The organism is Rhizobium jaguaris, from assembly GCF_003627755.1.
Taxonomy (GTDB): Bacteria; Pseudomonadota; Alphaproteobacteria; order Rhizobiales; family Rhizobiaceae; genus Rhizobium; species Rhizobium jaguaris.
Map to the genome: position 1 here is coordinate 1 of NZ_CP032697.1, position 57,671 is coordinate 57,671.

At 58.8% G+C, this 57,671-nt stretch carries 39 protein-coding genes and 7 pseudogenes (1 of these 46 running past the window's edge); 21 read left to right on the plus strand and 25 right to left on the minus strand.

All coding sequences use genetic code 11. From position 1 onward, the window contains the following. Positions 1-186: 186 nt before the first annotated feature. From CCGE525_RS36865 to CCGE525_RS36875, 3 genes and pseudogenes are all read left to right on the plus strand, one after another. Positions 187-936 (plus strand): phospholipase D-like domain-containing protein, encoded by a 750-nt coding sequence (locus CCGE525_RS36865; RefSeq protein WP_120709221.1) that lies wholly within the window; start codon positions 187-189, stop codon positions 934-936. A 151-nt stretch (positions 937-1,087) separates the two neighbouring features. Continuing rightward, positions 1,088-1,977, plus strand: a pseudogene (locus CCGE525_RS36870) (NAD-dependent epimerase/dehydratase family protein). A 216-nt stretch (positions 1,978-2,193) separates the two neighbouring features. Further along, positions 2,194-3,211, plus strand: a pseudogene (locus CCGE525_RS36875) (IS110 family RNA-guided transposase). A gap of 354 nt (positions 3,212-3,565) precedes the next feature. Here the strand turns inward: CCGE525_RS36875 and CCGE525_RS36880 are convergent. From CCGE525_RS36880 to CCGE525_RS36890, 3 genes and pseudogenes are all read right to left on the minus strand, one after another. Next, positions 3,566-3,853 carry a type II toxin-antitoxin system RelE/ParE family toxin gene (locus CCGE525_RS36880; protein WP_245472520.1) on the minus strand — a complete coding sequence of 96 codons (288 nt, stop codon included), beginning with the start codon at positions 3,851-3,853 and terminating at the stop codon, positions 3,566-3,568. Positions 3,854-3,872: 19 nt separating this feature from the next. After that, positions 3,873-4,124, minus strand: coding sequence for a type II toxin-antitoxin system ParD family antitoxin (locus tag CCGE525_RS36885; RefSeq protein ID WP_120709430.1), 252 nt, complete (start codon positions 4,122-4,124; stop codon positions 3,873-3,875). 412 nt (positions 4,125-4,536) lie between these two features. Continuing rightward, a pseudogene (locus CCGE525_RS36890) lies at positions 4,537-4,854 on the minus strand (recombinase family protein); the annotation flags it as partial. Here CCGE525_RS36890 and CCGE525_RS36895 point away from each other — a divergent pair. Beyond that, on the plus strand, positions 4,853-5,143 hold the full coding sequence (locus CCGE525_RS36895; protein ID WP_205587545.1) for a hypothetical protein: 291 nt from the start codon (positions 4,853-4,855) through the stop codon (positions 5,141-5,143). The pseudogene CCGE525_RS36890 and the gene CCGE525_RS36895 overlap by 2 nt on opposite strands. 63 nt (positions 5,144-5,206) lie before the next feature. Here CCGE525_RS36895 and CCGE525_RS36900 read toward each other — a convergent pair whose 3' ends face one another. Beyond that, complete coding sequence (locus CCGE525_RS36900; RefSeq protein WP_120709223.1) at positions 5,207-7,006, minus strand: ATP-dependent nuclease; 1,800 nt, start codon at positions 7,004-7,006, stop codon at positions 5,207-5,209. Between the two features lie 823 nt (positions 7,007-7,829). Between CCGE525_RS36900 and CCGE525_RS36905 the strand changes: the two genes are divergently transcribed. The 5 genes from CCGE525_RS36905 (at position 7,830) to CCGE525_RS36925 (ending at position 17,021) form a co-directional block, all read left to right on the plus strand. Then, positions 7,830-11,648, plus strand: coding sequence for an SIR2 family protein (locus tag CCGE525_RS36905; protein WP_120709224.1), 3,819 nt, complete (start codon positions 7,830-7,832; stop codon positions 11,646-11,648). Positions 11,649-11,745: 97 nt separating this feature from the next. Then, positions 11,746-13,830: a hypothetical protein gene (locus CCGE525_RS36910; protein WP_120709225.1), complete on the plus strand. Its 2,085-nt coding sequence runs from the start codon at positions 11,746-11,748 to the stop codon at positions 13,828-13,830. Positions 13,831-13,890: 60 nt separating this feature from the next. Next, complete coding sequence (locus tag CCGE525_RS36915) at positions 13,891-15,216, plus strand: hypothetical protein (RefSeq protein WP_120709226.1); 1,326 nt, start codon at positions 13,891-13,893, stop codon at positions 15,214-15,216. 427 nt (positions 15,217-15,643) lie between these two features. After that, positions 15,644-16,393, plus strand: coding sequence for an FRG domain-containing protein (locus CCGE525_RS36920; RefSeq protein WP_120709227.1), 750 nt, complete (start codon positions 15,644-15,646; stop codon positions 16,391-16,393). 385 nt (positions 16,394-16,778) lie between these two features. After that, positions 16,779-17,021: a hypothetical protein gene (locus CCGE525_RS36925; protein ID WP_120709228.1), complete on the plus strand. Its 243-nt coding sequence runs from the start codon at positions 16,779-16,781 to the stop codon at positions 17,019-17,021. Between the two features lie 25 nt (positions 17,022-17,046). Here CCGE525_RS36925 and istB read toward each other — a convergent pair whose 3' ends face one another. Further along, positions 17,047-17,802 carry an IS21-like element helper ATPase IstB gene (istB, locus tag CCGE525_RS36930; RefSeq protein ID WP_120709229.1) on the minus strand — a complete coding sequence of 252 codons (756 nt, stop codon included), beginning with the start codon at positions 17,800-17,802 and terminating at the stop codon, positions 17,047-17,049. 12 nt (positions 17,803-17,814) lie between these two features. Further along, positions 17,815-19,350 (minus strand): IS21 family transposase, encoded by a 1,536-nt coding sequence (gene istA, locus CCGE525_RS36935; RefSeq protein ID WP_162950448.1) that lies wholly within the window; start codon positions 19,348-19,350, stop codon positions 17,815-17,817. On the opposite strand from istA, the gene CCGE525_RS38705 reads away from it, so the two are divergent. Further along, the gene (locus tag CCGE525_RS38705; RefSeq protein ID WP_162950446.1) at positions 19,325-19,486 is read left to right on the plus strand and encodes a hypothetical protein; all 162 of its coding nucleotides are present in this window, start codon (positions 19,325-19,327) and stop codon (positions 19,484-19,486) included. The two genes, istA and CCGE525_RS38705, sit on opposite strands and share 26 nt — an antisense overlap. A 76-nt stretch (positions 19,487-19,562) precedes the next feature. Here CCGE525_RS38705 and CCGE525_RS36940 read toward each other — a convergent pair whose 3' ends face one another. From CCGE525_RS36940 to CCGE525_RS36960, 5 genes are all read right to left on the minus strand, one after another. Then, on the minus strand, positions 19,563-22,688 hold the full coding sequence (locus CCGE525_RS36940) for an AAA family ATPase (protein WP_120709230.1): 3,126 nt from the start codon (positions 22,686-22,688) through the stop codon (positions 19,563-19,565). Next, the gene (locus CCGE525_RS36945; protein ID WP_120709231.1) at positions 22,685-23,380 is read right to left on the minus strand and encodes an ABC-three component system middle component 1; all 696 of its coding nucleotides are present in this window, start codon (positions 23,378-23,380) and stop codon (positions 22,685-22,687) included. Before CCGE525_RS36945 ends, CCGE525_RS36940 begins: the two co-directional genes overlap by 4 nt. Next, positions 23,377-25,290, minus strand: coding sequence for an ABC-three component system protein (locus CCGE525_RS36950; protein ID WP_120709232.1), 1,914 nt, complete (start codon positions 25,288-25,290; stop codon positions 23,377-23,379). The genes CCGE525_RS36945 and CCGE525_RS36950 overlap by 4 nt, the downstream gene beginning before the upstream one ends. Before the next feature lie 221 nt (positions 25,291-25,511). Beyond that, on the minus strand, positions 25,512-25,874 hold the full coding sequence (locus CCGE525_RS36955) for an NAD(P)-binding protein (RefSeq protein WP_120709233.1): 363 nt from the start codon (positions 25,872-25,874) through the stop codon (positions 25,512-25,514). A 515-nt stretch (positions 25,875-26,389) separates the two neighbouring features. Then, positions 26,390-26,881, minus strand: coding sequence for a DUF6998 domain-containing protein (locus tag CCGE525_RS36960; protein ID WP_120709234.1), 492 nt, complete (start codon positions 26,879-26,881; stop codon positions 26,390-26,392). A 132-nt stretch (positions 26,882-27,013) separates the two neighbouring features. On the opposite strand from CCGE525_RS36960, the gene CCGE525_RS36965 reads away from it, so the two are divergent. The 4 genes from CCGE525_RS36965 (at position 27,014) to CCGE525_RS36980 (ending at position 30,505) form a co-directional block, all read left to right on the plus strand. Then, a complete protein-coding gene (locus CCGE525_RS36965; protein ID WP_120709235.1) occupies positions 27,014-27,988 on the plus strand; it encodes a 3'-5' exonuclease in 975 nt (324 codons plus the stop codon). Positions 27,989-28,158: 170 nt separating this feature from the next. Then, the gene (locus CCGE525_RS36970) at positions 28,159-28,305 is read left to right on the plus strand and encodes a DUF1127 domain-containing protein (protein ID WP_120709236.1); all 147 of its coding nucleotides are present in this window, start codon (positions 28,159-28,161) and stop codon (positions 28,303-28,305) included. Between the two features lie 590 nt (positions 28,306-28,895). Continuing rightward, on the plus strand, positions 28,896-29,102 hold the full coding sequence (locus CCGE525_RS36975) for a cold-shock protein (protein WP_120709237.1): 207 nt from the start codon (positions 28,896-28,898) through the stop codon (positions 29,100-29,102). 389 nt (positions 29,103-29,491) lie between these two features. Beyond that, positions 29,492-30,505, plus strand: a complete 1,014-nt coding sequence (locus tag CCGE525_RS36980; RefSeq protein WP_120709238.1) for a tetratricopeptide repeat protein — start codon at positions 29,492-29,494, stop codon at positions 30,503-30,505. 218 nt (positions 30,506-30,723) lie between these two features. Here the strand turns inward: CCGE525_RS36980 and CCGE525_RS36985 are convergent, their stop codons facing one another. The 3 genes from CCGE525_RS36985 to CCGE525_RS36995 form a co-directional block, all read right to left on the minus strand. Beyond that, the gene (locus tag CCGE525_RS36985; protein WP_162950449.1) at positions 30,724-31,170 is read right to left on the minus strand and encodes a hypothetical protein; all 447 of its coding nucleotides are present in this window, start codon (positions 31,168-31,170) and stop codon (positions 30,724-30,726) included. A 391-nt stretch (positions 31,171-31,561) separates the two neighbouring features. Beyond that, entirely contained in the window at positions 31,562-31,735 is a 174-nt protein-coding gene (locus tag CCGE525_RS36990) for an HU family DNA-binding protein (protein WP_120709240.1), read from the minus strand. Between the two features lie 35 nt (positions 31,736-31,770). Continuing rightward, positions 31,771-32,082: a WGR domain-containing protein gene (locus tag CCGE525_RS36995; RefSeq protein WP_120709241.1), complete on the minus strand. Its 312-nt coding sequence runs from the start codon at positions 32,080-32,082 to the stop codon at positions 31,771-31,773. A gap of 159 nt (positions 32,083-32,241) precedes the next feature. On the opposite strand from CCGE525_RS36995, the gene CCGE525_RS37000 reads away from it, so the two are divergent. Next, positions 32,242-32,463 (plus strand): hypothetical protein, encoded by a 222-nt coding sequence (locus tag CCGE525_RS37000; RefSeq protein ID WP_120709242.1) that lies wholly within the window; start codon positions 32,242-32,244, stop codon positions 32,461-32,463. 398 nt (positions 32,464-32,861) lie between these two features. Here CCGE525_RS37000 and CCGE525_RS37005 read toward each other — a convergent pair whose 3' ends face one another. Both CCGE525_RS37005 and CCGE525_RS37010 read right to left on the minus strand, forming a co-directional pair. Beyond that, on the minus strand, positions 32,862-33,242 hold the full coding sequence (locus tag CCGE525_RS37005) for a hypothetical protein (protein WP_120709243.1): 381 nt from the start codon (positions 33,240-33,242) through the stop codon (positions 32,862-32,864). Then, positions 33,239-33,913, minus strand: a complete 675-nt coding sequence (locus CCGE525_RS37010; protein ID WP_120709244.1) for a ParA family protein — start codon at positions 33,911-33,913, stop codon at positions 33,239-33,241. Before CCGE525_RS37010 ends, CCGE525_RS37005 begins: the two co-directional genes overlap by 4 nt. Before the next feature lie 480 nt (positions 33,914-34,393). Here CCGE525_RS37010 and CCGE525_RS37015 point away from each other — a divergent pair, with 480 nt between their 5' ends. Continuing rightward, on the plus strand, positions 34,394-34,777 hold the full coding sequence (locus tag CCGE525_RS37015) for a plasmid mobilization protein (RefSeq protein ID WP_120709245.1): 384 nt from the start codon (positions 34,394-34,396) through the stop codon (positions 34,775-34,777). Beyond that, positions 34,770-37,988 carry an LPD7 domain-containing protein gene (locus CCGE525_RS37020; protein ID WP_245472522.1) on the plus strand — a complete coding sequence of 1,073 codons (3,219 nt, stop codon included), beginning with the start codon at positions 34,770-34,772 and terminating at the stop codon, positions 37,986-37,988. Before CCGE525_RS37015 ends, CCGE525_RS37020 begins: the two co-directional genes overlap by 8 nt. A 135-nt stretch (positions 37,989-38,123) precedes the next feature. Here the strand turns inward: CCGE525_RS37020 and CCGE525_RS37025 are convergent, their stop codons facing one another. The 5 genes and pseudogenes from CCGE525_RS37025 to CCGE525_RS37050 form a co-directional block, all read right to left on the minus strand. Beyond that, positions 38,124-38,519 (minus strand): hypothetical protein, encoded by a 396-nt coding sequence (locus CCGE525_RS37025; protein ID WP_120709246.1) that lies wholly within the window; start codon positions 38,517-38,519, stop codon positions 38,124-38,126. A gap of 217 nt (positions 38,520-38,736) precedes the next feature. Beyond that, positions 38,737-38,955 carry an MbtH family protein gene (locus tag CCGE525_RS37030; protein ID WP_104825817.1) on the minus strand — a complete coding sequence of 73 codons (219 nt, stop codon included), beginning with the start codon at positions 38,953-38,955 and terminating at the stop codon, positions 38,737-38,739. Between the two features lie 10 nt (positions 38,956-38,965). Continuing rightward, positions 38,966-45,703: an amino acid adenylation domain-containing protein gene (locus CCGE525_RS39655; RefSeq protein WP_162950450.1), complete on the minus strand. Its 6,738-nt coding sequence runs from the start codon at positions 45,701-45,703 to the stop codon at positions 38,966-38,968. A gap of 29 nt (positions 45,704-45,732) precedes the next feature. Continuing rightward, positions 45,733-49,374, minus strand: a pseudogene (locus CCGE525_RS39660) (amino acid adenylation domain-containing protein); the annotation flags it as partial. A 642-nt stretch (positions 49,375-50,016) separates the two neighbouring features. Continuing rightward, positions 50,017-50,314: pseudogene (locus tag CCGE525_RS37050) on the minus strand (helix-turn-helix domain-containing protein); the annotation flags it as partial. A 1,043-nt stretch (positions 50,315-51,357) separates the two neighbouring features. On the opposite strand from CCGE525_RS37050, the pseudogene CCGE525_RS37060 reads away from it, so the two are divergent. After that, positions 51,358-51,856: pseudogene (locus tag CCGE525_RS37060) on the plus strand (Ros/MucR family transcriptional regulator). Positions 51,857-52,058: 202 nt separating this feature from the next. Here CCGE525_RS37060 and CCGE525_RS37065 read toward each other — a convergent pair. Together CCGE525_RS37065 and CCGE525_RS40015 are read right to left on the minus strand one after the other, a co-directional pair. After that, positions 52,059-52,526, minus strand: coding sequence for a transposase (locus CCGE525_RS37065; protein WP_205587542.1), 468 nt, complete (start codon positions 52,524-52,526; stop codon positions 52,059-52,061). 635 nt (positions 52,527-53,161) lie between these two features. Further along, positions 53,162-53,317 (minus strand): annotated as a pseudogene (locus tag CCGE525_RS40015) (IS630 family transposase); the annotation flags it as partial. A gap of 43 nt (positions 53,318-53,360) precedes the next feature. Here CCGE525_RS40015 and CCGE525_RS37075 point away from each other — a divergent pair. The 3 genes from CCGE525_RS37075 to CCGE525_RS37085 are packed head-to-tail and all read left to right on the plus strand — an operon-like array spanning position 53,361 to position 56,193. Further along, a complete protein-coding gene (locus tag CCGE525_RS37075; protein ID WP_245472538.1) occupies positions 53,361-54,626 on the plus strand; it encodes an MFS transporter in 1,266 nt (421 codons plus the stop codon). Then, positions 54,623-55,468, plus strand: a complete 846-nt coding sequence (locus CCGE525_RS37080; protein WP_120709253.1) for a class I SAM-dependent methyltransferase — start codon at positions 54,623-54,625, stop codon at positions 55,466-55,468. The genes CCGE525_RS37075 and CCGE525_RS37080 overlap by 4 nt, the downstream gene beginning before the upstream one ends. Beyond that, entirely contained in the window at positions 55,465-56,193 is a 729-nt protein-coding gene (locus CCGE525_RS37085) for a GntR family transcriptional regulator (RefSeq protein ID WP_120709254.1), read from the plus strand. Before CCGE525_RS37080 ends, CCGE525_RS37085 begins: the two co-directional genes overlap by 4 nt. On the opposite strand, the gene CCGE525_RS37090 is transcribed toward CCGE525_RS37085, so the two are convergent. Both CCGE525_RS37090 and CCGE525_RS37095 read right to left on the minus strand, forming a co-directional pair. Continuing rightward, positions 56,190-57,212 carry a sugar phosphate isomerase/epimerase family protein gene (locus CCGE525_RS37090; RefSeq protein ID WP_120709255.1) on the minus strand — a complete coding sequence of 341 codons (1,023 nt, stop codon included), beginning with the start codon at positions 57,210-57,212 and terminating at the stop codon, positions 56,190-56,192. The genes CCGE525_RS37085 and CCGE525_RS37090 overlap by 4 nt on opposite strands. Then, on the minus strand, positions 57,209-57,671 hold the 3' portion of the coding sequence (locus tag CCGE525_RS37095; protein ID WP_120709256.1) for an ABC transporter permease. Its footprint extends 320 nt past the window's final position; only the last 463 of its 783 coding nucleotides appear in the window; its start codon lies beyond the right edge, outside the window; it ends in the stop codon at positions 57,209-57,211. Before CCGE525_RS37095 ends, CCGE525_RS37090 begins: the two co-directional genes overlap by 4 nt.

Consider the following 57,671-nt stretch of genomic DNA (forward strand, 5'->3'; position numbering starts at 1 on the left):
GGATGCGCGGCCCACGTGTTCGGTGGAAATGTCAGCGGGGAAATTCGAGCTGTTTGAGCGCACGCGGACGAGGAAATGGATTGTTATCCAACGAATAATTTCGCGTGATTTCCAAAGAAAATTAAACGGTGACTTCATCTCGGAGCGGGCAATCTTCCGCATCTTGTTTTCAGGTGCGGGGCCAAAATGCTGAATTTGAATGAGCTCGATTGGATTGAAGGAATTAGACAGGAGGACTACTCGACGCGATCTGGCAATGCCGAGGTGTTCTTCAAAAATCTAGAGAGGCACCTGTTAGAGCAGATCGGCGCTGCGAGCTATGTCGTGGGCTGCGTCGCATGGTTCACCCTCCCAAGAGTATGGGCAGAGCTTGCAACAAAGAAGGCGGTCTCCGTGCTCCTCCAGAAAGAAGATTGGCTTCGAAAGGATACGGACGAAAAAGGGGGTCTGGTTGGAACAAAATCGGATCTGATATCAAAGATAGCGGGCCTCCCGCGATTTAACGCTAGATGGTTTGACTTTGACAATCGACTTTACTTCGGAGATGGATGGGAAAAGGATGGGGATGAATGGTCGGCTTCAAAACTTATCATTGAACCGGTCCGATGCGTCGGTCCTTTTTCAAAGGACAGAATGACCAATCATCCACGAATGCATCATAAATTCCTCGTTTTTTGTCGTCCTGAGCAGAAGGCTGAAGACCAATACGACACTCCTCGTTGGGTTGCGCATCCGTACGCGGTTTGGACAGGCTCTTTCAACGTAACCTCAAACGCTACGCGGTCGTTCGAGAACGCGCTTCTTCTTCATGACGAGACAATTGCAGCAGCGTACATGAAAGAATGGGCTCAATTGATGGCCTTTTCCGAGCCGCTCGATTGGACTTCCGAGCAGCCATCAGGAGATCTCGACTTCAATGGTTTTTGGGCTCACTGATTATGTCCTTTGCCGTTAATTTGAGGAGTTTTCCCTTACGCGAGCATACTAGCTGTAGCGGCGCGCAATCATCCGCGCTCGGGCGCGATTTCATCGCTGATTTCAGCCCGGATTGGGTGAGTCACCAAAACGAGATTTTTGAAAGCTGCCCATGCGTATAGTTCTTACAGGTAGTTCCGGACGAATTGGTCGAGCCATTTTTGGCGCCGTGTGTGGACAACACGAGATCATTGGAATTGATCGCTCTCCTTTTTCGACTACACATGTTGTCGGCGACTTCGCCAACGAGATGCTGCTACGCCCGGTTCTTCGAAAAGCAGATGCGGTAATTCACACGTCCGCACTCCATGCCCCCATGTTGGCACAATGCCGAATGAAGAATTTCAGCGCATCGACGTGGAGGGAACCCGGCTCATCGCAAGGGAGGCGATCGCCGCAGGCGTGAAACGGTTCGTTTTCACCAGCACGACGGCCTTGTATGGGTATGTCGTTTCGGTCGGCTCTTGCACCTGGATAGACGAAGACATGGCCCCTCTGCCGAAGAGCATCTATCATCGGACGAAGCTTGAAGCTGAAAATGTACTGTAAGAAATGGCTGGTCCAGAATTTGCCGTGCGGGTTCTACGCATGTCGCGGAGTTTTCCGGAGCCAGGCGACGTAATGGCCGCTTATAGGCTGCATCGTGGCATCGATGCGCGTGACGTCGCCGACGCCCACGCTGCAGCTTTGTCGAATGGCGGGGCGCATTTCCAGCGTTACATTGTCTCGGCGGCTAGCCCCTTCATAAAGCAAGACTGTGAAATTCTTTCGATAGATGCGGCTTCCGCCATCAGACGTAGGGCGCCCGATCTTGCTGCTGAGTTTGACCGGAGAGGATGGAGCCTGCCACGCACCATTGATCGTGTGTATGATTCAAGCCGGGCTAAGAACGGGCTCGGCTGGCAATCCCTTTTCAGCTTTGATGAAGTGCTGGCGCAGATGGATCGTCGCAGCCTCGAAGTGTTACCACCCGGTCGGCGCATCAGCACGAAATCGGAATAGTGTGTCGTTGCAGAGGGGGTGGGGAGGCCACGCTCAATTTCGATCAGGCTTTGGCCAACCTAAACCGCTAGTCACCGCAGCCCATCCGATGTGATCACCCTATGTTCTCAAATGTCGGGCAGATCCACCACTTTCGTGATGGGGTGGACACCCCTCGACGGCATCGATGTGCCAAGGTGGCAGGTGTTTAACCTCCACAACAGAGGAGTGCCCGAAATGGAAATTAGCACAATTGGGTTGGATCTGGCGAAAAATGTCTTTCAGGCGCATGGCGCCGATGCTTCGGCGGCCGTTGCTTTCCGAAAGCAATTGCGGCGCGACAAGGTGTTGAGCTTCTTCGCTGCCCAGCCGCGTTGCGTAGTTGCAATGGAAGCTTGCGGTGGAGCGCATTATTGGGCGCGCGCTATCGGTGATCTCGGCCATACGGTTCGTTTAATTCCGCCAGCCTACGTCAAACCGTTCGTCAAACGCCAGAAAAATGACATGGCCGATGCTGAGGCGATCTGCGAGGCGGCTCAACGGCCGACGATGCGGTTTGTCGCGGTGAAGAGCGAGCAGCAACAGGCCAGTTCGGCGGTATTTCGAGTTCGAGATATCCTGGTGCGGCAACGTACTCAGTTGATCAATTCCCTGCGTGGTCATCTGGCGGAATACGGACTGATCGTTGCCCAAGGGCCGGCGCACGTTGCCAAGTTGGTTGAAAAGGTAGGAGATCCCGAAAGCGATCTACCGGAAGCAGCACGTACAGTGCTTCTCATGCTCGTCGAAGCGCTCAGATCTTTGGAGGAGAAGATCAAGCAACTCGATCGCGAAATCGTACGACGCACCCGGGAGGACAAAGACGCTCGCCGGCTGACGACAATCCCTGGCGTTGGGCCGATAACCGCAACGGCTCTTATTGCGCTGGCACCAAACGCCGCAACCTTCAAGAAGGGTCGCGACTTTGCCGCCTGGTTGGGCCTAACGCCATTGCAGCGTTCAACAGGAGGAAAACAGAAACTGCGCGACGTCAAAAATGGGTGAGCGGACGCTTAGGCGGCTGCTAATTATCGGCGCCAGCGCTGTGGTCCAACAAGCTTGTAAACGCGGCGGTCGACAAGGGACGTGGCTTGCTCGCATGCTCGCCCGTAAACCGCGCATGCTTGTGATCGTGGCTCTGGCCAACAAGCTCGCCCGGATCGTATGGGCACTGATGGCATCGGGAGGGACGTATAGAGCTCCGGCAGCGGCATAGCTGCACAGCCTGAGGCGTCGAGAATGTAGGAAGGTCAAAGGAAGGTATCGCGATACGGTCGATGAGAGGGGCCAGAAGAATCAGTTCACGACGAAGTGCATCAAAGCACGCTTTCGTGGTTTGGATCTGGTTCGCAAACTCCCATACGGGCCCGCGACATCTGAAGGTCGCAACAAAGGCCGGACAGATGTCAGCACCCGACTACTTGCAAATGATACCTGACTGAAAATTCTTCTTGCATTCACCGGGGTGTCCACAGATGTCGTGACGCCTATTTATGCAAACCGAGATTTCAGCGTACGTTGGAGCAAGGCGCGCGCCGCTGGGCGCCCCATAGTCAAAAGCTATAGCTAACTAAAGTTCGAAATCCTGCGGCTTGATATCCTCGGCGCCGTGTTTGACGCGCAAGATCACGATTCGGTCGTGATAGGAGCGATAATAGATGCAGCGGTTCCGGTAGGGCAGGGCGCGCAGGCCCTCTGAAATATGATCGCGGGGAGATCCGGTGAAGTCCACCTCGGCGATCCATGCGATCTTGGCGGTCAGGTCGGCTAAGAATTCCTGCGCATAGTGAGGACTGCTCTCTGCGATATAGCGCCGGATATTCCGCAAATCCTCGATCGCGGACGGCGCGATAATCAAGCGTTTCGGTTTGATGGCCTTAGCTTTCGTTCATGACGTCTTTGAGGAGATCCGCGCCGGTAGCGTATTCCTTCCCGAGGCCGGCTTCAATCTCGGCGTCGGCCGTCTGAATGTCGTGACGCAAGACCTGCATTTTAAGCTCGTGATCCGCCAGCATACGAATTCCGGCCCGTACGGCTTCAGTCTCCGTGCCGAACCGGCCATTGCGGACGAGATCCGAAAGAATCCCGTCGTAGGTATCGCCAAGCGAAAAGGTTTTTGCGCGTGCCATGTTCATTTACTCCTTGCTCCCACTATATGGCAAAATACAATACTTTTACAATACTGCTCCTGGCATGACCTACGCGATGCTGGTAGCACCTAGCCGTCCCTTTCTCCCGAGTACGGGTGAGCACAGTGAGCACGCAGAGGATGCTCGTTGCTCTACAGCGTCTCCGTCCATCTCCTGAACGTTCAAGGGATCGCGCCTTCCTATCCGGAGAAAGGCGAGAGGCGGATCAAATGGGTTCTGTTGCCGGTCGCAGCCCGCGAAGTTGCGAACCCCACACTCCGCCGGATCATTGCTTCGGTGATAATCCATGCGCACCATGATCGTCATTTTTGCTCAGACGACGTGGCGTCTTAAAAGCAGGGTCTTAAGCAACCCTGAGATCGTACAAATGGGCATTTGACGGTGCGCTCCATCAAGGGCGAACGAGGCCGAAGCGATGGGCTTCGTCCAACAATGCCTTGACGGTCGATGGTTGCCATTTCCGGCCACCCCGTGCTGGCCGCTCGCCCATCTGATCGAGTTGCGTAGCAATATCGCGTAAGGACAGACTGGGATCGGCGATGGTGATCGCGGCGACGAGCTTCATCAAATGATCTTCGGGGGCGCGGCGCGGAGAGCGAGCTAGCAGGTCCGGCTCGGCGAGCTTCTCGCGAACCATGCGATGGACCGCGCGTCGGAGTCGCTCAACGCTCCAGTCATGACCGCGGCGGTTAAGGATCCTCACGACATTGTACCGGCTCCTCGATGAAGGAAAAAGCCGGCAGGCGGTGTCGGAAATCCTTGGGCTTCTGGAATCGGTCGCGACTGTGTTCCGGGGCACCGGCACAAGTGACGGCACGCTTCAGGTTAAGTATTTCAACAAGATCATCGGTGATGATGAGATCGGGCAACCGGGGAACGGCGCAACAGCAGATTCTCGACTGGATGACGAAACTGCACGGCTACCTGTCCTCGCCGACCGGCGGGTGCGTGCGTCACGGCATGGATCTCAGGGCCGGGGTTGCCATTCAGCAGAATGAGGCGCGCCTGAACGGTCGGCACAGCGATGTGCCTGGCTCAGCAGGGACGCGCAGCCCATCGTTCTATGAGACCGCGCCGACTAGATTGCAGACATACGCGGCGAGCGACTCTATTGCCTCGGGATGAACGCTGCATATGTGTTGGAGCAAGAACAACGAGTCGCGGTTCTTGTTGAAACTGACGCGCGTCTGCGAGAGTTCGGTGCATGCCTTGTCTATCAGCTTCGCGGCGTCAACGCGAGCTAGCCAGTCCTCCGCATGGATATCGCCCTTCCATTCGGGTATCTTGAAGTCGTTGTCTGCCAGCCTCTGGAGTGTCGCCTCGACCTGAGCGCGGTCGATTTGGTTCGCGTTCTCGGGATCTTTTTCCTGTAGAAACGATTTGATCGCGCCTGGATCAACCAGATAACATTCGAAATGGCGGCGAGGGAGAAAGTGCATTTTCCCCCGAGATTGTTCCGTCATCTTGTCAATGTCGGCTTGCGAGAGGTCGTCGGTATCGAAGCTGAAGATAGATTTCACCACCAGTGGCGTCACCGCGCTTCCGAGACGACTGTAGATTTCATAGACAAGTTGGCGATCCCGACGCTTAAAGAAAAAATCCCCTGTGCTTGCGACCGAGGTGACGAGCGTGCCCCGGGGAAGCGGCCGGCCGGCCGCGTGTTGAAAGAGGAGAGGAAAACAGAGTTCTTCGGTCGGACCCTCGACCCAGATAATGCGGTCGGCGGCGAAAACGTCCGCCATTGCGACCCCCAAATGTTCGGCGACCTCCCTGAATTGCCCCACCTTTTTCAAGTCCAGCTTTTGAACCGATGACTCGTAGCCGAGACGCTTCACAACGTTGAGAGTACTCGGATTGCTGAAACCGATGACCTCCGGGGCATGCGTGGATATTATATATTGATGATGGCTATATGCAGTCTGGAGAATTCGAAGCAGAACTTTGACCGCCGCAGGGTGCAGAAAGCTATTCACTTCGTCTATAACCACCACAGCATTTTCGACGGTCATCACAGCCGTAAGCAACGCAATGACCTGAGCGACCCCGGTTCCGCTTTGGTTTAAAGGAAAGCTGAGCTCCACCCTTTCCATGGCCTCCGTCGGCCATACCCTTACTTCGCTGTTTCCATTCTCTGGCTTAGGGCGAACACTTAGATTGCCGACGGTGGGGAAGATTTCGCGGAGGTAGTCCACAAGCCGGTCAAACAGGTCCCCGCGATCACCTCTTAATGTCTGTAAAACGGCCGGCAGGTTGTTCGCATTCGGTGCTAAACGTGGCGCGTGCGCAAATCCGCTTTCGCCAATCGTCAGCCTTTCGGGGTCGAAATAAAACATTGACTTCTGCCAAAGCGAATGCACCAGCAAGGCGGTCGTGTCTTGACCATTATAAATTTGCTGAAACGTCAAATTTCCATCGGAGACATTGACGACGGCGCTGGATTGGCGGGTGCCCGCAGCAAATTGATCGTGGCCAGGATAAGGCGCGGAGAACATCAATCCCGGTCGATGGCTGACGGAAATCTGCATTTTAGGAGACTTCAGTAACTGATCCATATACGCGACAGCGTCGTGCTCGTCGGGGATCGGAATGAAGTTTTGGCCGTTCTCAATCAGAGCAGTTTCGAGTTCTGGGCCACTGATTTCGATGTCAAGGCGGACAAGGGGAACTGGAAGAGCTGCTGCGGCCCATTTTTCAGGACTCCTATGCCGGTCGTCGCGCAATGCCGGTTGCAGAGCGCGTAATAAGGCGCTCTTTCCGGCATTGTTTTGCCCCACAATAAGATTTGTGCCATCGGAAAATTCAATTTCCCCCGAGTCTCTAAATGACTGGAAACCAACGATGCGAGCTTTTCGCAGCTTCACAATTTCCTCCGAATACTAGTGCCCTAACGCGTTAAGTTTGTCGCTTGATAGGAAGCCCGTCAGTCGACAGGTCAGCTAGCTGACTGAGAGTCCTCTAACTGCCATTGATCCGACAATTAAGCTCCGCTACCCTTCACGCTCAAGCCGCAAACGCCGATTGTCGCTAAAATCTTTCCGTGTATGCCGCCATGTACGACCAGCCTGCCGCTGCAAGCGCCGATATGACGGGTTCCGCGATGGGAAACCTGACGCACACCTAGCGGCGGAGAGCCATTTGAAATCCGGATTTTGCTTGAACGCTGTGACATTTCGATCTTTTAATCCTTCTCCGGAAACGCGAAAGAGTCCCGATTGAGGTCGAAGATGCCTAACTCTAGAAAGTCGGTGGGGTCGGATAGTGTCACGGTGCGAACGTCAGGTCTCGACAGAAAGGCACCCGCGCGCCTTACACATTATACAGACCTCGCAGGTCTGCATGGGATCATCGAAAATAATGAACTGTGGCTGAGCCACGCTGCATTTCTGAACGATCCGCAGGAATTGCGGGGCCTACGCGCCACCGTCACGCTTCCAGTGCTTATGGCGCGAGATCGAGCCAGTTCACAGGGGAGCCATTGGCTCGTGACGAAACCGCCGGAATATCCGAACCCATCGGTAACGACTGCTTGATGCGTATCCTCTGCTGGGCGAAAACTACTGCTGCCCTGTCGGGCGATAGACTTCAAACATCCCAGAGTAACGCGGTTGTGGACAAAGGGAAACATCGGCCCTGCTAATTACAATTTGCATGGATTGCGAGCAGTCGCCGATCTAACATGCTACCATGCGTTTTACAGAACTCGGACCATCTATACCGACTGGGCTGCTCACGAGCCGCGATAGGGGCGAAGTGGTCTTCTTTTGCGGCGCTGGAGTATCGAAACCTGCCGGTTTACTAAGCTTTTTCGAGCTGACCGTTCAGGTCATGAAAAAGCTAGGTGTGCCAGCGGCTTCTAAGGTCGCGACGCAAATGGCCGCCGCGATCGCCGGCAACGACCCCGAACTCGCACCACCTTTCGATCAGGTCTTCGGCCAGCTTCAACGACTTTACTCCGTTGAGAAAATCGAGGCCGAGGTGACGCGTCTTTTAAGGACGCCGAAGAACGTCCGGGCGGTCAACCATGAGACCGTGCTCCGCCTTTCGAAAGACGAAAGGGGTAGGCCGTTCGTGGTCACGACAAACTTCGATCTATTGTTCGAACGGGCAATGCCGGGGTTACGCTATTGGTCACCGCCGATTTTGCCTTTGATGACGGGCGACAGCAGTCACGACGGAGTCGTTTACCTTCATGGGAGGCTCGGGTCAGGTCGACATAGGGAAGGTACGGCAAGTTCGCTCATCTTGGGATCTGGAGACTTCGGGCGGGCATATCTCGCGGATGGCTGGGCCACAAATTTCTTCCGGCAACTGCTTGAACGAAAGACCGTGGTGCTGCTTGGCTATTCCGCGGGAGATCCCCCGATCCGATATCTGTTGGAAGGCCTGGCTGGCAGCACCTCTGCAAGGCTACAGCCGATCTATGCTTTTGATCGGGGAGAGGAAAGCGATGTAGTTTCGAAGTGGCGCGAGCTTGGGGTCATTGGCGTCCCATTTGGAGCGTTTGAGGATCTGTGGGCTTCACTCGATGAGTGGGCAGTGCGTGCAGACGATCCGTCGGCGTGGAACGTGCGCGTGGCTAGGATGGCGGAACAATCACCCAGATCATTGCGGCCCTTTGAGCGCGGACAGGTGGCGACTCTTGCCGCGGCCCCTGACGGAGCGTTGGCGTTTTCGAACAGCGATCCCCCACCAAATGCAGAATGGCTTTGCGTGCTTGATCGCAATACGCGCCACCGGCCATCTTTTAGCGCCTCAGTAGGCAATGGACGTGTCGACGTGAATCCGTTGCAGGACTATGGTCTCGACGACGATACGCCTCAGGTAGGAAGCCGGTTGCGCTACGGCGTCGATCTACTTGCGCGTCTGCCCTCCGATACGGACGTCGGCGGTGACATTCGGCTAAGCGGGACCTATGCCAACCGCTCGCACGCTCTCCCTCGGCGTCTCCTATTCCTTTCCAGTTGGTTCGAGAAGGTTTGCCATGAGCCGGTTGCGATTTGGTGGGCGAGCCGGCAACTGGGTCTTCATACCGAGCTGACGAGCCGGATTAACCGACGGATGTCCGGCTATGGGGCGGCGTTCTCGGAAGGCGTCCAGCGTGCCTGGTCTCTGTTACTGGAAATGGAGGATGATCTCGGAGAGGACTTCCACGATCTCCGATGGTATGATTTCGCAAACAAGCTTCGGCGTACGGGATGGACGAGGGGTGCTTTTCGGGCTTTCGAGAGCACCATTCGCCCCCGATTGAAACTGTCGCCGGTCGCGGAGGTCTTTCCGCCCGGGTCCCCCGACGTTCACATCGAAGCGCTGCTTCGTTTTCAGGTTCACTGCACATCGCGCCATGGCCAGGACATCGATATTCCTGATGCCGCTCTCGCCCAAGTACTTATGATCGTTTGCCGATCGCTGGAACGTGCGGGGGATTTGCTGGCAGAGACAGGGATTTCGGCAGAGTTCTTCCGGCTTCCCACACTGGAACCGGAAGAGAAACCCGGACGCCGTTTCGTGCCGCAGGACGGGCCGGAATATCTTTTTCTCTGGGCCGTTGGATTGTTCGACCGCCTGTCCCGGTCTGATAAGCCCGCAGCGCTACGGCAAGTCGCTCTACTGCCACCATCCGCCCCCTTTTTCTTCGACAAGTTCAGATTGCATGCATGGGCGTCGCCCGGTCTGTTCGAGCCGGCCGTGATCGCGACCGGATTGATCGAGCTCTCGGACGCGTCGTTCTGGAACGTCTACCTCGAGCGCGACGTGCTGCATTTGCTCCGCCTCAGATGGCAGGAACTCTCCGACACACAGAGGCGCTCGGTCGAGGAGCGAATTTGCAACCCTGTCGGACGGGCCCGCTCGGCGGATCACGAGGGGAGCGAGGAATTCAGGCGATACCAGATAGGCTCGCGATTGGGATGGCTGGAGCGCAATCACTGCGAACTGTCGGATGCCGCGGCGGCGGCGCTCGCTTCTATCAGAGCGTCCGAGGGTTGGTCTGAAAGAAGCGAAGTCGTCGCCGACCTGGATCACGAAGGCCGCTCGGGGTGGGTGGAGCGACGTACGGATCCGTCAAGCCTCGACGGCTTGCCTTTGACGGAAATCATACCCGCGGCCGCGAGCCTAAGTGGGCGACAGGGGAGCATGTTCGTCGAGCACGCTCCCTTTGAGGGCCTGGTTGCGGAACGGCCGGCGCGAGCCTTAGCTGCGCTTGCATCGGAATCGCGGGCAGGCAGGTATCCCCAGGAGTTTTGGCAACAGCTCTTCTCGAAATGGCCGAAAAACACGACCCCCTGCGCTACCGCCCTGTGTGGGCGAAGAATATTGCGTTTGCCGGCCGAGTTGAAGGTGAACGTGCGTGGCTATCTCACTTCATGGATTTCCGAACACATGGTAGGGATCGCGAAAATTTATCCGGAAACCTTTGAAGGGGTTTGGGATGACGCTTTCGACACGCTCCAAGCTGCCGGTGAGGAGGCAACGAAAAGCGGTTTGGGTGGGAGCTTCGTCGCGGGCAAGGAAATTCATAGTTCGAGGAGATCGCTGGACCACGCAATCAACGGCCCCGTGGGAAAACTGGTCGATACCTTGTTGGACGCGATTGGTGAGAGCCAGCCTGGTCGCAACGATAAAATTGCCGGACCGCTCGCCGCTCGCCTTACACGATCCCTAGGCTCCATAGGTGAGGGTGCTGATCATGCGGCAGGACTAATGGGGCGACATCTCGAATGGCTTAACTTTGTCGACCCCGACTGGGTGCGACGTGAGCTGTTACCTCTGTTTGACCTCGAGAACGTGTTAGCGGAAGCTGCGTGGAGAGGATTTCTACATAGTGGCAGTCCTCCCCAATCAAAGGATCTGTTCCGGCAGTTGAAGCAATCGTTCCTGGGCATCTTTTCGCAGCGTCTCGATTGGCTATCCGAAGACCGGGACGAGCGGAACGCCGTCACCGTACTCGTCATCGCAGCATGGTGGCATAGAAAGGGGCGCGAATACATTTCGGACGAAGAGTGCCGAGCCGCACTTCAATCAGTGGATGACGAAGGGCGTCAGACCGCGATCTGGACGGCCAGCCGGATCATCGGAGAACACGATGCGTGGACATCTTTCGGCAGACGCTTCTTCACTGCTGTCTGGCCGCAGGAGGTCAGATTCCAAACATCCGGCACGAGTGACGCACTTCTTCGCCTAGCCGACGATTCGTTCGAGAAATTTCCGGAGATGATCAAAACGCTGAAAGATTTTCTCAGGCCGACGGAGCATCCAGATATGTATCTCTTCAGACAGAGGCGCGGCGCCGATGCAGGCGAGCGAGCCAGCCTCGCCAAGCGCTGGCCGAAAGCAGTTCTGGAAGTGGCGGATCGGGTAATCGATCTCGATCCGCCGTATGTCCCGAGTGAGTTGGGTGCGTTATTGGCAGATATCGGCGAGGCTGAGCCCGCATTGCGCACTACGTCGGCGTGGAGACGTTTGACAGCTATCGTCAACGGGCAGCGTCAGCTCGCTCGGCAATGAAAGCCCTTCGGTATCGCGGCTGTCCCAGGGGAGGAAACCCGGTCAGGGGCTCTGGATCAGAGGAGTCGTCGCTAGGGATCTTTCTGAAGGGAAACCGATGAGCGTTGTGATTTCGACAACCGCATTCGATGACTTCATGTCTTCTACTATTGGTGAGTTCCATGACGATGCGGTGATGAAGCCGCTCGACCATGAAGAGATCTATGTCCGCATTCGCCGCGTGCTCTCGTGTCCGGAGGGGATGGACTGGGAAGCGCTTCACTATTTTTGGAACGTTCTACAGATCGCGGTGCATCTGGGCCGCGCGCCACCAGAGCGTTGGCAACTACTTGCTATCGTTCGGGATGCGTGTAGCGGTGAAAGAAACATCGCCCCATTTTCGAACCGCAAAGCATGGACCGAGGCGTTGGGGCACGCGTCGCGATTGATGGCTAGGGCAATGTATAGGCTTTCGACCAACAGTCGGCAGGGCATCGTCGCTGGGTCCTTGTTGTTCTTTGAACAACTAGGTTTCGAGGTAGAGTTAGATGGACGTGGGGCGCGTCTGAGCTCGAAGTCTTTCAGACACATTTGCCGCAAGATCGAAAAACACGTTGCTGCCGCCGGCGGCCTCAACACTGCAAACCTGCTTCTCCAAGGTATGCAGGGGACCGGGCGAAGTATCGACGGATCGCTAAGTTCAGCCCGAACTCCTGCACAGGTCTATGAAGTTTCGCAAGCAGGGACACCGTTCCACTACATTTACAATGTCGCCCTCAAGCATCTGGGTTCGCAAACAAGGACAGGCAATCCGACTGCCGAGATCTTGAAAGCCGAGCTTCATGCGAGACATCTCGCCGCGGCTCTCGATCTCGAACCCCATAGCATATTCGAGAACACATCACTGCCCACCCGCTTTTTGGAAAAAGTTCTCCGGGAAACCGTCCTATATGACGAACTTTTCAGTTTCGCGCAGTGGCAACCGAAGGCTGGATTGAAAATCGTCGGGATGTTCTTCAATGCGCTTGAAAGGGTGGGCTGCGATTTTCCGCGAGCATCGCCATCCGAGTGGAGAATGTTCACGACGCGACTACTCGAGCTAGCGGAAGAAAGCCAGCTTCGGCAGTTTTCGGCGGTGTTCTTTGCGTCGGGTTCTGCAGATCTTGCCAGGTTGACCCCGCTGCTGGAACTCCTGTCTATCCCCGCATCCCGGATAAACCGGGAGTATGATGGGCCGGCGGACACCAACAAAAGAATGGACGCGGCGTTTCCGCTGATTGCAATGGGATCAAACGAATTTCTACTTCAACCCAAATCCATCGCCGTTCGTGCATTGGTAGACCGCTTGCTCGAACTGATGCGGAAGGACGAAAAGCGGAAGGCTGGCAAATTTGGCGCCGCGACCGATCTATCGAAGCTGGAGAACAAGTTCGGAAGCGCCCTTGAGCTTTTGACGGCCGACGTCTTGAGAGACATCGGTATGACCGTCACCCATGAGGGGGCGAAATACCACGGAAAGAGCAGGGGACATCGTCTCGAAATCGATATCGTTGCCGAGGACGAAAGCCACATCTACCTTTTTGAGTGCAAAAAGAAAGTACTGACAAACTCCGCGCGCCAGGGGGATAGTCTGGCGGTGCTGTCCGACCTCACAGAGAGCTTCCTCAAAATGCAAGGCCAATTGGCCAGACACGAGGCGAAGCTCCGATCGGACGGGAAGATCGTTTTCGAGGATGGACGGTCGCTTGAGCTGAACGGGCGGCAGGTTGAAAAATTCGCTATTAGCCTCTTTGACCACGGTGCGTTGCAAGCACGGGGTACAATCATCCCACTTTTTGCGCGGTTGTTCGGAAGCCGTGTCTCAACACAGAAACCTGTAGCCGACGCAGTCACCGCTAAAATCAACAAGCAGTTGGCAGTCCTTGCCCAAAGTGTCGATGCCATTTGTGTCGCGCAGCAAGATCAAGACAGGCAAGATGCACTCCACGATTTCGCCATGTCGACCTGGTGGATGAGCATCGATCAACTTCACTATCTGTGCCGCTCCGGAGTAGGAGTGTCTGAAAGCCTTAAGGACCTGAGGCATCTGGAGTCGCGGACCGGCGACATCGTGTGGGACGCCAAGCGTGTCACACTAATGGGCCCTGTGGCCAGAGCGATGCTCGATGGCGCTCGCACGATGAACAAGCGTGCGATGCTGTAACATGTGGTTCTAAGCATAATGGCGGCAATTTCAAATACGCAAGTCTAATTGGATGGGGCAATGAGCAAGTCGTCATGGAACGCGAAGCGCAAGGAAGTCAAGCTAAGCAAACTGACCGGGCACGCGAGCAAGAGTTCGCGTTTGATCGAAGGCCGTGTTCCAAGTAACACAAAGGTCTTTTTCACGCCTGCTGAGCTCTTTGGAGCGATGGCCCAGTGCTCCAGTCGCTTGGCTTTGGATCAGCAGGCGACCCAGGCACATGTTGAAGCATGTCGGCTATTGATCGCGAGACACGTTGAAGAAGACAGTGACGACTTTGCGTTTCTTGAGTCAGTCCGCGGACTGAAAGATTATCTCCGGAAGTCGATGACTGCGCTGGTTGGTGATGGAATTGCCTACCTCCAGATGATCGCGGATGGTTACCGCTGGGTGGACCACTTCGAAAATTACACGGTGCATGGCGATGTAGACACCGATCGAACGCCTGATTTTATTTTCAGCCGAAGCAGCGACGATTTCGTCGCGCTTGCTGAATCGAAGGCAACCAAGGGAAGCAGTAAATCAGCTTTCGATAAGACGGTACGGGAAGGCTACTCTGGACAGGTCGAACCCTACCTCGCGATCGAGATCGGATCGTTCATAGCCAGCCACGGCTTTGCGATCGGGAGCTGGATGACATCAGACAAAAAAGCAGAGGTATTCATACATCACACTCAGGTCGCCCAACCTGACTGCGAAGGAGGCGGTTTAGATCCGGATAAGCAGTCAGATCCAAGTTCGATACGCTTCGGGAATTACTGTGGTGTGCTGACGCTTCTATTTGGCACGGGAGTCGGTGAGGCAGCACGCGCCAGGACTTGGAGACCCTCGGAAGAAGTCTTTGTAACAGTCCGCTGGCTCAAAAAAACCTGGATTGTCGGGGAATTTCTGATAGAGCGGCCGGAACACGGCAAGGATGATGAACTGGCTTTTCAACGGCTTCCGGTTCCCGTGTTGAAAAGGTTGGCTCTTGAATTGGAAACTGCCCGGAAGGTCTTTGGTTATATCGAAGCCGAAGAAGCGAAGTCCAGCTTGCTGGAGAACCTCCCGGAGTTCGACGAAATCCTGAGAGGGGCCGCGAAAGCCTCGGGTGGCGCAATATTTCCCGATGGTTTCGCCGTGCTCGGCCGGGGCGAAGATCAAGACGATCTTCAATGGCGAAAGCTTCCGCCGCAAAACCCTGTGAATGCCGTTTCCATGGATGCGGCGACCGAGCGTCTGCTAGCCTCCCTGAAACAAAATGTCGATAACAGGCGCATTCCCGACGGCCTTCCTTACACTCCTCTCGCACGAGAGGACGAACCGCCCGTTGAACTGCCGTTGCAACTGACTATACGAGACGTTTAGGCTGGAGATGCGCTCGTGATACTGAAATCACCATCCGCCTGTTCTCGACGAGATCGCAAAGCGGAAAGGCTGGTTCACTTGCATAAGAGATCGATTGTGCTGAGCTACCGGGTATAAAGGAACAAGGTTCCGCGGTCGCCGCTGTATCTGGACTGGCTGTCGTCCATCACCGACTCAATTAGCGAACGCACCATCGACGTATGTATTGGAAGGATGATACCAAGCGCGTCAATAATTCTGGTCGACCGGTCTCCGGCAGCTACAACGATGGCGTCGCAGTTGAACGAACGACCGTAGACGGAGACAAAAGCCTTTGACCAGTACGGAACCGCGCGACGACGGGCATCGGGATCGGTCGAATAACTCAACGTTTACGGAGAGACGCTAGCCTCCGTACAATGCGTAACGGAAGAATTAGGATTGTTCGTTGACACAGTTTGCTACCACTACAAGCAAAAGCTGGCATGATTTCAAATCGGCAGATCTCCAGGATCTGTTCACGGGAAAACCGTTCGACCGAGGTCGTTTCCTATTTCGAGGGCAGGGTTCAGAGAGTTGGCCGCTGATCTCTTCGTTCGACCGCTGGTTCAAGGGAGAGAGACGATACAAGGCGGAAGCCTCAAAGAAGCTCATGACACTGTTCGAACAAGAGACTGAAGGTCTTCAAATTGACCGTGACATTTGGTCTGACCCAAATCGAAGACTCGGTCTCGCACAACACTACGGGGTCCCGACGCGACTTCTTGATTGGAGCGAAAGTCCCTACGTCGCCGCATTCTTCGCTTTTGCCGGACTAGACGCAAACGCGCTCATAGAAGGCCACGAGAGCTACGTAAAAAACGTTGCGGTTTGGTGTATCGACCGCTGCGTAGCCAACGTGTGGAGCTCTGAGGCGGGCGTTGAGATTATCCATGTCCCCTCTTATGGCAACGAAAGGTTGCGAAATCAACTTGGATGGTTCACGCTCCTCAAGGCTCCATATGACAGCTTGGAGGAGTACGTATCACATTTCGACGAGGCGCCCGCCGCGCTGCGACGATTCTCTATACCTGCCACAGATGTCAGGCGCGCTTTAGCAGACCTAGAGCTTATGGGAATGAACTTCAGCCGAATCTATCCAGGCGTTGATGGGAGCGCCAGAACCGCCGTCCTGAGAGCAAAGTGGGAGCAGGAATAGGAGCGTGTCGACACGTCGAAGAAATTGTGGCGCCGCTGATCAGTATGCACGTCGGTATGATGCAAGTGGAGCCAACATCACCGGCTCACTTTCCGTCCATTGGGCCCGCTATTCGGCGGAATGATAATCAACCTGAGAGGTTCAAAAAATTAGAGAGTGAAATTAGAGGTAAGGATGGTAACAAGGTTTCAATGGTTTGAGTCCCATCACATCAAACAGATCCGATTTTGTGGGCTGTGGCTTGTCGTCTCTAAAAAGCGGCATCACAGCCAAGCGCAGGACGACTGCTTTGCGCCCCATATCGGACATTTAAGGGCTTGCTGAGCAGCCCTGAAAGGGGACGACAATTTCGCTTGCAATTTGAGGATCTGTAGACGCCGCGCTCGTGGTCATCCGCGACATTCTGCTCATCCGTGCGCAGCGCAACGGCGACCGCTTGACCGGTATTGACGCGGACTTGCGTCAGGCGAGATTACCGATCATCTTCGGCGAACAGATCGCACTTGCGTATTCCGATGAAGCCGGCCATCGATTCCGATTTGAAGCCGGCCAGTCATTCCGATTTCATTCCGGCCAGCGTTCCGATTTGAAGCCGGCCATTTCTCGGACTGATCCTGGGTCTCGTTGATGTTTGGATTGAGTTTTGTTTTTGGTCAAGCGTGGGATGTTTCAGGCGCTCCTGGCGAACGCTGTTTTCGCATGCTCTCGCCAGTGAGATCGATGCGATAGGCATTGTGAACGAGGCGATCCAGGATGGCATCGGCGAGCGTTGGATTTGCTATGATTTCCCACCAGCGATCCAGGGGCACCTGACTGGTGACGATCGTTGATCGACGCTCGTAGCGGTCCTCGATGATCTCGAGAAGATCACGCCGCTGATCATCGTTGAGCTTTTCTGGTCCCCAGTCATCGAGGATCAGCAGGTCGGTCTTGGCGAGAGATTTGAGGATCCTGCCGTAGCGCCCGTCACCTCTTGCAAGTGCGAGCGTGGCGAACAGCCGCGGAACTCGGTGGTATGCGACGGAGAAATCTTCGCGGCATGCCTTGTGGCCGAGGGCGCAGGCAAGCCAACTTTTACCGACGCCGGCTGGCCCGGTGACGAGGAGACTGTGGTGCTTACGGATCCAGTCGCAGCCAGCAAGCGCCATGAATAGATTGCGATCGAGACCGCGGGCCGCACGAAAGTCGGCATTCTCGATCTGTGCATCATGGCGAAGCTTAGCAGCCCTGGCGCGGGCTTCGAACCGCTTCTGGCGGCGCATGGTAGCTTCGCGCTCGAGCAGGATGGCAAGCCATTCTCCATGCTCGAGGCCGCGCGCTTCTGACTGTGCGTCGAGCTCCTGGAAGGCTGTGGCCATGCCGTAAAGGCCGAGTTCGCGCAGCATATCGATGGTGGGATTGATCAGCATTGGTTTGTCTCCTCAATGAAAGTAATCAGGGCCACGCAGATTGGCGTGATCGACAATGGCGGTTGGTTCGGTGGAATGGCGGCCGGCCTTGTGGTTGGCCAGGAGCGAAGCAATGCTTTTGCAGTTCAGCCCACCGATCTCGACCGCGCGTGCTGATACGGCTTCGGCACGACTGCGTTCGATGTCGCGAAACAGGCGCAGGACACCCAGGCATGTTCGAAAGCCCTGTTCGGGATGCGGACGACTGGCGAGGATTGCGATGACCAACCCTTCCGTCTGCGGCCCGATGGATGCGCCCCAGCGTCGAAAGCGATCCGGCGTCCACTCGGCATAGCGCCGATGGGAACTGGGCATGTGATCCGGGTCGGTTCCATGACGCGGGCCGCCATAGCGGCGCTGATGCACGGCGATGCGCTTGCCGCGATGGAAGATCTCGATGGTGCGTGCTGTTGCCCTCAGATCGACCTGCTGGCGAATGAGACCATGCGGCACGGAATAAAGGAAGGTCTTGAACTCGACATGGTAATCCGTCGAGACGCGGGCCAGACGCCATTCGGCGAATTCGTAGTCTTCGATAGGAAGGCTGGCGAGCGCGGCACGTTCGACACTCTCAAAAAGTTGCCGGCGACTGACGCCGAGCCGGCGCATGACGTGATCATTGATGCGATCAAGTGCCTGGCCGATGGCGGCGTTGGCCTCGGCCAGCGAGAAGAATGTCTGGTTACGCAGCCGCCCCAAAATGCACGATTGGGCAAAACGGACTCCATTTTCCACTTTCGATTTGTCCTTCGGACGTCGCGGCCGTGCCGGAAGAACACCGACGCCATAATGGGAGGCCATCATGCCGTAGCTGCGGTTGATCTCGGGATCGTAGAAGCTGGCTCGATTGACGCCCGACTTCAGATTGTCAGGGACGACCAGCCGCGGAACGCCATCGAAGAAACGAAACATCCGGACATGCGAACCAATCCAATCAGGCAGCGTTTGCGTCCATGTCGCCTCAGCATAGGTGAAGCTGGATGCACCGAGCACCGCCACGAAGATCTCCGCCTCGCGGATCTCGCCAGTCTTGCGATCAACGATCGGGATCTTCTTGCCGGAATAGTCGACGAAGACCTTGTCGCCGGCCGCATGCTCCTGGCGCATCGTCGGTGAAAGCCGCTGTTGGAAACCACGTAGGAGCTCACAAAAGCGGCTATAGCCATAACCCTCGGGGTGCGACCCACGATACTCCTCCCACAGGATGAGCATGGTAACGCCGGGCTTCTTGAGCTCGATGGCAAGATCGGACCAATTGGGTTCGACGCGTCGTCTCGTGCCGTGTTTGATGCCATTACGAGTGAAGAGTTTGCTCTCGAGCGCATCGTCGGTGAGATCCCCAGGCAAGGGCCAGTTTAACCCAACCGCCGCTGCGCGCTGCAGATTATCCTGCACCGTGCTACGCGCAATTCCCAACACGACGGCAATCTCACGCGAGCTGGTTCCGCTTGCCGCAAGCCGCAGCATTTGTCGCAAATGTCTCATGGTCAGCCTTCTCTTTGCCGGCATCAAAATCCCCTCGTTCATCGCAAGGTATTTGATGCCAAAGTTGCTGACCCAGGAGGTAATCTTCAGTGCCGAAAACTGGCCGGTCTTTGATTGGAACGGTGGCCGGCTTCAAATCGGAATGGTGGCCGGTCTTTGATCGGATTGGCGGCCGGCTTCACGTCGGAATCCGCACGCACTTAACCACAAGCACAGTAACCTTCGATTAAGCCACGTCAGGCGCTGCTGGCGCTTGGAGGCTGTGCATTCTTGCGTAATATCCGTCTCGCGGCCTTGTTATGTTCTGGCGCGTTCCAGACCACGCCTTTGTCCGACGGCGCTGTTAACAGGACCGTGGAGCAGGGCAGACCGGCTGCATCGAATTTGCGTGCGATGAACTCACTTTCGCCGCGGTCATGGCTCGACATGATCAGCTGATAACCGTTCAATTCGACCATATTGCGCATCACATCGACAAAGGCGGCCGTGTGAATGATGTCATTATGCTGCAGCGGATCGTCGAGCAGTAGGGCGCGCCAGCGGGACCAAGGATAGGCGGTACTCGCCGCGCAAAGAATGCTGAAACCATTCGCGGCAAGCTGACCTTCGCTCAAAACGACCTGAGGCGGCAAATCTTTCTTCGTCTCGATCGCATTGGCGACCTTCTCGCGGTAGCGCAGCGCCATGCCAAAACTGGTCGCATCGACCCTCGTGTCGGCCTTGAACTGAATGCTTTCACCAGGCGTGCTCAGCATCGCCTCATTAAAATCGTCGATCACCGTATTGAGCGGGTCTAGCACGCGCGCCGAGAAATCGTCAGCCTGCTTCTGAAGGTCTTCCGAGTAGCGATTCACCGCACTTCGTGCCGCGGTGGTGAGTTTGACCGCCGCCCGCGCTGCGTCGAGCCTGGTCTGCAGCGCGGCCAGATAGGCCGCCGGATCCCGAACGCCGTCGTCGCCTCCGGTCGCCCGCATCGAAGCGGCGATCTCGTCTATTTCGGTCTGGAGGAGCGCATCCTCATTTTCCCGGCCAAGGACGAGTTGGCGTTCGGCCAGTGACCGCAAACTCGCCAGCAGGGCCTCGATGGCGGAGAGCCCACGGTCATATTCAGCCTGGCTCGGAATGTCGTTGAGACCAGCACGCGTCCAGCGTTGCTGCATCTGCTGCGCCGCCTGTTCAGAGGATGTGCGGGCTGCCTCGGCCGCGGCAAGGTCGCGTTGCGCGAGGTCGAGCGCGGCCTGCTCGCGTTGGACGTCCGCAGACGCGCTGGACGCCGCCTCGCTCAGTTGTGCCAGACGAGCCCGCGCGTCTTCGCGGCGCTTGCGCTCAGCCGTCAATCTCGTCTCAATGTCGCCGATCGTCGCGTTTGATAGATTGCGTGCGGCGATGCGATCGGCGCAGGCCTTGTCCTCTGCCTGATACTGTACCAGCCGTGCGCCAAGCTGGTTGTCGCGCGCGATGAGTTCGTCAAGATCAGCCGCAACGCTCGATCGCTGTTCGGTTGCCGCCGCCGCGTTTGCCGACAGCGGTGCCAGCGCTGCCTCTGCCGCTGCAAGTGCGGCATCCGCATCGCGTGCCCGGGTTGCCGTAAGCGCGGCAAGGTCGCTCTCGGGGGCGGTAGCGAGGGTTTGGGCAATGCTGGTACGTGCATTTGTCAGCGCATCAGCCGCTGTCCTCGCGCCCCGTTCGAGCCCCTCGACCGCCGCAACGACCCCGCGAAGGCGATGTATTTCATCGCCGAGCGGAGGTCGGGTGCTCCGCAAGGCCTCCAGCGCGTCATCGGCTTGCGCGAGGCGATGGTCGCTGCCCGACGCCGCAGCATCAGCAAGCGCCTTGAGCGCGCCCGGTTCAAACGGCGTCTGGCACACCGGGCAGTTGGTATCGTCCTCATGGATATGGCTGGCCAGCTGCGACAAGGCCGCACTGATCGCCGACGCATGGCGATCAGCCTCGGCGCGTTCGCGTTCGGCATCGGCAATCTTGCTGTCGAGATCGGCTAGCTGCGTCTCGAGCGGGACAAGTTCGGACGCGGCGCGTGCGGCGGCCTCGCGTCCCTGTGTCAGTGCGGACTCGGCAGCTCCGGACTCGGCTTCGAGATCTAGGCAATCCGCCATCGCCTCGTTTAGTGTACGCGCCGATGCAGCGAGACTCCGCAGCCTCGCAACTTCGGCACTGGCCTCGCCATGCTGGCTGATCTTCGCATCGGCTTCCACGATCGTCGTGCGGTGCGCCGCGATCGCCTCGGTCAGCGACGTCCGATCCTGCTGCTCGGTCGAGATCAGCTCGGCCAGCTGGGCACGGCGGGCGAAATCAGTACGCGCCGCATCAAGCACGGCGATGTTCTGGTCGATCGTGGCGATCGCTGCGGTCTGCGCGGTCACTGCGGCGCCGGTCGAGCCGACCAGCTGTGACGCCAGATCGAGCCGCGCCCGCGCATCGCTGATCACGCTGCGTAGCCGCAAGAGGCTTGGATGATCGAGCCGACCTTCGGCCTGGCTAACTAGGAACTGCGCCGATAGCCCCTCCAGCGCTGCCTTGCGTTCGCCGGTCGTCCGCAAGGCCTCGTCGATCCGATCGGCGATCGCCGCGAGGCGCGGTCCGATGCCCTCGCTAGTGATCGCAAGCGGCTGGCCCGCTGCGAGTTGCTGAAGGTCATTCTCGAGCCGGTCAATCCGCGCAGCAACTTCGTCGGCCGTGAGCACGCCGGTTGCGCGGGCGGCAGCGCGAAGCCGCTCAAGGCGGGCAATCCATCCTTGCCAGTCCGCGATCTCCCGATCGAGCGTGGCGACGACGCCTTGTTCGGCGTCGAGCCTGCGCGTGAATGCAGCGATGGTCGCCCGCCCGCGCAGGCCCGCGCGAACTCGCTCGAGCCGATCGATGCCGCTCGGCCCTTTGAGCGCCTGCCATTGGTCCTGCGGGTCGCGGCTGGTGAATCGCTGCTGTGCTGCCTGCCCGAGGAAATGAGTGAGGGCGAGATAGGTCCCAAGATCGTTAATCGTGCGGCGGTCGGGCCGCGCAAGTTGCGCGACGATGTCCGCCATCGCTGTGCCGCCGGTTGCGCTGCGCTCGACAGCGTCGCCGTCCGAGAAGGTTAGCGCGACGCTATGCGACCCTGGCTCAGCGCCCCGGCGCGTGAGATAGTCCTTCTCGACGAGTTTCTTGCGGCCCTTGTTGATATAGGGTTCGAACCGGCGGATTCTGTTGGTCAGTCCCCATTCGATTGCATCGAAGAAGCTGCTTTTTCCCAAGCCGTTGGTGCCGGTGAGCAGAACAAGACCGGGCGCCGCCGGAATGTCGATCGCGAAGTCGCCGAAGGTCCGGAAATCCTGGATCACGATGCGGGAGAGAAAGATCTCGCTCATGCCTGACCCCTCCGACCCCAGGATTTGACCAACGCCGCGACAATTTCATCCGGCGTCTTCTTCTCGTCTAGTGCGATCCGCTCCCATTCGTCCGCCGTCGTCCGCGGTAGACCCGGCGCGGTCGCACCGGTGCCGCTCAGCTCATCGAGCGCCACATCCTCGAACTGGCCTTCGGCATGGATCCATGGCCGGGCAAGGAAGGTTCGCTTGAGGAAGTCGGCGAAACTCTCTTCGTCATTCAGCGGATCTTCGGGGCGCAGCCACGCCAGCTTGCGAGCGACGCGGTCATCGCGCTCGACCATCAACGCCATCGCGCGCCAGGCTTCCTGCCGCTCGCTCGCTCGTGGTCCCAGTAGCATCAGCTGCAAGTCCAGTGTCTCGTTAGCCCCGAGGAACGAGCGCGCGACGACACATTGATTGCGGTAGCGCCGCAGCGTCTCGAGCACCGCTTCCATGGCGGCAACGTCGGGCAGGATGCCCAGCACGATATTGAAGCGATCAATCCGGATCGCATGGCTTTCCGCCGGCAGATCGGTCGAACTGAGCGTCGTCGACTTGGCCGATCCGCCGTTGAAGGTTGCGCTCGCTAGTTCGGGCCGATCCTCGACCTTGAGCTCGAGCTTCAGCGCCGCGTTGCGCAGCCGGTCAGCGAAATCAGCCAGTCCAGGTGACAGAGTCGCACTATCCGTCATGCCGCACCTTTCATGATCGTCTTTTCAAGCCCCTCAAAGTGCCGCGCCTCAACCGTTGCCAGCAGGGCGCGTAGCTCGGCCAGACCCGCCGCCGCCGCGTCGATGAAATCGCGACTGATCGACATGATCACCGGACCAGAGCCATCCGTATCGCTGAGCCCCGGCTGGTCGGTGTCGATCTGCGCGAACGGCCGTTCGGCGATTCGGGTGACCTCGATGGCACTTTTGACCACGAGGATGACGAACTGAGTCTGCCACATGAAGGAGGCGGCACACAATGACATCTCGTCACCGTTGATCATGTCAGCCGCGCATCCATGACCGGCCCATTCGCTGTCGCCGTCGCGTAGGCGAACCAGATTGCCCGGCCTGGCGCTTTTGGGCGATGTGGCGTCCCAGGCCGCGGCGATGGCAAGCGCGACAGCGGTCCCGCGCAGGATCACGGGCCATTTGCTGGGGCCGACGAGAATCTGTGCCGCGTCGCGATGTTCGTCCTCGTCGACCGCACAGATCATCAGGCGCAGGAAATGGTTCAGCAGTGCCGGGTCATCGGTAAACGATGCATGCCAGATCGCCCAGGTCGCGGCCATGGCCGCCCGAAGATCCTGTGCGATCTTGACGTTGATCGGGCGGCCGGGATCAGCATTGCTCGCGAAAAATGGCTGGAGGTGTGCGTCCAGGCGCTCGAGCAGCCAGCTATCGAGCGACCGGTGAATCCGACGCGCTAGAATATCGAGCGGCAGCGCCACCGGATCCTGGGCGGCGCCGCCGGGATTGCCGGCCACGATCGCTGGCATCGCCATGCCTTCAGCGTGCGGCGATTCTAGGCTGAGCTCGCGGACCAGCCGGCTCCACAGGCCGGGCGCGGCGTGGAGCCGGCAATTGTTGCTGTGGCAGGCGACCCGCAGCACGGCCCCTGCGACGGCGCCAAGAGCCTCGGGCGCATCGGGCAAGATGATCTCAAAGGGCTGCTGCTCGCTCCACGATCGGATAAGCTGCTCCGCCGGGACCGCGCCAGACCAGCGGATGTTGGCGCCTTCGCGTAGTAGCTGCACCGATATGGGGAGCTGGTTGGCTGCCTGTCGCTGCAGCCGCGGAGCGAGGATATTCGCGCTGCGCGCTGCCTCCCGGAATAGGGAACGTGCCGGTCCTGACAACTTCGGGACAAGCGTCGCGTCGCCATGGCGGGCAAGCCATTCCCTGTGCGTCACATCAAAACTGGCCAGGTGTGGGGCAAAGGGAGCCCGCACCACTTCGCGCCGGGGACCGCGCCGCACGATCACTGCATCCGCAGCGACCGTTTCCCCTGCGCAATCGAGCCAGAAGGGGGCGATGATCGGCGCCGGATCCGGCGCGTCGATCCGCGTCACGACGCCGCATTGCAGATGCCGGAAGGAGCGCTGGGCATCGCCAGCGCAGGCTTTGATGGTGAGATAGGCGGCGAGCCGGTTGAGCGTTGCCGTTGAGACATCGAACAGCTCGGCATGCTGGGTCTGAAACGTTAACTGCACGCCGGGGCGGAGTTGCTGCGCGACCGCAGCGACGAGGCCGATGTCTGTGAGCGATTGAAGAAGCTCAGCGTCATAGGCCGCCATGAAATCGAAGCGGGCGCCCTTGGCATCCTCAGCGCGAGCGCGCACATCGATCGCGGCAAGGACCGGCTTTAACGCCGCGATGCCGGGATGTTCGGAGATCAGCCGGATCATCCCGGCATGATCGAAATCGCGGGCTCCGGCGGCCACGAAATCGATCAGTCCGCCGTCGCCCGCGCCACTGACGAAGAACCGCGGGGTGGGCCGACCTGCAAACTCGGCAACGGGAACGCCGGCATCGGTCCAATAGCTGGCGCTCTGTATCGACGGCACCGGTTCGCCCGGCTCGAGTCCGAACCCGACGGCGAGAAACACCATGTGAAACTGTTCGCGCAGCTCCGCGCCTGGCGGCGGTGCATTGAGATCAGTGATGTGGAGCTGATAACCGTCCGCAGTTCGTGTAAGCGCGGTAACCTGATGGCGCAGCCGTCGCTCGAGCCGCGGTGCGAGCCTGACAACGATGTCCTCGAACCCGAGCAGTACATCGTCGCGGACGGTGCGGCATGTCCCAGATTCCCAGTCAAGGATTGGCAGGTCGGCTATGGGATCGGTCGTGTAGTGCGCCGGCCAATCGTAATATGCGGATCGAGCCGCCGCCGATCGGTCGTCGACTGAAGGGGCAAGAGGGCATCGGCGGATTCGAACAACACGACCTGCGACCCGGTGACCAGCGCGGCAGCTGCGGCTGCGGTGACGCCGGCCGCCCCGCCGCCAACGACCGCTATCCTCGGATTGGCATGGAGATAGCCAAGTTCCTTGAGCGCGTGGACCAGCGACAGCGCCCGGACCTGTTGGGAATAGAAGGTGATGCGCCGGTCGAAAATGCCGATCACGAACAGATTCGGCCGGTCGCGAACAGCCGCACCGTCAAGAATATCCTGGGCAAGCAAGGCATCAGCCAACGGCGCGAACTCCTGCGGTCGCTCGTGTTCGCTGTTGCATCGCGATAGTTGTAGTGTGAGCTACCGCGCACATGGTTGAAAATCTTCTCCCCCTCCGGTTGCATCGATGTGGCAGCCGGAGCATTAGTTTATAGGGAGGAAGTGAGGGTGCCGCAAGATTCTAATCGGTTTTACAACCGCGTTCGCTGCTCGCCGCTCAACTTCATTCATTCGCCCTTCCGCACAGTGTCTCGACCCACGCCATAACGGGCGGTTCCTCAGCCCATAATGCCGATGTTGCCACATAGATGCTCTACAAGCATCCTGAATAGAGGTTCGCTCTCCTACTTAAACCGCTCGAAAGCTGCCTGTCGGCAACCGGCCCCACATCGGGCATTCCTGAGAGCAAGTAGCTTGCCCGTACAGGGGAATTCGGCGCGAACATAACGACTCAACGGCGGGGTCGGCGGTTCGAGTCCTTTCAAGGCGGTCGATCTTGTCTGCGAAACAGGACGTATAGGCGAATACAGCATCCTTTATGATCCTTGCTCCGTTGGCCAAATCTTCGATCCGATCCGCTTGAAATCCGACACAGCAAGTGCGCCACGCTCGTTCCTCGATTTCGATCCCGGCTCGGCCAGCCGAGCAAAAACCGACGAAAAAGGAGCCTCCCAGATCTCAACGGGATCGAGAGTTCCGTTGTGGAGCAGCACCAGCATGACGACGTCGCATGGACCTTCCGGTTTGATCGTGCCTATCCGCTGGGTGCTCCTGACCGCGGGGTCATAGGCTCTTCCCTTTATTTGAACCCGCTCCAGGCTGGCAGCCGTGTGGCGTAAGGCATCATATCCGGCGGTACGGGGAGGGACCAATTCAAGTCCGAGGAGTTCGGCCGTAACATATTCGGCAATTTCGCCTGTCACACCGAGCGGCTTGCCGCTGATGCGGTAATATTCGGCTGCAAGGGGCTTCACGGCCGCAAGTATCTCCTTCAAGCGAACTGCTGCTGATTTTGGAACTGCGTCCATCGTCTCCTCCAGTGCTGCAATCGTTCACAGGCCCGCTTGCCAATAGTTATCCAATATCGCAAATCGGATCTTGCGTTGCATAGGATGCCGGGCGCCATTATTTTTTGTGCGATCAGGCGACGAAAGCAGGAAATGGATTCGCAACTCGACATGTTTTCGAAGGCGCCGCCTCCTGCGGTGGAAGAGGTGAGCCCACGCGTGGCGCTGCCACGACGACCGCAGCCCACTACATTGTCCGACGAAGACATGGCGCGGAAGCTTGAAGATAGCCGAAACTATCGCGTCCTCAGGAAGCTCGTCGCTCGGCCTGTTGCCGCGTCCAGGCGGCCGGAGTTCTCTCGTATCGGGGTCATTCTCGACACGGAGACCACGGGTCTCAATCACCGGACCGACGAGGTCATCGAGATCGGTGCAGTCGCCTTTACCTTCAACGATGATGGAATGATCGGCGACGTTATCGGTGTCTATGGCGGCTTGCAGCAGCCGTCCGCGCCGATCCCGCCCGAGATCACGCGGCTGACGGGAATCACTGAGGCGATGGTGGAGGGACAGGTGATTGATATCCGCGCCCTGCGTAAACTGATTGAACCGGCAGACCTGGTCATCGCCCACAATGCCGGGTTTGACCGGCCGTTCTGTGATGTTTTCTCACCTGTCTTTTCCGGCAAGGCGTGGGCGTGCTCGGTTTCGGAGATCGATTGGAGCGCTCGCGGCTTCGAAGGCACGAAGCTCGGCTACCTCATAGGCCAGGCCGGCTATTTCCACGAGGGCCACCGCGCCGTGGACGACTGCTTTGCGCTTCTGGAGATCCTCGATCGGCAGCAGGCAGACGAAGAAAGCGCCTTCCAAGAATTATACCTGGCCAGCCAGCAATCACGTGTTCGCATCTTTGCCGAGCACAGTCCGTTCGACATGAAGGACCATCTGAAGGCGAGGGGCTATCGCTGGTCGGACGGCAGCGACGGTCGCCCGAAGTCCTGGTGGGTCGAAGTTGACGAAGACGATCTCGATGAGGAACTTCGCTATCTGCGCTCTGATATCTACCAATGGGATGAAGCGGACCCGCCGATCTTGCACCTGACGGCCTTCGATCGGTTCAGGGCTTGATCGAAAGGACGACACCGCCGGACTTGCCGATCTATGCGATCAGCGCATAGGTGTGGTGATGCCTTGGCGCTGCAAAAATCCAGGGCTTGATATTATATGTCTCTCATCGAAGCGAACGGAGCGCCGCTGATGGCAGCTCGGCTTCGAATACCCGAGGAAAGGGGATCATCATGAATGTCGCACGCTCTTTCAACAATTGGCGCAAGTACCGTCAGACGGTCGGTGAGCTGGGCCGTATGTCGACCCGTGAACTGCACGATCTCGGTATCGATCGCGGTGATATCCGCAACGTTGCCCGCGCCGCGGTCGCCCGCTAACGGCTCCATAGCTATTCATTCCGTCCTTTTGCCGGCGCCTGATTGTCCTCAAGTGGGCGCTTTTGTTCGGTGGCTCTGGCGCTTCCTCACGAAAGCTGCCCGTTCTTGAGCTTCCCGCTTTTCGCATGGCGCATGACTGCCCTGCAAAGAAATGCCTATCGCACGGGCAAAGCGTGTCTATACTCAGACCCATCGAAGCGATGTACCTCCTCCCGCATCCCTTCGATTTGCAGGCGCTCTTATCCTCCTCCCAAGATCGTCTGCGGGAACAGCAGCACTCCTCCTCCCAGCTGCTGTTCGGTTCTTTTCGAAAGCCTGCCGCACCTCCTCCCGCGGCGGGCTTTTTCGTTTTGGAGGCTACGTCGTTATCTCTATGTCCTGTGGACGAGAGTGGTTCCGATGGAAGATATCCGACGAGCTGTCGGAGGATATACCTACGCGCCGTCGTTTGAGCCGCGCTTTCCTTCCGCCTGCAGGCAAACACTTGACGCAGGTTTTCCTACCCCATGGCTGTTTTCGCCTCGCCTTCTGTATTAGACACCGTTCCGACAGCATGGGCTGCCGGAGAATTAAACTAGAGAAGGCCGACAATGGCGACAGGTACTGTAAAGTGGTTCAATGCGACGAAGGGCTTCGGTTTCATCCAGCCGGATGACGGCAGCGCGGACGTGTTCGTTCATATCTCGGCCGTGGAACGCGCCGGCATGCGCGGCTTGAATGACGGCCAGAAGATCACCTACGAACTGGTGAAGGATCGTCGGTCCGGCAAGATGTCTGCCGACAGTCTCGAAGCCTGATGCGCCCTGGCAAAGCCGGTTTTGGCTGGCTTTGCCGAATGAATAACCAGCAGGGTACGGCGGTTTCTGGATTGTGAGCCGACTACGCGTAGGGAGAATTCGAACGCAATCTCATGGTAACGTGAGCCGCGCGAACCGTAGGATCAAGCTTGAGCTATTCGACCCACTCTAGCCTTTTGTATCTATGCATCTTGCTCTCCAGGCTCAGCGCGTTTGACGAACTTCTCCCGTTGCTTTGCCGTACCATCTTTGAAATTTAGGTAACGAAAAATAGTCTGCCAAGAATGCCTCCACCTGGATAATCTTGGCTCGACATGTGGGGTTTCGATTCGTCCGGGCTAAGGGCGACGCCCTTATCGTGCCTACTAAACATAGAGGGTCCCGGCAGGATGGACGGCAAGATCGAATTGGAAATCTTCGAGGACGGTGGCGTTTTTCGTCATGGCGACGACTATGACGGAATTGTCGAAGAACTGGACAATGCGCTCGATCAACGCGATGCGGGAACCATCACACCAGCCAAGTATCTCAAAACGCTCAAGGCGCTGGTCGAGCGCCACCCGCTTTTCATCGACGGCCATGCCCATCTTGGCAACGCCCTAATGGAGGAAGGAAAACCGAAACTTGCGCTTCAGGCCTGCCTTCGCGGTCTTGCAGCAGGCGAACGTGCCATTCCTGCCGAGTTTTCGGGGCAGATCGAATGGAGCTTTCTGGAGAATCGTCCTTTTCTGCGTGCCGCCCACGGTGCGGTCCTGTCCCAGCTTCGCCTCGGTCAGCGCCACGATGCGCTGCGCCTGATGGAGAAGATGCTCGCCTGGAACCCGAACGACAATCAGGGCATCCGCTGTCTGATCGGTTCGGAATATTTGCGAGCCGGTGAGACAAAGAAAGCCGAGCGCATCTTCACGGACGAAGCCGGGCACTATCCACCTTATCACTACGAACACGCGCTACTGCGCCTGAAGTCCGGCGATCCGCTCTCAGCAGCGACCAGTCTGCGGCGTGGTTTCGTGGCGAATGGCTATATTGCCGAGATCCTTTCTGGCAACCCCGAACCGATGCCTCTCGCGATCTGGCACGGCTCCAATCTCGCCGAACCGGAGACGGCGCGCGACTATCTGGACCATTGTGGCGACCTATGGCAGCGGACACCGGGGGCTATCGCTTTCGTGCGTTGGCTGCACACGCATCCGAAAATTCTGATCGAGCGTGCCGTCATTCTCGATTGCCAGGAGGCGCTGCTGTGGGAGTTCGACCCCGCTCGTCGCCGGGACATCCTCGATCGTGAGGACGCCGCACTTGGGCTGATCGACGACGCCCTCTCGCACGAGATCATTCAGTGTCGCACCGACCGCCATGGCCGGCAAATCGAGCCGTGGCGTTATCGACCAGCTCGATTTTGAAATCGTCAATAGGCGTGGTGCGCGGATGCGATCAACCTGGTCGTGCAGTAGATCAAGAAGAGCAACCACCCTACACCAGGATGACGCTCCTGAATCTCTAGACCGTCGAGGTTGAAGTCAATGCACCGCCGGGAACACCAATCGAGATTGCCGAAACGGCGGAGAGGATTGCCTCAAACGCTTAGTTCCTCTCATCGACCTCGCTTCGAGCGGGCCTCTCAATCCTTGTTAGGAAGATAAAACTCACAACCGCGCTGCTGAAATTCGGCCGCCGCTATTGGCTTCCAAACCTGCTGCTGCGTCATTGCGGTCATCACCCTTTCCGACGCGCTGGCCCCTGGTCTGGCTTGTACTGGATATTGTTTTTGCAACCAATTTTCAACTCTCGTGATACTTTCGCCATACCACATGCCTGCCCAGAACTCAGTCGAACGTTCCCGAGTGAAACTGGGGCTCGGAGCAGTGCTTTTCGCTAATAGATCAATCGCGGTAGGGGCGTCCTCCTTCGCACGCTCGTAACCCAACTGCGCAAGCTGGTACCTAGCACCACCGAGTTCAGCCCAATTCGCGAGTTCTGAACACTCGAATATCTCACCCGAGGTGTTGGCCGCCGCTTCGGGGGCTGAAAGGCCTATCGAGAACACCAGGATGACGAGTGTTTTCATGAGAACTCGCATAGGTTCGAAGTGATGACAATGAACACTCCGTTTTTACTACTTAATCAAGAGTAAATCGCAACACGGGCACCGCGTGAGAAACGTGATTACGAGGTTGAGGTCCCCGCTCGCCTCCGCCCCAGCTGAAGTCCTACTATTTCTGGAAATGAAGCTGGGAGAGCAAGACAGACTTCTTCCACATCCGCTCAATGCCGTGCACATCACTTGGTTCGTCGTTAAAGTCAGGCGATTTTGCGTTTGGGGATATCCAAATTAAAGATGTGGATATCCCTGCGTAATACCTTCGTGTTGAATTACACCTGAACATGCCCGCCAATCGATCCAGCGAGCGTCTATGTATTAACGGCGCAGAAGCCGTTTTGAATGAGGCTCTTGGCAGTTACTTGTTGAGCGCATCTTTCAGCGGCTTGCCCGGTTGGAAGGTGATCTCGGCGCCAGAGGTCGCTGCCGCGGTGATGGATGCAAAAACAGCCTCAACGATCGTCTTGCTCTGAGCCTTGCTAAGATTGTGGTCAGCCGCGATTTTTTCTGCGATTTCATTGGTGGTGGTCATGGATGGATTCCCTTTTTGATCACGGGGAATAGTTTTCATCGCAGGTGCTTGTTGTCACCTCTGTCGTTGTTGGAAGGGTGCTCGATATGGGCATTTCCACAACTTGCGACGGGACGATAGCCTTTCGCATGCTTTCTACGCGCCAGATCCAGGAAGTGCACCGCCGCGTCGCGCTCTGTCTCGAACATTTCCGTCTTTTCGCCACCACGCTTTCCGATGCGTCCCCAGGCGCGCGTGACGGCCACTTCGCCAAACAGCGTCGGCTGGATGGAGAGCATATAATAGCGGGCCATGTTCCTTGCCGCGTCGAAGCGCTGGCAATAAAGCTGATAGGGATAAAGAGCCATGCACGCAGCATCGCTGCACCGCCCGACGACGTCCAACGACACTTTTGAATCGATGGGCCGTGTTCGATTCACGGCGGTGATGGATTTGACGCTCCGTAATGCTGGCCACGGGAATGACGAGGATATAAAAGCCTGGCCGAGACAGATGTAGGATGATCCATGAAAGACATGATCGAGGTAGATAATCGCGGCGAATACGGCCTCTGGGCTATCGAAGTGGCAAAGCAGATTGTCAGCGAGCAAGGATTCGATCTTGCCAAGGCTGCCCGGGACGGCGGCGACGAAGACGTTCGTGTGGCCGGCAATGCACTCGGCCAGGCCATCACCAACGCACTTCTGGAGGTTTTCGACGGGTTGTTGGAAGGCGCTCCAGCAGAATAGAACATCGTACTCGATCGTGCCTCACGCTTCTTGCCCGAGCGCTAGTGATAGCGAGCATGCGACGCTCCCCAGTGCCTTCAGACCGATCGGCTCAGAGCGATCGAATATCTTTCCGGCCTTCCGTGAATCTTCTGAATAAGGTTTTCCAGCCGCAGCGCCGCGGACGGCGTGGTAAGCGGCCGGAGTGAGCCCAAGCAAATGCCACGCATTTGCGCTGGCGCGAACGGAGCAGGCGGAGGCAACCCGCGCCCGCCAGGTAGCGCCGAAGGGTTTGCCGAAGCCTCGTGGGAAACCTGGTCGTCGGTCCTGCTGAACAACGGATCTGCTCGATACAATCGTCGACTTTACGGTCATGCTCTTCCATTTTTCCGCGCTGCCACCTGGCGGCGCCGACGGTTTCAATCCTTAGCATCGAGGCCCAGATAGGCGCGCAAAGCGCGCTCGGTAATATCTGCTGCCGTCGTCTTCTTTTTCAGGGCTTCCAACTTCGCAGCAATGATGACGGATCGCGGCACAACAATCTGAAACCGCTCCGGCGTTTCGTCGTCCGGATCGAGCTGTGGTTCCGATTTGCTGGCCGTTAGTTCGACAGTTTGAGCATTTGGCGTTGCCTGGGCCGGATCGCTTGCGCTGTGGCCAGTGCCCGATGGTCGATGCATTTTGTCATAGGTTCCCATCTTGCCGATGGAATCGGCAATAAGCGAATCCAGGTCAGTGAGGTTTCGGCGGGATTTGGGGAGAGACGGTATTTGCGCCGCGTCTGAATTGGGTTCTTTCATGCCGCCTCTCCAATAATCCTGGAAATGTCGGAGATCACGCTGACGATGTTGCTGCGCGCCTTCGAGACCTGCTCGGCCTTGCTTGGATCCTTTCCGATTTGTGCCAATGAGCCTGCCTCCTTCGAAAACTGCTCGTAGACTTTTCTCGCACGTACGAAGGTCGGAAGGGCGGCAAGCTTGTTGTCGCGGATCATCTGGACGGCATCCTGGAAGGCGGCGGTATTGGTGTCGATGCCTTCAACGCGATTGAGGACGAGCCTGAGAGGCGCTCGTTTGAGACTGCTCTGCGCCCATTCGAAGAGTTTAACGGTCTCAACCATTTCCATCACGTTGGCCTTCGCTGGCACAAGGGTGATGTCACTTGCGACGATCGCGGCGACCAGAAGGTCGTTGATGGAGCCCTGGACATCGATCAGAATGATGTCGGCTGATGCCGTCTTGAGTGTAGCTTTCAGATCATCCGGTGTGCTCGCCGACACTGCCGTCAATGACGTCGGCAATGTTCCGGCGCGCTTGCAACGGCCATACCATTGCAGGCAGGACTGCTGTTTTTGATCGGCATCGATGATCAGGACGTTCGTGCCGTTTTGCGCCAGCTCGGAGGCGATCAGCAGACACAGGGTCGATTTTCCGACGCCGCCTTTGGAATTCGCCATTGCGATAATTGTCATTCCAATCCGTCCTAAGTGCGCGGTGAATGATTTTATATATAGAGATTAATATGGAAGCTGGAGCGCTTTTGCAAGTGGCGTTGCCTGTGGTGCTTTTGGCCGCCAGTTCCTGGCGGCGCTACCGGCCGTCCTGTCGTTTTCACAGTCGCAGACGTTCTCTGACTGCCCGGCGTGTTCTGCGGCTTTAGCTGCCGCAAGTGCTGGTGCTTACAAGCATCTTGGTGGTGCCAGCTCTGCGGTCACACATGATCGTTTTGCACGCCGTATCACTGACATCACTTGCAGTCGTTCCAAACGTGACCGTCGTCACAAGACTTCCAGTGCTGGTATAAGCGATTGAAATAAAAAGATAAAGATGAATTAGGTGGTTGGCAGGATAGCAGTTTTTGTATTACAAAACTGGCGTGTGCCCGGCGCGGGCGGATGAGGTCGTTCCGGCAGTCGCAAGAGCGACCGGAACAACGACGGACGTGGCCGACGATGACGACAAGACGAAGCAAAACGGTATGTGTGAGGCTGTCGGAGATCGAGCTTTCCGCGCTGAAAGACTTTGCCGAAGATACTGGATTGCCAATCAGCGAAGTGCTGCGGCGTCTGGCCCGTGAGGCCGGCGGTCTTGGTACAACTGTGGAGGGAGAGATCGCGATACAGTTTAAAGCGATGGTGGTGCAGTTCAGGAAGGTGGGTGTGAACCTCAACCAGGTGGCGCGAGCGCTGAACAGCGGCCGGAACCCGGGCTATGAGCATCTTCGTGACGGCATTGGCCGACTTGCCAGGATCGTTGCCGATGTCGAGCGCAATCTCGATGAGATGCGGGCGAGGGGACGTGCGCGCGCTAAGCGATTGGTGAGGTCAGATGTTTGATGTCGATGCATTCCTCAGCTTGCTTGATGAGATCGAGCAGCGGAAGAAGCGGCGGGCAGCCGCGAATTTTCTGGAGCAGCAGGACCTCGACGTGCTGGCGGCTGCGAAGGCTGGACGTAAGCCGGGACCGAAACCAAAGCGCCGCGCCGACAATGGCAAACCTTATACCGGCAGAAAACCGCGGACGGGTGTGACCCCAGTTGTAAGCGCGGCGGTCGACGAAGACGTGCGGCGCGGGCGTCGCGGGGGCGGGCGTGCCTCTCCCGTTGGTGTGATCTCTCCCTTTGACAGGGGAGCGTCTATGTCAGGTCATGGGCCTGGCGACAACGGACCATCTTCTGAACCGCAACGGCGGCCTGCCGGCCCAGCCGAGCGCCTGGCCGTTGCAGGCGGATCGCAGCCCGCCGTCGTCAAACTGGTCAGCTATGCCGCCGGCGGCGCTCGTATTGGCAAACTGCTCACCTATCAGAGCCGGGATGGTGAACTCGCCGTCGAACGCGAAACAGGTGAACAACTGTCCGGAGGCAGCTGGATCCAGGCACTGGCCGATGAATGGGCCGAGGAAGACGGCCGACAACCGTCGAAGGATGTGCTTCGTTTGTCACTGACGGTCCGATCGGACGCGGCCATTGGCGAGGCGCTGAAGCAGGCTTTCCCCGGCCATCGGATTGCCTGGCGCAATGAGCCTGAAGCGACAGGAGAGGGAAGGGCGGTCGACGTTGTCATGAGTGCCGCCGCGTGCGCTTATCCCGGCGAGCGTAAGGCGCTGCGCATCTATGACAATCGCAAGTCGATGACCGGCCTTCAATCGCGGCTCGAGACTGCATTTGGCGCCGGCACGGAAGTCGAAGTTCATGGGTTTGCTCACGGCGTAGAGGGCGTCGGCCGCTATCTTTCGCAAATCCGCAAAGGCACACGCGATCAGGCTTTTGCCGTCCGGCTTAACAGAGACGGATCCTTTACCACCGATGTTTTGATCGATGCCGGTTCGTCAGCGCTTGAGGAGGCAAAAGACTGGAAGCGTGATCTGCGCTCACAGGAGCGTCGCGACGTCGCGCATATCATCTTCAGCGCCAAGCCGGGTACGCCGAAGGACCAGTTTGTCGATGCGGCCCGAGCGACGCTTGCTCGCGAGTTTGCCGGTCATCGCTACGTGTTTGTGTTGCACGAAGACCGCCAACATCTGCATGTCCACGCCGCCGTGAAAATGCGGTCGGAGACCGGTAAGCCGCTTCATCCGCGGATCCAGGATTTTCAGCGGTGGCGCAAGACGTTGGCGGAGGAGGCACGAGAACGCAACATTCCGATGGATGCGATGAGCCGCTTCGAGCGCGCCAATCCGCCCGGCTACAAGCTGAAGGATATTCATCGCGTCGAACGCGGTGTTGCGACGGAGAATGTTCGTCGGCGCGTCGAGGCGGTGAAGGCAAGTGTTGTCCATATCCCAACAAGGGAGGAGGGCAAACGGCATGCTGTCGCGGCTGCACAGGGTTGGAGCCAGATAGCGGCCATTGCGTCCGAGGCACTTCATGAAGCTCACCCGGAACCAGGCGACTTGCGGCTCTATCGTGCGGAACGGCCGGGAACGCGATCGTCGGCGCCGATCTTCACCCGCAATCGCGCCGAGGCCGCTGAGTTCGCACACCGTTTTGGCGGCACGCTCAGCTATATCGATGTTCGCTCGGCCGACAGGAACCAGGTTGCGTCGGCGCGGGGGCAATCCAATGCGGACGATGCCAGCCGGTTCGTCGTCTCACGCGAACTTGCCGGCACGATGCGTCCCGTTCCACTGACTGAGACTGAAACGGCGGCCGTGCTGCAGTTCCGCCGGCGCAGCGAGACCGCTGTCCGATCAATGGAACGTATGGCTGCCGAAACCCAATCGACACAACCCAACAGGCCCACAGAGGAGGCTGACAACATGGCAAATCTGAATGTGATGAAGACCTCATTTGCGCAAATGGATGAGCAGATGGAGGTGATCAAGACGAATCTCCCCGCCGACCGCCAGCCTCAGATCGAGGAGTTGCATGGCAAGCTGAAGGAGACGCAGCAGCAAATGCTGGCCACACAGGAGAGCATCGAACGCAAACGCGGAACGGTCGAAGGCGAAACATTCGTTGCTCCCGTCAAACACGAGTTCAGCCAGTTCTTGGCCGAGGAGCGTGGCGAACTGATCCGCTATGTCAGTCGCAAGGAGAACGGCAAGGCAGGAGCGGTCGTCTTCACCGATCATGGCGATAAGGTCGAGATCGCGCAATGGAAGGATCGCGAGGCGGTGCTGGCTGCCATGCAGGTCGCTTCCCGGAAATGGGGTTCGCTCACGATCAATGGCACCGAAAACTACAAGGCGCTCGCCGTCGAGCTTGCCGCCGAGCACGGATTCAAGATTACCAATCCCGAACTGCAGGACAGGCTTGTTGCGGCAGGCGAGCGAATTGCTCGGGAGCGAGCCGGTCGCGCTGGTATCGTGCCGGGCAACAGATCCGAGGCGCCGACTTTGCAGGTGCAGAGCGAGGCGGCCGGGCGGGAGCTGTCGCAATCGTCGGCACCCCGGACAACGGCGCCGATTGTCGACGGCGATAAGGTCAGGCCAGCCGATCGCGATCGGGAATCGATGCTGGCTGCTATGCGCGAGGCGGCGAAAAAGTGGGACACCATCACCGTCAATGGTTCCGAACGCGACAAGGCCTTGGCGGTCGAGCTTGCTGCCGAACATGGCTTCAAGATCAGCAATCCGGAACTGCAGGACAAGCTTGTCGCCGCCCAGGAAAAAATCGAGCAGCGCCGGCAGAAAGAGCAGATGCGCGAGGAAAGGCGGCCAGGCTTCACCGAAGGCATGACCCCGCAGGAACCAGCGCGGAAGTCCGACGCCGAAATCGAGCTCGCTCTTCAAACCGTCCGGGAGCGGACGGACGCCGAGGCCAAACGCGAGGTCCGGCAGGCTGAACGGAGTGCTGCCACACAGGAGCGTCCATTTGACGGCGGCGGCGAGGACCATGCCTATCGCACTCAGGCAGAAGCCAATGCCGCAGTCCGGGCGGAGCGGGCAGTAGATCAGAATCCGTCGCAGCCGATTCCCGCCGAGGTGAGCCAGTCTTCCGAAATTGAGCGCCAGCGCCAGGTTCAGCAAGAGCTGCTTTCAGAGAAGCAGGCCAACCGCCAGGGCGAAGCGCAAAAGCAGACGCAAAAACCGCGACATCGGCAGTAATGTTTCGCCAATCAAGGGCCGCGGTGTCCATGCCGCGCAGCTTTTCACCCTGTCACCACCGCGTGGCGGGTGGTGACAGGGCGGTCGCTGACACGGATGGCTTGGTCGCGTCAGCGACAGGGCGGGGGACTGATATCAGACAATTAGACCAAGAAGAACATTCACTTTGATCCCAATAGGTATGGCCTCACAAGAAAACTTCTTCTTCAAGCTCGGCGCGTCGAAGGCGCTACTCCTCGCAGAGGATAGAGATCGTGCGCCCATTCGCAGGTAGTCAGGGGTATATCCCGCAATGAAGACGCCCGTCCCAACCGCATAAATCATCGCTTTTGGTTCGCGAAACCCCGAGGCTCCACGGGTCAGGGCCAAGCTCATGATGCCCAAAGCAATCACGACAACGGCAATGCCGGCTTGCTGGGAAAGCGTTTCACCGACAATTGCGATGGATATAAATGCCACGATCAGTGGCGTACATGTGATCCTGCCGGCGAGCAGCAATGCATGGGAAATCGGAAGATTCGTCGTGTTCATCGGATCGCCACTGGTATGCATTGTTTCAGACGCGGCGGAGTACGACAGGTCGACGAAGCGACCAAGAGTCAATATCGGCAAGGAACGCCCAGCATGGACTTTTACGCGTTTTCTCAACAATATCCTAAGGGCCACAGTTGTAACTTGGGACAGCGATCAGCTGCGAAACTACCGTATTCTCCGTTCCGATCTCCGCAACCACCGATGTGATAGCCCCTTACGGAGCCTCTGCTTCGATGGCAGCCTTAAGGCTGTTGGGCCGCATGTCGGTCCAGCGCGTCTCGATTTGATCGAGGCACGCGTGGCGGGTGGCGGGTCCGAAGCCGGTGTGCCAGCCAGCAGGGACGTCTACAAATTCGGGCCACAGAGAGTGCTGACCCTCGTCATTGACCAGCACCAGGAAGGTAGCATGGGGATCGTCGAAGGGGTTAGTCATGGTGGATCCTTTATAGGGAGGCAGATCGTGTTTGCGATGCTCGCTCAAGGGCCCCGGCTAAAAGCGGGCCGATGGCAGCAAGCGTGGCAGGGCGCATCATTTTCTCATGCCGGCAGACAATGTCGTGGATACTGACGCGGCCGGTGACATAGCGCTGCCAGTCCTCCGGCTGCGATTCCTTGGCGGTCAGCGTCGCCCGGAAGAACAACAGATCCCCTTGGAAGGTTCTTGGTCTGAATTCTCGCATTAAGCGCGGGGCGTCACGAAAATTCCTGAAGATACTCTCAACAAGTCGGTCGTCGAGGGTCGCCAACGCGTCAGCCTTTGCAAGGAGCCCCCGGATTTGCGCAAGAGATGGCACCGCATCCCCGAACTCGACCGGCCGGTCCGAGAACACATCGAGCAGCACCTCCATCAAATCCCGAATAGTCGGTTCAGGAGCAACTGCGTGGGGCGCGTCATGCATTGGGTAGCCGTCGAGGTATGCGAGCAGGGAGACCTGCTCCCCCTTGTCCTGCAGGCGATTTGCGATTGCGTGGGCGACATGACAGCCGAAGGACCAGCCGAGCAAGTGATAGGGGCCACAAGGTTGCACTGAGTGTATCTCGTGGAGATAATCTTCGGCCATTGCCTCAATCGATAATTCCGAAGTCTCCCCGTCGACGAAACTCAAGGCCTGCACGCCGTAGAGGGGGCGGCCCTTTAGGTGCTGCAAGAGACCGGCATACGGCCAAGCGAGGCCGCCGGCAGGGTGGATGCAGAAAAGCGGTGGACGGCTACCTTGGGTGCGCAACGGCAGGAGCACATGGAGGGAGGCGGAGGCGGCCGCCTGCTCGTGATCGGCCTCCGCGAGACCGGCGGCGAGCTGGGCGGGGGTGGGGGCGTCGAATAGGGCCCGGATCGGCAGCTCGACGGCGAGGGCGGCGCGGATGCGGCCAACCAGGCGAGTGGCGAGCAGCGAGTGACCGCCGAGCTCGAAGAAGTTATCCTCGGGGCCGACACGTTCCAGCCCCAGCAGATCGGCGTAGAGCTTGCATAGCAGCGCCTCCTCTGGCGTCTGCGGCGCCCGCGTGCTGCGGCTCGCCATGACGGGCGCCGGCAGCGCCTTGCGGTCGAGCTTGCCGTTCGGGGTGAGGGGCAGGGCTTCGAGCCCGACGATCGCCGACGGCACCATGTGTTCGGGCAGCCGCGCCGCCGCATGCGCTCGTAGCGCCTGGGCGTCGAGGTCTTGGCCTGCCACCGCCACGACATAGCCGACCAGCTGCTGGCCCCCTGGGCCGTCCGCGCGCGCCACCACCGCTGCCTGTGCGACCGCCGGATGGGCGCTCAGCGCCGCCGCCACCTCTGCCGGCTCGATCCGAACGCCGCGTATTTTGACCTGGTCGTCGACCCGGCCGAGAAAGTCGAGCATGCCGTCCGCCCGCCATCGCGCCAGATCGCCGGTGCGATACATCCGCTCTCCCGGCTCGCCGAACGGGCATGCCACGAACCGCTCCGCCGTCAGGCTCGGGCGCCCGCAATACCCTCGCGCCAGACCCGTCCCCGCAATGTACAGCTCACCCGCCACACCTGCCGGCACCGGACGCAGACTGCCGTCGAGCACGTACACACGAGTGTTCCAGATCGGTCGGCCGATCGGAGGAGATTCCGGCGCCGTCAGCGGACCACTCATCGTCGCGAAGACCGTCGTCTCGGTCGGACCGTAGACGTTGATCATCCGGCGCTCAGCCGACCATCGCGCCACGAGGTCCGGCGAACAAGCCTCGCCTCCGACCAATAGAGTGGGCAAGGCGGTCGAGACGTTGGCATTGCTGCTGGCCAGCGCGGACGGCGGAATCAGGGCATGGGTGATAGAACGGCGGCGCAAGGTGGCGGCGAGTTGGCTGCCGAGCAGTGGGCCGGGCGGCGGCAGCACCAGGCAGGCACCCCCTGCGAAGGCTGTCAACAGCTCCCAAACAGCGGCATCGAAGCTCACCGAGGCGAATTGTAGCACGCGGGAGGCGCTCGTGACGCCTAAGCGCTCGATCTGGCTTTCCGCCAAGCCGGCGAGGCCGCAATGCGAAACGGCGACGCCCTTGGGTGTTCCGGTGGAGCCGGAGGTGTAGATGACATAGGCGAGGTCGCGAATATCGAGCCGGCGGACGCGGTCTGCGTCAGTGGGAGCGGTGGCGGGGGCAGCGGCGATGGTGGCCCGCAACTGCGGCTCGTCGAGCAGCAGGCGGACGGGGCCGGCCGCAGGCAGGCGGGCGGCCAGTGCGGAGGTGGTGACCAGCGCCGCCGGGCCGGCGTCGTCGAGCATGAAGCCCAGTCGAGCCTCGGGATAGCCGGGATCGAGCGGCAGGTAGGCCGCTCCCGCCTTGAGGATGGCCAGCAGCGCAACGACCATCTCCGGCGAGCGCTCCAGGCAGATCGCCACCACCTGATCGGGCCCGATTCCCAGCCCGATCAGGTGATGCGCCAGCCGGTTAGCGCGGGCGTCAAGTTCGGCATAGCTGAGTTCCTGATCCTCGAAGATCAGCGCCGTGGCCGCGGGGCTGCGGCACACCTGCTGCTCGAACAGCGCCGGCAAGGTGACCTCAGGCACCGGCCGGGCAGTGGCATTCCACTCCTCCACGATCTGCCGGCGCTCGGCGGGTGAAATAATTTCAAAGCGCTGTATCGGTATATCGGGCCGTACCTCCAAAGCTTCTACCAGTTGTTCTAGTGCATTGGTCATATAGGTGCAGATCCGATCGACTTCGCTCGTCGACGCCATCTGCACCGTGAGGCGGAAAGTGTCTCCCAGATCGTCCACCGAGAAAGTGAGGGGATAGTTGGACCGCTCCTCAAAACCGAGAAACTCAATTCCGTGCTCGGCGCGATCCAATTCACCAGAAATCTGTGGTTGGTCGCGTTGCTGACGGTAGTTCAGCAGGGCACTGAACAATGGCGCCGGCGCCAAGACCCGGCTACAACGCTGCGCTAAGAGGAGCGGCGCGTGCTCATGGCTCACCAACCGTGCTAGCAGGCCATGCGTCAGCCTTACGCCATCTCGCGGGCTCAGACCGCCAATCCTGATTCGGATCGGTAGCGTGTTGATGAATGGTCCCTGTGCTCGATCCGCGCCAATGCCGGCTTGGAGGCGACCAGTCAGCACGGTCCCGAACACGACGTCATCTCGTCCTGACACTGCTGCCAGCACATGCGCCCACGCTAGGTGAAACAGGCTGGCCGCACCGACTCCGACTGTTTGCGCGGCTGCCTGCAGCCGCCCAGCGAAACGGGAGTCCAGCGTCCGGCTTGCCTCCACGATCGCCGTCCCATCCTGTTGGACATCGAGCAAACCGAACGGCGCCGTCGGCTCATCGACATCACCCAGCATTTCCCGGAAAAACATTTCGTGCTTCTCGTCGGTCAGGCCGAGCCGAGCTCGTGCCACGAACTCACGGAACGGCTGCGCCACTGGAAGATGGTCGGCCCGGTTCGCTAGATGCGCCCGGATTTCCCCAAACAGCAGCCTCAAGGAGGTAGCATCGTCCACCATATGATGGAAGAGCAACTGCAGGACCCAGCGATTGTTAGACGGATCCTGTGCTATATGGGCCCTTAGCAGCGGCGCCTGTGTGAGATCCAAGCGAAAATGTCGGGGGTTGAACTGCGCGCGGAGCTGGTCCGCGATATCACCTGCATGCGGATCGAGACTGATCTCTTCGACCGCGAGATGCGCCTGTCGCCATACCACCTGCACCGGCTCTACCATGTCCTGCCAAAGCACGGCGGAACGCAAAACATCATTTCGGTGGATCGCTGCCCGTAGTGCTTGCAACAAGTTGTCCACGCGCGGCCGGCTGTCAACGCCCACCGTCACCTGCGACAGGTAGGGATCGCCCGCAGTTGCCGTCAGATGATGGAACAGCATTCCCTCTTGCAGGGGTGTCAGTGGGTAGATGTCCTGGATATTCGCCACTCCGCCGGGCACATGTTCGACGATCCGAGCGATCTCCCGTTCGCTCAGCTGCACCAGCGGCAGCATGGCTGGCGTTATCACTTCGCACTGCGGCGGAATACGGTTTTCAGGAACCTCGATGAGGTTACTGCGGCAAGATGTCACTGCTGCCGCTAAGGCAGCCAGTGTGGGTGCTTCAAAAATCGTGCGCACATCGGCGTGAAAGCCTGCCTGGCCTGAGAGTGCAATCAACTTTGGTACCAGCAGCGAATGGCCGCCTAGCGCAAAGAAATTGTCGTGTCGACCGACACGCTCAAGCTGCAGCACCTCAGCCCAGATCGCTGCCAGGAGCTGTTCTGTATACCCCTCAGGCGGCACATAGTCATCTTTGGCCGTCGCCATGACGGGCGCCGGCAGCGCCTTGCGGTCGAGCTTGCCGTTCGGGGTGAGGGGCAGGGCTTCGAGCCCGACGATCGCCGACGGCACCATGTGTTCGGGCAGCCGCGCCGCCGCATGCGTTCGTAGCGCCTGGGCGTCGAGGTCTTGGCCTGCCACCGCCACGACATAGCCGACCAGCTGCTGGCCCCCTGGGCCGTCCGCGCGCGCCACCACCGCTGCCTGTGCGACCGCCGGATGGGCGCTCAGCGCCGCCGCCACCTCTGCCGGCTCGATCCGAACGCCGCGTATTTTGACCTGGTCGTCGACCCGGCCGAGAAAGTCGAGCATGCCGTCCGCCCGCCATCGCGCCAGATCGCCGGTGCGATACATCCGCTCTCCCGGCTCGCCGAACGGGCATGCCACGAACCGCTCCGCCGTCAGGCTCGGGCGCCCGCAATACCCTCGCGCCAGACCCGTCCCCGCAATGTACAGCTCACCCGCCACACCTGCCGGCACCGGACGCAGACTGCCGTCGAGCACGTACACACGAGTGTTCCAGATCGGTCGGCCGATCGGCACGGAGGTCTCGTCGCGGTCGCGGCTACACTCCGACGCTGTGACGTCGATAGCGGCTTCCGTAGGCCCGTAGAGATTGTGTAGCGCTACATCCAAACTGGCGAAGAAGAGGGCCTGCAACGTCGCCGGCAGCGCCTCGCCGCTGCAGATCACGCGCCGTAGACCCCGATAGTCACCGGATGCTTGCTCCTGTATAAAAGCCCGAAGCATGGAGGGCACGAAGTGCACCGTGGTAACGCCGTAGCCGGCGATGGTCGCGGCCAGATAGGCCGGGTCCTGGTGCCCGCCTGGCCGGGCAAGCACCAGTGCGGCGCCTCCGATTAGCGGCCAGAAGAACTCCCACACCGAGACGTCGAAGCCGGACGGGGTCTTCTGCAGGACTCTGTCGCTGCCGTCGAGGCAATATTCGGCCTGCATCCACAGCAGGCGATTGACGATCGCCTGCTCGGAAACGGCGACGCCCTTGGGTGTTCCGGTGGAGCCGGAGGTGTAGATGACATAGGCGAGGTCGCGAATATCGAGCCGGCGGACGCGGTCTGCGTCAGTGGGAGCGGTGGCGGGGGCAGCGGCGATGGTGGCCCGCAACTGCGGCTCGTCGAGCAGCAGGCGGACGGGGCCGGCCGCAGGCAGGCGGGCGGCCAGTGCGGAGGTGGTGACCAGCGCCGCCGGGCCGGCGTCGTCGAGCATGAAGCCCAGTCGAGCCTCGGGATAGCCGGGATCGAGCGGCAGGTAGGCCGCTCCCGCCTTGAGGATGGCCAGCAGCGCAACGACCATCTCCGGCGAGCGCTCCAGGCAGATCGCCACCACCTGATCGGGCCCGATTCCCAGCCCGATCAGGTGATGCGCCAGCCGGTTAGCGCGGGCGTCAAGTTCGGCATAGCTGAGTTCCTGATCCTCGAAGATCAGCGCCGTGGCCGCGGGGCTGCGGCACACCTGCTGCTCGAACAGCGCCGGCAAGGTGACCTCAGGCACCGGCCGGGCAGTGGCATTCCACTCCTCCACGATCTGCCGGCGCTCGGCGGGCGCGAGCAGCTCAAACGAACTGATCGGCCGCCCGGGCGCCGCCGCGGCCTCCGCGAGCAGCCGGGTCAGGCGCTCGGCTAATGCTTCTGCGGTCGCCCCATCGTAGAGGTCAGAGGCGTATTCGAGGGTGGCATCCAGCCCCTGGCACACACCGGTGGCCCCGCTCCGCTCAGCAAAGCTGAAGGTCAGGTCGAACTTGGTGGTGCGCGTGGCGATCGTTTCTGGCGTGACGCTCAGGCCGGCGAGCGCGATGGATGGCGCAGCGGTGTTTTGCAGCACCAGCATGACCTGGAATAGCGGATGGCGTGCCAGGGAGCGCGCTGGATTGAGCTGCTCGATCAGGCGCTCAAATGGCACGTCCTGATGCTGATAAGCGGCGAGGTCGGTCTCGCGTGCCTGGGCCAGGAGATCGGCGAAACTTGGGTCGCCGCGGGTGTCGGTCCTGAGAACCAGGGTATTGACGAAGAAACCCACCAGTCGGTCCAGAGCGGCGTCACCGCGGCCGGCAATAGGAGTACCCAGCGGGATGTCGTCTCCGGCACCCAGGCGCGAGAGGAGCGCCGCCACACCGGCATGCAACACCATGAACAGGCTGGCGCCGTGAGTGCGTGCCAGCTCTAGGAGCTGTGCGTGCAGCACCGCGTTGAGGGAGAAGGCAATCTGGTTGCCGCGGCCGCTCTGCACCGGTGGACGCGGCCGGTCGGCTGGAAGAGCGAGCTCCTCGGGCAGATCGGCCAATGCCGCCTGCCAATAGGCGAGCTGGTTGCCCAGCGGACTGTCGGCGTCGGCCTCGGCACCCAGGAGCTCGTGCTGCCACAACGTGTAGTCGGCATATTGCGCCGGCAAGGGCAACCATGCCGGGGCCTCCCCCCACGGCGGGAGGCATAGGCTTGGCTGAGATCCTCCAGAAGTGGCGCGAGCGACCAGCCATCACAGGCGCTATGATGCAACACTAGCAGCAGCACCTGCCGCTCTGGGGCGAGGCGGAACAAAGTGGCGCGTAGCGGCGGCTCACCCGCGAGATCGAAAGGTTGCGCCGCCGCTTGCTCAAGGGTGAGTGCAAGCTCCTGCTCTTCGATCGCGGCGACGGCGAGGGCAGGTCGGGCAGCTTCGGTCTCGAGGATGTGCTGTACCGGCACGCCATCGGCCTCCACCAGCAGCGTGCGTAGACTCTCGTGCTGCGCCACCACATCTGCGAGCGCGGCCTCCAGCGCCGCGACATCGAGTCGACCCTCGAGCCGCAGCGCCAGCGGGATGGTGTAAGCTGAGCTCGACCCTTCCAGGCGGTCGAGTAACCACAGCCGGGCCTGGGCGAAGGACATCGGGATCACCGCTGGCCGTTGTCGCGGTGAAAGGGCGGGGCGTGGTGCCCCCGACCGGCGGGCCTCCGCGAGACCGGCGGCGAGCTGGGCGGGGGTGGGGGCGTCGAATAGGGCCCGGATCGGCAGCTCGACGGCGAGGGCGGCGCGGATGCGGCCAACCAGGCGAGTGGCGAGCAGCGAGTGACCGCCGAGCTCGAAGAAGTTATCCTCGGGGCCGACACGTTCCAGCCCCAGCAGATCGGCGTAGAGCTTGCATAGCAGCGCCTCCTCTGGCGTCTGCGGCGCCCGCGTGCTGCGGCTCGCCATGACGGGCGCCGGCAGCGCCTTGCGGTCGAGCTTGCCGTTCGGGGTGAGGGGCAGGGCTTCGAGCCCGACGATCGCCGACGGCACCATGTGTTCGGGCAGCCGCGCCGCCGCATGCGCTCGTAGCGCCTGGGCGTCGAGGTCTTGGCCTGCCACCGCCACGACATAGCCGACCAGCTGCTGGCCCCCTGGGCCGTCCGCGCGCGCCACCACCGCTGCCTGTGCGACCGCCGGATGGGCGCTCAGCGCCGCCGCCACCTCTGCCGGCTCGATCCGAACGCCGCGTATTTTGACCTGGTCGTCGACCCGGCCGAGAAAGTCGAGCATGCCGTCCGCCCGCCATCGCGCCAGATCGCCGGTGCGATACATCCGCTCTCCCGGCTCGCCGAACGGGCATGCCACGAACCGCTCCGCCGTCAGGCTCGGGCGCCCGCAATACCCTCGCGCCAGACCCGTCCCCGCAATGTACAGCTCACCCGCCACACCTGCCGGCACCGGACGCAGACTGCCGTCGAGCACGTACACACGAGTGTTCCAGATCGGTCGGCCGATCGGAGGAGGTTTGTGCCGATCGTGTTCATCGAGCGTGCATAATGCATATAAGCTGTCGCCGGTGGCTTCCGATGCGCCATAGAAGTTGAAGAACCGCGCCTCCGGCAGGCGCGCATTCAGAGCGGCGACATGGCTTCCGAGCAGCGCTTCACCGCTGGCCAGCCAAGCTCTGCACGAGATCAGGCTGTGCAAACCGGTCTGCTCGAGCACGGCATTGAGCAAGCTCGGTACAAGGGTGACCCCAGAGACGCCTCGCAACTCGATCAAGTTTGCGATCTTGGCAGGGTCCCTAGCCACAGCACATGGTGCCAGCACGACCGAACTCTTATGGACCAGTGCCCCAAGGAGTTCGGTTGAGCCGTCAATGAAGCTGATGGAGCTTTTCGCAAGCACCGGCCCCTGTCCGTAGACCTGCAGCTCTCCAATCCAGCTCAAACGATTGACAAGGCCGGCATGAAGTCCGGCGACGCCCTTGGGTGTTCCGGTGGAGCCGGAGGTGTAGATGACATAGGCGAGGTCGCGAATATCGAGCCGGCGGACGCGGTCTGCGTCAGTGGGAGCGGTGGCGGGGGCAGCGGCGATGGTGGCCCGCAACTGCGGCTCGTCGAGCAGCCGGCGGACGGGGCCGGCCGCAGGCAGGCGGGCGGCCAGTGCGGAGGTGGTGACCAGCGCCGCCGGGCCGGCGTCGTCGAGCATGAAGCCCAGTCGAGCCTCGGGATAGCCGGGATCGAGCGGCAGGTAGGCCGCTCCCGCCTTGAGGATGGCCAGCAGCGCAACGACCATCTCCGGCGAGCGCTCCAGGCAGATCGCCACCACCTGATCGGGCCCGATTCCCAGCCCGATCAGGTGATGCGCCAGCCGGTTAGCGCGGGCGTCAAGTTCGGCATAGCTGAGTTCCTGATCCTCGAAGATCAGCGCCGTGGCCGCGGGGCTGCGGCACACCTGCTGCTCGAACAGCGCCGGCAAGGTGACCTCAGGCACCGGCCGGGCAGTGGCATTCCACTCCTCCACGATCTGCCGGCGCTCGGCGGGCGCGAGCAGCTCAAACGAACTGATCGGCCGCCCGGGCGCGGCAAGCACAGTCTCAAACAACAACTCCAGTCGCGCCTGGTATGCGGCCAGATCGGCGGACGCGTAGAACGTCGCGTTGGCATCGAGAGCAATCTCCAAGGGCGCGTCGGCACCGCGATCGAAGACGTAAAGGTCGAGGTCCCGGACCGGGCCGTTAGCCAAGTTTCGCGCCGCCGCAACATGACCCCCAAAGCTGAGCGCGTAGTCGAACGGCTCAATGTTGATCGCGGTGGTGAACAGATGCTGCCGATTAGCCGCGAGGCCGAGGTCACGGCGCAGGTCCTCATACCGATACCTCTGATGGCGCAGCGCTTGGCGTACCTCCCGGCCAACCTGGCCGATCAGGTCCATGAGGCTTGTGCCTGGCGCCACCGCCAAGCGCAGCGGCACCACATTCGAGACCATGCTCGGAATTTGCCGCAACGTCCGGCCCGCGCGCGCCGTGACCGGGCAGCCGATGACCAGGTCCGCTTGGTCGTGCATTCGATGGAGATAAGCGACCCCCAGCGCGATCATCAGTTGTGGCAGGGTGGCGCCGGCCCTCCGTGCCAGATCCCGCAACGCTTCTCCTGTCTCAACCGGTAGATGTGCCCGATGACGCAGGACGTCGCCGCCCGTCGATCGCCACCCAAGGGCACCCGCCGGTTCAGGCCGGTCTGCAAAGCGCTTGGTCCAATACGCTCGATCCCGCAGGAAAGCTTCTGTCTGGCGGTACTCGGCATCCGACGCAAGCAATTCCGCAAATGTGGGGAACGGGGAACGCTCCGGCACCCGGCCCGCGGCCAACGCCGTGTACACATCAGCCAAACGGCGCGCCAGCAGCGCCGCGCCGTAACCGTCCATGACTATGTGGTGATAACGTTGGAACCAGAAGGCACGGTCGGGGCCCGCCTGGAACAGGGCGTAGGTGAAGAGCGGCCCGTGCACCAGATCGGCCGGCCGGGCGAGGTCCGCCTGCATCCAGGCCTCTGCCGCAGCGCGTGGATCGGCTTCGGCACTGACGTCGATCACCGGGAAGGACCAGTCGGTCCGGCGGCGACGGATTTGCCGCGGCCCCTCGTCACCATCGAAGAAACTAACGTGCAAGCTCTCTGCCTCGCACACCGTCTGGCGTAGCGCCCTCTCGAACAAAATTTGATCGACTGGCCCCTGGATTTCCAGATATTCGGCGATGTTATAGCGCGCGGTCCCCGGCGTGAGTTGCTCGGCCAGCCAGATTTCCGTCTGCGGCGCAGTGAGCCGATGAACGTTCTGCTGCATGCCATTCATGGCTCGCCGCTCCCTGGCTCAACACGGTACTGTGCAGAGGCCATCGGTGAGCTTGCATCGATTCTCTGCCAGCGGAGGTAACTGTCGCAGATCGGCTGCGGCACGGCATCCTGAAGCCGCCGGCCGATCAGAGCCTGCAGGGAAACCTGGAGCATTCTGCTCATTTGTTGCAAGGCGATCAGAATCGGCCGGACAGTCATGCTAGCGTGGCGCGTACACCCACGATGACCCGTCGACTGGCAGGGCACCTCCGAGACAGCGGGAAGCCTTCCGGCCCTGCGCGAGACGAACCAGGAGGCGAGCGCCTGTTCAGCGAACCTGTTCACAGTGAGCTTCCTTGTCGGTTCGTGCCGCAGCGTGGTTGCTGATGGCTAAGCAACCGTCGTACCAAGTCAGAAAACTCCTCAAAACAATGCGACTCTGGAGACAGAGCTGCGCTTTATGTCCGACATTGTCAGCAATACGACATTTCGGGAGAACAAGCCTTCATGCCAAGCGAAGCGAGGAATTGACCCCTTGCCGAATTGAAGAACTGACCCCCTCATTGGTTTGCAGTTTCGTTGGTTTCAAGCGGCGCTTTTCGCGAAGTCGGTAGCTATCGCCCCGGATGGTGATCACTGTCGAATGGTGAAGCAGGCGGTCCTGCCGTGGTGACCAACCTTGTACGATCCGGTCGATCACAGATTGACGGACATCAGAGAAGCGTGCAAGCTTCCGCAGCTTCGCACGACGTTCGCAGGCTATGTCATGCGCCGTGACGCAATAGTAGCCGCTGAGATCAGGTATCTGCTTGTCGACGAACATGTTGCGTCTGACTTCGCGAAAGATCGTCGAGCGATGTCGTCCTCTCGGCGATGACCTCGATACTGAGGCCAGCCGTTCTCCAGCGAGCAATCTTACGGCGTTCGTCCAATCCAGTCTGCGAGTAGGCGCGTCTCATTGCGTTTTCCTTGCGAGTGATAACCCCTTGGTATCATTCGCAAGTCGCACTTCATCCTTGAACCCGCCGCAAAGGATCAATTTGCCAAATGCGACTCTCTGACGCTGCCGGTGATCTACTACCAGTCCGCTCTGAGCTATGTCGGCAGCGACCACTTTGCGGTGAGGGTTTCGCATGGCGAAGGGCATGTTGTCGACAAAATATATGGGATTCGCGTGCAACAATAGCCATGTACGGTCGATTGAATGGCGCCGGATCTGCATATTAGATGCCCTGACCGCGATTCATTCGGACAATCAACGCTCGTGCAAAGGCCCAAGCTCTCGCCATCCATAGGCAGGGTGTCAATCCTACGGATTGAATTCTTAGAGATGTAGTTCAATGTATGATTGTGGTTGATAAGCTTAATTATGGAACTAAGTCATTGAGTCGCTATGTTTTTCCAATTCTATTATGATTAGCTAGTCGATCTGCAAACTACACGCGTATCGCAATTCAGAAACACCTCTGATCCGATCTGATTAAGGCCAATTCTGCTGAAGAAACCAGCGTGATCTTAGTCAGCGTTTTGAGGCGTAACGACCAAGGGGAATGTGGGGCGGTCTTGCAGGCTAGGCCGGGATGTTGTGTGCGATGCGCGCATTCTTTGGGCGATCGCAGACAGTACCTTGGCATTTGTCGGATTCGCGACATACGCTCGATGAGTGAAATCTCGTGCTCCCATTGCTTGATTTAAGTGATGGAGAATAAAGAGAAATATAGAACTTTTTTGCTCGATCGATCGATTGGCACAAGTTTTGTTGCCTTAGATTTCGAGTGGAAGCCGAGCTCCGGTGCACCAGTTGGGGTGCGGATCATGCGTGAATAAAAACCGAGAAACCGAGTCAGTCTGACAGCAATATGAGGACTGCGGAAGAGGATAGATAGTCTAGATGACCGCAAATCTGTCGAAAACGCCCGCCCCGGCACCGCTTTCTTTCAGGCGGAATTACTTGCACGTTGAGCCAACGGGTCTTGTTGAGAGGAAAGCAAAGAAGACGATGCTGAACGAATCGCGTTCGAGCAATGTTGAGCGGAAGCTAGAGCTGACAAGCCGGATCGTCGCGGCCTATGTAAGCCGCAACATCGTTACTGCCGGCAATTTGTCCCATCTTATCCGACAGACGTATTCGTCGCTGAGTGGCATATCTCAACGCCATCAAGTTGAACCGGCCCTTGAAGAACAGCGCCCCGCGGTTCCGATTATGAAGTCCGTAACTGCTGATTTCATCATCTGCCTAGAGGATGGAAAAGTTCAAGGCCCCGAGGCGCCACCTGATGGCAAAGTACGACCTTACTCGGGAGCAATATCGTGAGAAGTGGGGTCTCCCGGGTGACTACCCGCTGGTTGCACCAAGCTATGCCCCAGCAACGCTAAGAGCTTGCGCGCGCAGCCGGCGGGCGAATTCTGCTCGACTCTGTCCCCATTCCGTGCAGATCACGAGATCACGTGCTTGGTGGCGGCCGCCAACACCGACGCCATCATGCCGTAGCTGCGGTTAATCTCGGGATCGTAAAAGCTGGCCCGGCTGACACCCGACTTCAGATTGTCGGGCTTTTGTGTCCCGAACGGTTATGTGCCCCGCAGCCTGCTGATCCAAGCGTTCTCGACAACACGGGGCACGCCGCCGAAGAAGGCGAACATGTGCACGTGCGAGCCGATCCAGTCCGGCAGAGTCTGGGTCCAGGTCGCCTCGGCGAATGTCTAGCTCGACGCCCCGAGCACGCCGAGGAACAGCTCCGCCTCCCGGATCTCGCCAGTCTTGCGATCGACGATCGGCACCTTCTTACCGGAATAGTCCACGAAGACTTTGTCGCCGGCAGCATGCTCTTGGCGGTTGCTCGGCGAAAGGCGCTGCTCGAAACCGCGGAACAACTCGCAGAAATGACTATAGCCATACCCATCAGGATGAATGACGCGATATTCCTCCCACAGGATCAGCAGCGTCACGCCGGGCCTCTTCAGCTCGATGGATAGTTCCGCGCAGTTTGGCTCGTGACGCCGGCGCGGGCGAAAGACGATACTCCAGAGCATCGTCTGTCGGTTCTCCGGGCAATGGCCAGCGGCTTTGGCCCGATCCAGATTATCTTGCATGGTATTCGGGTGATCCCGAGCACCACCGCAATCTCGCGTACGCTTGTCCCGCCGGCAGAGAGCCGAAGCATCTGTCATATGTGGCCTTCTCTTTGACGGCATGAAATTTCCCTCGTCGATACCGAGCAGCTTCATGCCAAGGTTGCTGACCCAAAGGCATCGTCAGGACGGAAAAACTGGATCTTGATCGGAATCCCGTCCGGTTAATTCCCAGAATCCGCACACCGAGAATTACGGAAGAGCCTAATAGCGCCAACGGGGAGTATCGCTTCGACACCGACAAAACGACCTCGAATGTCAGAATCACGACATAGAACCGTTGGCGTATCCTTTTGTTTTAAACACACAATTTATTTGGCACGATACGTGCTTGGTTCTTCGTAAACGCGTCTGCACGGAGGAAAATCTCCCATTGGTTACCTTCACTGAAAATGCTGTTTTCCGGTGCAACTCCGCCGAAGCGCCAGAAGGCTCGCATATCATGGCCCCTCGCCCCTCCCCCGCTAAGCTCGCGCATTGGGCTCTGGCCATCCATAGTCCCGCAGGCAGTGGAGATCGGGGCGAGTTGCCGTCACAACGAGGACATACGGTCCAATGGATTGAGTGCCCACGTTTGACGGCGGCGATGGTCTTATTGCGATCAGCGGTCCGAATGAAGGGCTTGGCCTACGGGGAAACATGGCGGTTGAAGGGCGATGAAGGAATGAAAAGCGTGCGCTGGAGGCGACGTTTCGACAGCTTGGCGAAGGAGTTCTCGACGGCGTTGAGCTCCGAGCACGAGGTCGGCATGAAGTGGAAGGCGTCAGGCGCGCACCTGGGGCTTCTTGTGAGTGGCATCGTTGTTCGAGAATAATGCGGACGACCTTGTCGGTAGATGGTTATGAGAAAAAGCGTGAACTCGTTAGGTCACCAATGAAGTCGGTCATTTTTCCGCGAGGCTCTCTCTTCCATCCACTAGGAAACAGAGTATTTCGTAGATTTTGGTTTGCTAGCTTGTTTTCTCATAGTGGCATATGGGCATGTTTTATGACTACCTCATGGATAATGAGCGATCTGAGCAGCGACCCTTCAACCGCAGCGTCGGTACAAACCGCGCTTTATCTGCCTGTCGTTCTGCTCGCGATCGTTGCCGGATATTTAGTTGATCAGGGATCTCCTCGCTTCTTTTTATTATCTGCACATTGGGCGCTGATGATCGCAACGATAGCAGCGATCGTCCTGATTGTATTTGGAGCGCTCACTGAAAAAAGCCTTTGGTTTCTGACGTTTGTTTGCGGTTGCGGCTTCGCGTTCGTTACACCGGCATGGAATTCCATTGCGGCGAGCGTAGTGCCAAAATCTCACGCACTTAGGTCAGCCGTACTTGGATCGTTTAGCTATAGTTTAGCGCGTTTGGTCGTTTCGGTCCTAGGGGGAATAGCATTGTCTCATGGAGGCAGTCTAGGCGGTATGACAGTAGTGTGTTTCTGCCTTCTCTTCTCGATCGCATTGTTCACAGTTGTTATACCCCAAGAGTATCATTCCTTTCGGACGTGTCGTCTATCTTTCCCTGCAAATGTCTTAGGCTCTTTCAACGCTAACATCCGAATGATATGTGCTGCGGGGTTTATGACTTCCATCGGCGCCTCCGTCGTGTGGGCTTTGCTCCCCCTACTAGTGAAGAGAATGCACTCTGGTCCTACAATGCTAGGCTTGCAAATGGCTTTGCTTGGGTTTGGTGCGGTTGCCTCGATTGCGCTAATCCATGTGTTGGCTCCACGTTTGTCCTTTCGAACGTTCTTAGCCGTGATGACCTTGCAATTATCGAGCGGTATCGCAGTTTATGCGTTAACTCTTGATTTACCCGCCGACATGTCAACAGTTGTACTCTCCATAAGCTCATTTGCCATTGGCATTGCTTGGACGATTTCTCAATCACTAATGACAGGCGCCTGCTTGCAGCTGTCAGCCCCAGGTGCTGCGGCCACCGCGATTGGATGGTATCTGACATCATCGTATTTAGGCTTCGCGCTCGCTAGCCCTCTTTGGGGATTGATCTCGCGGATATCGCTTTTGCATGCGTTCACAGGTTCGGCAGCCGTTGCAGCAACTTCAGCGATTTATACTTCCATAGCTTTTCCAACTATAGAGCGGACGCTGTCAAATTCAGATGGCGCCCAAAAGGAGCACTGCTCATGAATGGCAGCTACACCTATGGGGACTTCTCCAATACCGCATCTTACTATGCTGCACGGGCTGCTTACGACAAAGTTGTTCTGGATATCTTGACGGCTCATGTGGGCGCGTCGAGGACCAACTTCACGGTTGCGGACATCGGGGCTGGAACTGGCAAGCTAACCAGCGACCTTGCATCTCGCCATCTGCGAGGATTTGCGATCGAGCCCAATGACGAAATGCGCAATGAAGGTAAGCGAGCAATGATCACTTCGGGTGCTTTTGAATGGCGCCCCGGTACCGGAGAGAATACATCACTGCCTGATCATTCAGTGGATTGGGCCATTGTTAGCAATGCTTTCCATTGGATGGATCGGCACGCCACTTTGCACGAGATGAGGAGAATACTCCGGCCCGGCGGTTTTCTTTCGATCGTCTATTGCCTTCCTGATCATCAAAGCTGCAGAACGCGGACGGTGATAGAAAATCATATCTCCACTACGTTTCCTGGGCTTAAGCGCGTCGTGCACGGAATACGTGATCTGATGATGCGCCTCAAGGATATCATTCACCTCTCCAATACATTCACGGAATGCTTGCAGATTCATCGTCAGCACATCGTCTCGAAAACTCCTGAACGCTTTCTTTTGTCGTGGCGAGGGACGCACGATATTCCAAGTCAGATCGGCGCAGAACGGTGGGAGGAATTGCTTTCGTGGATTGAAGGGCAGATTCGCGGCGCTCGAGAGCTTCGCCTACCACATGAAACCACAAGTTGGACTGTTCAGCTTAAGACCAGAATGGTGGAGGCGACGGAAAAAGCTATTGCTGAACACGACCATGAAAGCAGGACTGCGAACGTGTGACTAGTAAACAAGCAATTTGGCGGGTGATCGGTGACGCCCTCTCGGAAGAAATCCTCACTGGAGCATTCGGACCTGACGGTATTCTCCCAGCGGACACTGAAGTGGCTAAGCGGTTTGGCGTTAGTCGCCTCACCGCTCGCAAGGCACTGGCGAGTTTGCAGAATAAGGGGCTAATCCGAATTTTGCATGGGAAGGGAGCGTTTGTCGAACATGACATCATTCAATATCGCATTCTACGGAGAGAGACGCTTTTGCAGAATATGTTAGGCGATGACGGTCAACCGCGGCGACAGCTTTTGTCCAATAGAGTTGAAAAAGCATCTCCTGAAATTGCTGACCGCCTGAATATACTCGCGGGAGCCAATGTGCTGGTCGTCGATTTACTCGGATTTGTGGGCAACCGACCTCTCGCAATTAGCCGAAGCTTCTTAGATGCTCAAAGATACGGAAAGTTCGTTGAAGCCATGGGCGAACAGGCTGACATTGAACGTGCTCTTCTCGCCTACGGCATTAAATCGGTTAAACCAACAGGTGTAACGATGTTTGCGCGTATGCCAACCTCTGAGGAGGCCACTCTCTTAGACCAATCGATAGCGCGACCAGTAGTACAGAAAGAATGCGCCGACTTGGATGATGATGGCCCAATTCGGTACCATGTTGCCTGTTATGCTGCGGATCGAATCAAGTTTACTTTTGATGGCGGTAACTCTCGAGACTCCCATTAATGTCCTGCAGAGAAAATGGGTGTGCCCTCGCCAAAGCCTACCGCACAAACCGATTGCACTGGACCCCCGTGTTTTCGCAGTTCGGGAATGTTGATATGGGCGAATGCCGGGATCTCCGCTTTGAGCCATTGCAGCGAATGCCCGAGAGCCCAGTATTCGAACTCAACGACCTTTGCGGGGTCCATGGCGAGGAGATCTTTGATGTGAATATATTCGCCGGGCTCGCGTAGCGGCCTGACAGGATTTCGAAAATATCCTTCTCCCAGCGCGGAATTGCCGCGACGGTCCCTCATAGCCGCTTGATAAGCCCAAGTATTTTCAAAGCAGATCCGGTCGACACCCGAACCTATGAGCGCTGAAGTCATCTCAGCCACCGGCGCGTTGCCTGCGCCGATCGGCACTCCGAGCAGACCACCTTGGTCTGGAGCGAGAATTATGCAGTCCTTCAGATGTGCGGAGCGTATCCAAGGGCGCATCAGTTCCAGCGATGTCAGCGGATCCTCGTAGAACAGCATCGAATTCACATAGTCGAAAAGACCCTGCACCCACGGGCTATCGACGTCGGAAAGGATTTCAGCGATTTCGCTGGCTGCGAGATCCTCGTGGTTTTCAAGAAGCAGCGGAATTCCGGCGCGCTCGGCTAATAGCGCTGCTTGCGCGAGATCGGCTTTGGCTTCCTCGACACGAAGTCGCCGGTCAGGAGTTCCTTTGGTATAGGTCCGTAGGTATCCCGCACCCACTTCGCGCCCGATTTCGAGCAATCGTTCAATGTGTGCTGGTTCGGTACCTGCGGTCTCGATGTCGATGAGCATATTGCGCTTTTCGAGATAGGCGCGAAGCTTGCGAAGCTGAGCCAGCTCAATTCCAGAAATTTCGACATAGTTGGGCTCAAAACACGAGACGTTGAGACCGTCGAATCCGAGGTCGGCGGCAAGATCGACGAGCGCGAAAACATCGAAACCCGGTTTGTGGCGGTATTGGTAGCGAAGGCCATACGAATGCAGGAACAGTTTGGTCATGATTTCGAGAAGTCCAGTTGGCGGGATGCATCGGAGGCCGCAAAGAGCGCGAGCAATGAAGCGATAAGGATGAAAATTCCCGGAATGAGCGGTGCAGTCGAATTCAGCAACAGGCCGGTCGCATTGAGTTTGATCAGAGTTCCCCAGTCGGTCGTCGGCGGCTGGACGCCAATTCCAAGCAGGCTAAGCGCACTCAGAAACATCAGGCAGGCGACGAAACGGTTGACGAGTTCGACGGCCGCGTAAGGGCGAATGTTCGGCCATACGTCTCGCGTGACCAGATAGGCAAAGCCCTCTCCCCTTATTCGAGAAAGCTCGACGAATGGCTCGGCGAAGATTTGGACCACCGGTGCTTTGAGCGAGCGATAGGCCCGGGTGAACTCGACGACGGTGATGATGAGGATGAGGCTTGCCGTCGTCGATCCGAATGCAGCGATGAGCACGAATGCGATGATGAGG

Excerpts from the sequence above, each read along its gene's own strand:
- CCGE525_RS36960 (WP_120709234.1), bottom strand. The coding sequence starts at position 26,881 with ATGGACGCAGTTCCAAAATCAGCAGCAGTTCGCTTGAAGGAGATACTT.
- CCGE525_RS37025 (WP_120709246.1), bottom strand. The coding sequence starts at position 38,519 with ATGAACACGACGAATCTTCCGATTTCCCATGCATTGCTGCTCGCCGGC.
- CCGE525_RS37000 (WP_120709242.1), top strand. The coding sequence starts at position 32,242 with ATGAAAGACATGATCGAGGTAGATAATCGCGGCGAATACGGCCTCTGG.
- istA (WP_162950448.1), bottom strand. The coding sequence starts at position 19,350 with ATGCCGGCAAAGAGAAGGCTGACCATGAGACATTTGCGACAAATGCTG.
- CCGE525_RS36990 (WP_120709240.1), bottom strand. The coding sequence starts at position 31,735 with ATGACCACCACCAATGAAATCGCAGAAAAAATCGCGGCTGACCACAAT.
- CCGE525_RS37075 (WP_245472538.1), top strand. The coding sequence starts at position 53,361 with ATGAAGTCGGTCATTTTTCCGCGAGGCTCTCTCTTCCATCCACTAGGA.
- CCGE525_RS36980 (WP_120709238.1), top strand. The coding sequence starts at position 29,492 with ATGGACGGCAAGATCGAATTGGAAATCTTCGAGGACGGTGGCGTTTTT.
- CCGE525_RS37020 (WP_245472522.1), top strand. The coding sequence starts at position 34,770 with ATGTTTGATGTCGATGCATTCCTCAGCTTGCTTGATGAGATCGAGCAG.
- CCGE525_RS36965 (WP_120709235.1), top strand. The coding sequence starts at position 27,014 with ATGGATTCGCAACTCGACATGTTTTCGAAGGCGCCGCCTCCTGCGGTG.
- CCGE525_RS37080 (WP_120709253.1), top strand. The coding sequence starts at position 54,623 with ATGAATGGCAGCTACACCTATGGGGACTTCTCCAATACCGCATCTTAC.
- CCGE525_RS36910 (WP_120709225.1), top strand. The coding sequence starts at position 11,746 with ATGAGCGTTGTGATTTCGACAACCGCATTCGATGACTTCATGTCTTCT.
- CCGE525_RS36905 (WP_120709224.1), top strand. The coding sequence starts at position 7,830 with ATGCGTTTTACAGAACTCGGACCATCTATACCGACTGGGCTGCTCACG.
- CCGE525_RS37030 (WP_104825817.1), bottom strand. The coding sequence starts at position 38,955 with ATGACTAACCCCTTCGACGATCCCCATGCTACCTTCCTGGTGCTGGTC.
- CCGE525_RS36945 (WP_120709231.1), bottom strand. The coding sequence starts at position 23,380 with ATGACGGATAGTGCGACTCTGTCACCTGGACTGGCTGATTTCGCTGAC.
- CCGE525_RS36865 (WP_120709221.1), top strand. The coding sequence starts at position 187 with ATGCTGAATTTGAATGAGCTCGATTGGATTGAAGGAATTAGACAGGAG.
- CCGE525_RS37090 (WP_120709255.1), bottom strand. The coding sequence starts at position 57,212 with ATGACCAAACTGTTCCTGCATTCGTATGGCCTTCGCTACCAATACCGC.
- CCGE525_RS36970 (WP_120709236.1), top strand. The coding sequence starts at position 28,159 with ATGAATGTCGCACGCTCTTTCAACAATTGGCGCAAGTACCGTCAGACG.
- CCGE525_RS36985 (WP_162950449.1), bottom strand. The coding sequence starts at position 31,170 with ATGAAAACACTCGTCATCCTGGTGTTCTCGATAGGCCTTTCAGCCCCC.
- CCGE525_RS37065 (WP_205587542.1), bottom strand. The coding sequence starts at position 52,526 with ATGACAGATGCTTCGGCTCTCTGCCGGCGGGACAAGCGTACGCGAGAT.
- CCGE525_RS36995 (WP_120709241.1), bottom strand. The coding sequence starts at position 32,082 with ATGGCTCTTTATCCCTATCAGCTTTATTGCCAGCGCTTCGACGCGGCA.
- CCGE525_RS37015 (WP_120709245.1), top strand. The coding sequence starts at position 34,394 with ATGACGACAAGACGAAGCAAAACGGTATGTGTGAGGCTGTCGGAGATC.
- CCGE525_RS36940 (WP_120709230.1), bottom strand. The coding sequence starts at position 22,688 with ATGAGCGAGATCTTTCTCTCCCGCATCGTGATCCAGGATTTCCGGACC.
- CCGE525_RS38705 (WP_162950446.1), top strand. The coding sequence starts at position 19,325 with ATGGTCAGCCTTCTCTTTGCCGGCATCAAAATCCCCTCGTTCATCGCA.
- istB (WP_120709229.1), bottom strand. The coding sequence starts at position 17,802 with ATGCTGATCAATCCCACCATCGATATGCTGCGCGAACTCGGCCTTTAC.
- CCGE525_RS36915 (WP_120709226.1), top strand. The coding sequence starts at position 13,891 with ATGAGCAAGTCGTCATGGAACGCGAAGCGCAAGGAAGTCAAGCTAAGC.
- CCGE525_RS37010 (WP_120709244.1), bottom strand. The coding sequence starts at position 33,913 with ATGACAATTATCGCAATGGCGAATTCCAAAGGCGGCGTCGGAAAATCG.
- CCGE525_RS36975 (WP_120709237.1), top strand. The coding sequence starts at position 28,896 with ATGGCGACAGGTACTGTAAAGTGGTTCAATGCGACGAAGGGCTTCGGT.
- CCGE525_RS36950 (WP_120709232.1), bottom strand. The coding sequence starts at position 25,290 with ATGGTGTTTCTCGCCGTCGGGTTCGGACTCGAGCCGGGCGAACCGGTG.
- CCGE525_RS36885 (WP_120709430.1), bottom strand. The coding sequence starts at position 4,124 with ATGGCACGCGCAAAAACCTTTTCGCTTGGCGATACCTACGACGGGATT.
- CCGE525_RS37005 (WP_120709243.1), bottom strand. The coding sequence starts at position 33,242 with ATGAAAGAACCCAATTCAGACGCGGCGCAAATACCGTCTCTCCCCAAA.